This window comes from Amazonocrinis nigriterrae CENA67 (assembly GCF_016056305.1).
Taxonomy (GTDB): domain Bacteria; phylum Cyanobacteriota; class Cyanobacteriia; order Cyanobacteriales; family Nostocaceae; genus Amazonocrinis; species Amazonocrinis nigriterrae.
Genome location: NZ_JAECZC010000059.1, coordinates 17,799 through 75,469 on the forward strand (window position 1 = coordinate 17,799; position 57,671 = coordinate 75,469).

Sequence of the window (57,671 nt, forward strand, 5' to 3'; positions counted from 1 at the left end):
CATGAATCATGCAATCGCTCACCAATTTTTGCACGACCGTACAGTCGTGTCATTCCCAACCTCAAACCGGATTCATCTACAAATACCAAATTATGTGGGTCTATACCTAAAACCCAATCTCGATAATCAAAGCGCATTTGATTGACTCGTGAACTGTCTTGCTCGCTAGCATATAGTGTTTTTTTTAGTGGTCAACTTCAACCTTTGAACTGCTCGATGCATAGTCGTAACACTGACTTCGACACCACTTTTGGCTGCAAAACCAGAGCATAATTCTTCAAGTATTGCATCTGGTTGCTCATCAACTAACTGCTCAATTACTGCCAAACTACTATTCCTGATTTTAGCGATCGCACCTCCTCCATGAGGCAAAGATGTCACCTGTCCCGTGTCTCGATAGCGACGAATTAACCTTTTAATGAAGGATACACTCACTTGAAAGCGTTCAGCCAATTGGCGTTGCGACCCTTGTTTGGATTCATAAGCATTTATCACACGTTGGCGTAAATCTGTTGAGTAGGGAGCCGGCATAACTATGAGTATTTTTGCTGCTCCTTCAGTTTACTAAATTTGGTGTCTATTCAATTGAAAAACGCTGTAATATATCGAACCGCCCTTCAGGTTCAGCAGTGACGCTCCTGCGTCGAAGATCGCTGCGCTAACGCAATCGACGCAAGGCGCCAAGACTGCGACTGCTTCACCAAGGCGCCAAGAACGCCAAGAATTCGTAGAGTGTGCGTAAGTCCTATCAAATTTTCTTGTAGGATGGGTGTCCCCACCCGTCCTTTGTATTCAGGGCGGACAAGATGCCCAACGCTACTAAAGTCAGAAAAGTAGAGTAATTTAGCTAATTACCGTAAAAAGCGGTAACTATACTGTTATAATCTTGCTTGGGCAATTACACAAATTTATTTAAAAAAAACAAAAACCTAACAAAAAATAATTCCAGGACACAAGTGAAGCCCTTGAGTTGTGCTGGATCATCTTGATTATCGGTGAGTAGATAGTAGACGTTGTGAAAATTCTGCTGGTAGAGGACGATCGCCCAATGGCAGCAGTACTGTGTGAACTGCTCACAACTCAGTACTACACAGTTGAACTGGCAACTGATGGTGAAGCTGGGTTAGCCTTGGCAACCTCATCAAACTTTGACTTAATCTTGTTGGATCTGCTGATTCCTAAACTCGATGGCATTAGCCTTTGCCGTCAACTTCGGACTCAGGGAATTCAAAAACCGATTCTCTTACTCACCGCCAAAGACCAAAGTGCGGATGTGGTGAAGGGATTAGATGCGGGTGCAGATGATTATCTCACCAAACCTTACCAGATCAGTGAGTTGTTAGCAAGGATACGGGCATTGCTGCGTCGAGGGCAGAACGAACTAGCTCCGACCTTACTGACATGGGAAAATCTTTGCGTCAATCCCGTTTCGGCAGAAGTAACTTATAAAAAGCAACTTGTATCTTTAAGTCCCAAAGAATACAGCCTGCTAGGGTTGTTTTTGCGTAATCCCCAGCGTGTTTTTAGCCGCAGTGACATTATAGATCGCCTCTGGTCATTTGATGCCACGCCCAGCGAAGCAACTGTCACTAATTTAATTAAAGATTTGCGGCAAAAGCTCAAAGCTGCGGGAATGTGCGCCGATTTATTTGAAACTGTTTATGGCTTGGGCTATCGACTCAAGACTCCACCCAAGACTGAACAAGCTTTGGATGTGTTGTCTGTTCAAAGCGCAAAAACACAAAAACTGGGAAAAGCCAGAAAAGAAAAACCTCAAACATCTCTTGCTTCAGTTAACAAAGTCATAGAACGTTACAAAGATACCTTTGTCCAACGGGTGACTTTGTTAGAGCAAGTAGAACAAGCTTTGCAAACAGGGAAATTGCAGCCGGAACTCCAACAACGTGCAAGCAACGAAGCCCACAAGTTAGCAGGAACATTAGGCTCATTTGGCTACGAAATAGGATCGAAGCTAGCCAAAGCAATTGAACATCTTTTGATGGACGACAAGCTTTTAGGTGCAAAGGAAGTCTCCCAACTTGCAAAACTCATCATTCAACTCAAAGAAGCGCTGAGTAAACCTCCCACACCAATAACCATCGAAGAGCAAAAGCCGCCTCAAAATCCCTTGGTGTTGGTGATCAATGATCAATCCTTAGCCAATCAATTAAAAGCCGAGGCTATGAATTGGGGAGTGGAGATTGAAGCAGCTGGCAATTGGGCGATCGCACAACAAAAGATTTCTCAATCTCCCCAGGCTGTTTTACTCAATATCAATCAGCAACAGCCGCTGGAAGATAGTTTAACCTTGCTACAAAAACTCAAAGAGCAGCTGCCCAATACAGCAATTTTAGCGATCGCTGAACAAGACAATCTCACAGAACGAGTTGCTGTTTCTCGTTTAGGAATACAGCGATATCTGCACAAGCCTGTAGCAAATGCCGAAGTATTTGCAGCGATCGCTCAAGTTTTGCCCAAATCTCCAGCTTCCCAAGCCAAAGTGTTGATTTTAGACGATGACCCCATCGCCCTGGAACTCTTGAGCAATTTACTCTCACCTTGGGGACTGGGAGTGAAGACTTTACAAGACCCCCGACAATTTTGGCAAGTACTAATTGCTACAATACCAGACTTACTGGTAATTGATTTAGAAATGCCAACCTACAATGGTATTGACTTGTGCCGTGTGGTACGACAAGATCCCAAATGGGGAAATTTACCGATTTTAGTGGTTACTGCTCATACAGATATAGAATCTATCCAGCAGGTATTTGCGGCGGGAGCCGATGATTTTATCAGTAAACCCGTGGTGGGGCCGGAGTTAGTCACCCGTGTGATCAGTCGCATTGATCGCTCCCGCTTACAACAAGAACTAACAACACTGAAGCGGAGGATTCGTAATTCGTAATTCGTAATTCGTAATTCGTAATTCGTAATTCGTAATTCGTAATTCGTAATTCAGAATTTATTAATTACAATTAATAATTAATTTATTGACAAAATAGAAATTTAATTTACTAATGAAAAAATTAATTTATTCATTATTCAATTTATACATAAAAGTAGCAGCTAATAATTACGAATTACGAATTATCAATTACGAATTATTATGACATCCAATGTTTTTGGCAAAAAGCAAGCTAGCAAACAAAAGCTGAAACTTCCTCTACGCTTGATACTCACCGTTAGCTTTGTGCTGTTGACCGTGGGGACTACAGGGCTTGTGGGTTATATGTCCTTGCAGAATGCTCAGCAGTCAGTCAATAACTTGGCATATCAGTTGATGACCGAGGTCAGCGATCGCATCCATTTGTATCTTAGTGATTACTTGCAGACTCCAGACTTAATTAATCGCCTCAATGCTAGAGCCAGCAAGCTAGGACAAGTAGATATTACCAATCCTCAAAGTTTACAACGCTATTTTTTAGGTCAAATTCAAGAATTTAATTCAGCGAGAATTCATTTTATCAATCCCCAAGGCGGACTCGTGGGAGCCGGTAACGATGAGCGGGGTTTTAGTGTTTCTTTCACCGAGAATTTTACTCAAGGAACGCTTTATGTATATGGCGTAGATAGTCAGGGAAAGCGACAAAAATTATTAGTTAAACAGCAAAACTATGATGGAACTCAAAGACCTTTTTATCAAAAGGCACTTTCAGCAGGTAAACCAACTTGGACACCCATTTATGTATATGTACCGAGTTCCACAGGTCTAGGAATTGCCGCGAGTTACCCACTTTATAACGAGAAACAACAACTCCAGGGCGTTTTTGCTAGCGATTTAAGACTTGTCACCATTAGCGAGTTTCTTAAAAAATTGCAGGTCGGTACTCACGGACAGGTATTTATTATTGAACGTTCGGGACTAATGGTTGCTTCTACAACCTCCGAACAACCTTTTGTGACTAATGTTGATGGCACAGAAAACAAACGCCTTTCGGTCACAGCAAGCCAGGAACCCCTAATTAGCCTTGCAGGACAGCATCTACTTTCCCGCTTTGGCAACTTAAATCAAATTCAGAAAACACAGCAACTTGAATTTAAAATTGAAGGCAAAAAGGAATTTTTACTCGTCACTCCTTACAGCAATCAATTGGGTCTTGATTGGTTGATTGTGACGGTGGTGCCAGAATCCGACTTTATGGCAGAAATTAATGCCAATACACGCGGTACCATAGTGTTTAGTATTGGTGCATTGACTTTTGCGATCGCCCTTGGATTCTTACTGACTCAATTCATTGCCCTACCCATCAAGCGATTGAGTAAAGCCAGTTTGGCCTTGGCAGATGGGGAATTTAATAAAACTATTAAACAAGATAGTCCAATTGCAGAACTCCAAGTCCTGACTCACTCGTTTAACTGGATGGCCCAGCAGCTTGATCAGTCCTATGAACGGGTCAAAACTGCCCTCCAAGAGTCAGAAGAACGGTTCACCAAAGTGTTTCGTACCTGTCCTGATGCCATTGGCATTATCACCCTAGAAGGGCATTGTGTAGATGTGAATGATGCTTTTATGGAGTTATATGGCTACTCCAGGGAAGAAGTTGTTGATCGCAAAGTCACAAATATCAAATATTGGGTGAATCTGGAGGATCGACAACGCTATTTACAGGATTTACACGCAGGTAAACCAGTTCGTAACAGAGAATTTGCCGTGCGTCATAAAACTGGCAGGATTATCACAGTTTTGTTTTCAGCCGATATCATTGAACTTCAGGGACAACCCCACATCATTGCAGTTACTAAAGATATTACAGAGCGTAAACAAGCAGAATTAGAACTGCAACAGCAAAAAGATTTACGCGAGGCTATTTACAACGAATCTGCTGATGCTTTGTTTTTAGTCGATATCGCAACACTCTTGATTGCTGATTGTAATGATCGAGCAGTAGAACTGTTTGAAGCAGACAGTAAAGCCGAATTAATTGGTATCCAAGGCCACACGCTTCAGTGTCATCCCTTCACCTCAGATGAACTGGGAGAAATCATCGCCGAAATGAATCAAACAGGTGTGTGGAGCCAGGAAATTGAATACGTAACGCGAAAAGGCAATCTGTTTTGGGGTAACTTGGCAGCCAAGCGCGTGACGATCGCTAATCAAACGATCAATCTAGTACGGGTGACAGATATCACAGAGCGCAAACGAGCCGAATCAGCCTTGCGTGAAAGTGAAGCAGCTCTGCGTCGCGCCCAGCAGGTTGCCCATGTGGGCAGTTGGGAACTGTATATCAACACTCTGGCGGTGAAGTGGTCAGAGGAAAGCTTCCAAATCTTTGGTTGGGATATTGCTCAAAGCGAACCAGCCCTTTCTCAATTCATGGAACTAATTCATCCCGAAGAGCGAGAATTGCTACGGCAAAGCATCGCTCAAACCATTGCCACTAAAACCCCTTACAAAATAGAGTTTCGCATCATTCAACCCAATGGCTCAATTCGATATGTTGAAGCCAGAGGAGAAGCGATTGTTGATGAACAAGGGCAAGTAATTAAATTGCTAGGGACGAATTTAGATATTAGCGATCGCGTCCTAGCACAGAAGGCATTGCAGGAAAGAGAAGCTCAATTCCAACAGTTAGCAGCTGCTTCCCCAGGAGTGATTTACACCGTAGTCGAAGATCCCAGCGGCCCATCTCGATACGAGTTCCTCAGCCCTGCCTTTGAGGATCTGCATGAGGTTCCAGTAGCCGAAGCCCTGGCAAATGCTAGCATTACACTCACCCAGATTCACCCAGATGATCGCCAAGCTTATCACCAAGCCGTGAGGCATAGTCTGGAGAAGATGCAGCTATTTAGACATGAATGGCGGATTATCACTCCATCAGGACAAATCAAGTGGCTTCAGGCTAGTTCTCGACCGGAACGTCGGGAAAACGGTGAAATTGTCTGGTATGGTGTTTGCCTGGATATCAGCGATCGCAAACGCATTGAAGAAGCTCTGCGGCAAAGCGAAGCTCGATTCCAGCAGTTAGCCGCCGCTTCACCTGGAATCATCTACACCATTGAGGAATATCCCGGTAGACCTGTACGGTTTGAATATCTCAGCCAAGCTTTTGAGGAAATTCAGGAAATTCCCTTGGCTGAAGCCTTGAAAGATCCAGCAGTTGCATTTAATTGTTTTCATCCTGACGATGTAGAAGGGCATCAGCAAACGCTGATCCGCTGTATCGAAACCATGCAACCGTTTAAGCATGAGTGGCGGATCATTACTCCTTCTGGCAAAATCAAGTGGGTTCAAGCAAATTCTCGACCGGAACGCCGAGAGGACGGGGCGTTGCTTTGGCATGGAGTGATGTTAGATATTAGCGATCGCAAATGTATTGAAGAAGCTCTGCGACAAAGCGAAGCTCGATTCCAAAAAATCGCCACAGCCTCACCCGCACAAATTTACATCCTGGTTTATTACCCAGATACAGATAAGAGGAAATTTGAATATATCAGTCCAGGAATCCGGGAAATTCAAGAATTGGAACCTGAACAAGTCTTAGAAGATGCCTCACTCACTTTTAACCAAATACATGTTGAAGACCGCCCTTTGTACAATGAGTTGTTTATTCAAAGCATGGAAACGCTAGAACCCTTTGCTTACGAATGGCGGATTGTAACTTCCTCTGGCAAAATTAAGTGGATACGCGCTAACTCCCGCCCGGAACGTCGGGAGAATGGTGAGATTGCTTGGTATGGAGTACTGCTAGATATAACTGATCTCAAACAAGCCGAAGCAGCTTTGCGCGAAAGTGAAGAACGGTTTCGCCATGCCTTTCATGATGCTCCCATTGGCATGGCGCTGCTAGGATTGGATGATCGCTGGCTACAAATCAATCCTATGCTAGCTGAAATGTTTGGTTATTCTGAGTCAGAGACTCTAGGCCTGAGCGCATCTAAGCTAATTCACCCGGAAGATATTACTAAGTTTCAACACTCTATACAGCAAGTCCTGACCAACGAAAATCGCAATACTCAAGTGGAATTGCGCTACTTGTGTAATGGAGGAAGCATTGCTTGGGGACTGACGAGTTTGTCGCTAGTACGAGATTTGCACAACGAACCTTTGTACTATGTTGCCCAGATCCAAGACATCACCGAACAGCAAGCCATTGAGCGGATGAAAAATGAATTCATTTCTATTGTCAGTCATGAACTTCGTACCCCATTAACTGCCATTCGGGGCTTTTTAGGACTGCTTAATACTGGAATGTACGACAACAAACCAGAAAAAGCCAAACGGATGCTCCAGCAAGCATTGACCAACAGCGATCGCCTGGTGCGTCTGGTTAATGACATCCTTGATTTAGAACGCTTATCTTCAGGGCGAGTGCAGCTTGTAAAGGAAGTCTGTAATGCAGAAGATTTAATGCAACGAGCAGTTGAAGGAGTACAATCAATTGCTTTGGAAGCCGCCGTTACACTCTCGATTATCCCTAGTACAGCTAGCGTTTGGGCTTCGCCTGACTTAATCATCCAAACCCTGACCAATTTGTTGAGCAACGCCATCAAGTTTTCTCCCCCTAACTCTGTTATTATCCTGTCTGCTCAACTTCAGACTGACTCAGTTCTGTTTCAAGTCAAAGACCAAGGCAGAGGCATTCCCGCAGATAAACTAGAAAGTATTTTTGAACGCTTCCAGCAAGTTGATATTTCCGATTCTCGCGCCAAGGGAGGAACAGGTCTTGGCTTGGCAATTTGTCAAAGTATTGTCCAACAGCACGATGGTAATATTTGGGCAGAGAGTACATTCGGTGAAGGCAGCACATTTTATTTCACCTTGCCCATACCACCAGGATAGTTAGGAGTGGGGGAGATGGGGGAGAAGAAATTTGATAATTGTTTTATTTTTGGGGTTTCTTTATGACTAAACGCATCCTTGTGATCGATGATGAAGAATCGCTGCGAGAGCTTGTCTGCACCTGCTTGGAGGATTTAGGAGGGTGGGAAGCAATTGCGGCTGAATCCGGTCATGAAGGACTTCTGAAAGCCCAAGAGTATGCACTTGATGTCATTCTCCTCGATGTATCTATGCCTGACATGGATGGCTTGCAATTCTACGAGCAAATCAAAGCCAACCCAACAACTCAAATGATTCCGGTGATTTTGCTAACAGCCAAAGTATTACCAAGCGATCGCACCCGCTTTGCTCAATTAGATATAGCCGGAATTATGACAAAACCATTCGACCCCACCCTGATTTGTGACCAAATAGCCGAAATGCTAGGTTGGGCGGAGTAGGGGTGATGGGGAGATGAGGAGCAGGGGAGCAGGGGAGCAGGGGAGATAGGGAAATGGGGAGATAGGGGAGAATGACAACTGACAACTGACCAATTCCCTTATAAGTTTCTTATTTTCTTGATTTAAGCTCGATTTATCAATCGCCTTTAGCTTCTTAAAGCAATGTAAGAATGACAACCAAAAAAATATTGCTGATTGATGATGAAGCAACTATCCGAGAACTTGTGCAAGCCTGTTTAAGCGACCTAGCAGGGTGGAATGTGATGACTGTCGCCTCTGCTCAAGCCGGACTTAAACAATTAGCACAAGAACGTCCTGATGCCATCCTCTTAGATGTTTTAATGCCAGGTATGGATGCCATCACTTTTCTGCATAGACTCCAGGAACAACCTTTAACTCAAGAAATTCCCGTTATCTTCTTGAGTGTCAGGGCGGCTTGCTTTACACCACAAAAACTTCAGCAGCTTGGTGTGGTTGAGGCAATTGCAAAACCTTTTAATCCATTGACTTTAGCTTCGGCGATCGCTCGTGTTCTCGGCTGGGGTTTGCAAGATGAAAATGAGTTTGTGACTGAGCCACAACCAATTCATTAAAAATTCTAGTATTTTTATCAGTTTCTTATTTGTTGATGATATATTCAGCACCAGAAAAAATAAAGTATTGTCAGTCAATGCAATACTTCCTACTATAAAAAAGCTAATTCTCACAATGGTTGCGACAGAAAAAATTTCCATAAAGGTTATTTAATAACTATTTCGCACTTCAAAATCTCAAATCCAAAATGGTATAAATTTAACGTAGCGAACTTGCGAAAATAGCAAAGTAAACAGAGGATATCACAACATGACTAAAACGGACTTACACGCAATCAAACTTAAGGCTTTCCAACAACCGATCAGATGTTGTAATGTCACAGCGATCGCCTATGGATTGACAGCATTAGGATACCCAACAAACATTGATGATATATTTTACGTCACTAGACTACCTATCGACACTGTTCTAGATGATGGTATGACCCTGGCCGAGACTTACGATACTTGTGTCAAATATGTGGAAGAAAAGAATTTACCTATCTCTGTAATCGTCGAACACTTTGACAAAGCAAGTATGACACTTGAAAGCTTTATTCAAGAAATAGAAAGAGCTATCTACGATGAAAATGATATTCACATTTTAAACTTTAATGTTGACATTGCCCACGAAATAAAGTTGGGTGGTGGTCACTTTTCCCTATTAGCAGACTATGATAAAACAACACAAGAAATAACTATTGCTGATACTAATCCCAAGCGTTATACAAGGTTTTGGAAATGTCCTGCGGAACGGATGTACTTAGCTTGTATAGATAGAGATTCAGCATCAGATCGAGCAAGAGGGATGATCGTACTTAAAAAAGTTGAAAGCAATGAACAGAAAGCTCAAGATCCAGAACTGATGAGTGCTATCTAAAGACATCATCGTTACAATTACTATAGTAATCTTATTTGATTTGTAAAAATTGCAAGTCTCATATGCCCAACTTTTTAGGAAAGTTGGGCATATTGCTTATAATCCACGGAAACAATAGCCTAACTCGTATTTTTATATAGTAGCAATTCATGAATTGCCAAATAAAGGATGTAGTTCTGTACTTATACCAATTCTCTAAAATCCTGCAACACATTTAAACGCCGAAACCCAGACTATACCTGAGTAGAGACGATTCAACGAATCGTCTCTACAATTACGAATTACGAATTACAAATTACGAATTGGTATTACTACTATCTAAGCGATACCAACGAATAAAAATTTTTAGTATCCCTATAAGTTTCTTATTTTTTACTGATAAATTTAGCTCCAGAGTTTGAAATTGTATTCTATATGAGCAGGCGCTTTACTAACATCGAGGCAATTCATGAATTGTCCTCGATAAGATGTAATTTTGCGTCAGTTATATAGGCGTATCTTCAAACAAAATCGTCTGAAAAATTATTGTCTGATAATATATGGAACTGCAACAAAGTAAAACTAAGCGCAGACGAGGAGTTGTATTAACTTCTATAGGATTGAAACGTTTACAGCAAGCGATTCTTGATGCAGAGGTTACAGAAAATCAAGGCGATCGCTGGACTATAGAACAACTGAGCGATCGCATGAATATTTCTGCTAAAACTCTGAATCGATTGTGGTCTCGAAGTCAAGGTGTAGACCGAAAAACTCTCGTACTCTGCTTTAGGGCTTTTGACTTGGAATTACACGCAAAAGACTACACTGTTGTAACTAGTGAAAACATTGAAAATGAAGTCTTTGATTCCTCATCTAAAAGTTCAAAGGTTGAAAAAGTAAATTCGTCTCCATTTTCCTTAACCAACTCATTTGTTAAAAAAAGGCACAACTTGAATAATTTATCTGTTGGTGTTTCCTAAGTAGATGTTTGAAAATTCGTGTTGAGTACTTGAATCACTTGATTTTAGTACACCATAGAAGCAATTTAGTAATTGCTTCTACAATTACCTCGTACCAAACTTGAGTGAAAACCACTATATATTGCTCACTTTTGCATAGTAAGTGGCAAGTGAACAGTAAAAACAGAACCAACTCCTAGCTGACTTTTAACAATAATTTCACCACCCATCATTTGGCAGAAATGGCGGCTAATTGCTAACCCCAATCCTGTACCGCCATATTTTTTTGTCGTCGAGGTATCCCCTTGGATGAAGGGTTGAAATAATTGTTGCTGTTGACTAACAGACATACCAATACCTGTGTCAGCGACAGTAAAAGTAATCATGCCAAAAGGAGCATCTCGCAACACACCTTGCTTTTCAGTTTTAACTGTTAGTGTCACATGACCATTGGTGGTAAACTTAGCAGCGTTACTGAGCAAATTTAAAAGTACTTGTCGCATTCTAGTTTGGTCTGCGTACATCGTTCCCAGCTGCTGATCGTAATCTACTTTTAAGACATTGCCATTTTTTTCTATAGCGGGCTTGACGGTGAGAACAAGATTATTAATCAGCGTGGCAATCTCAAAAGTCTCTGGATAAAGGGTCATTTTCCCAGCTTCAATTTTTGACAAATCAAGGATGTCGTTAATTAGTTCCAGGAGATGCCTACCAGCAGAGTTAATAGTTTCTAAATCAGTAATAAAGTCTCCTGATAAATCTAAATCAGTAGCGTCGTCTTGTAAAAGTTGGCTCAGACCAATAACAGCATTCAAAGGTGTGCGTAATTCGTGACTCACATTTGCTAAAAATATACTTTTTGCCTTGCTAGCTGCTTCTGCTAATTCTTTGGCTTGTTCTAATTCTTTAGTCCGTTCAGATACTCGTTCAATCAAACGATTCAGAGACTTGGCAAGTAAGCCAATTTCATCTTCTGTAGTAACTGGTGCGCGCAAATCGAAATTAGATTTCCTCGCTACTTGCTCGGCTACTTGAGTTACGATAATGACTGGTTCAGCGATCGCTCGACTAGTACGCCACGCTACAATGGCAGCGATCGCCACTGATACTAGCATACTCACCATTACAATTAATCTCTCTACTCCTTTGGCTTGTTCTACATCTTGTTGCCTTCTCTGTTCTTGACTTTCAGCAGTTTGTAGAATATTTGTCAATTTTTTCGAGAGTTGATCTAACTGCCTAGCCGTTTCGCCACGCATAATTAAGAGTAATTGCGCTCGTGCTGAGTCAATTTGCTGCGCCTTGACTTGCTGCGAGTCGACTGATTGTAACACAGCTTCTATTTGAGCAACATAGGATTTGAGGTTAATTGCATAATCCTGTAATAAGGCCTGTAAATTAGCACTGGTAGCTGCTAAATCTTTAGGCCTTTTGTCTATAAAATCCCCGATATCTTTCTCTAGTTTCTCAGCCTTTTCAACATTATTCAGAAATTCGGCTTTTTTAATTGGTAGCCGCTGTGAATCTTCTAAAAATGCAGCCAAGTTAGAACTATGCAGTTGTGCCCCCACTACCGCATCTTTATAGTTAGTTAGTAGTTGTCTTTGCTCTTGGGCTTGATTGAATTGCCTAATTTCTCGTCCCCGGTAATAGTTAGCGATTACTAACCCAGTCAGTGAGCCGAAAAAGCCAATCCCAATTGCTACAAAGTACCCGTAACCAATTTTTTGATGTATACGCCAAGAACTGGCTTTTAGTTTCCCTCGTGTGGGAAATTCTATAGTGGGGAGTTCGTCTGATGGTTCTTGAACTGGCACTTTTTTGGTTTCTGAACTGCTGTTAACAAGGATTGGCTTTTGAGTTTGCATAGCTCAATTCTCCTTGCCATCTCCCCAAAATCACTACATCAGTCTCACTTTGACAATCACTTCTATTACTAATTAACACTGACATTATCTTCTTGTTTTATAACAAGCCCAAATAATAGCTCTATCTATAGATAATTTGCATGACTTCATTATGTTTGAGCAGTTTTGATATGAATGTTTACCATTTTGTCGCTACAAACAACAATCACTCTCTTTAATAACTAAGTAGTTTCATAAAGTCAAGGCATTTTTTAGGAGCCTACCCTCCTCACGGTTGTTTTTGATGTTAAGTTAATCGCGGCAATATTATAGATATCCGCTAATTTGTTATTTTAGCTTACTCTACTTTACCCTACTCTACGATAAGCCCTACCTGAGCCTGCGGCAATGCCTAACTGCGATCGCCTCTATGGGTTTTGCTTTACAGTTACGGTGAGGCTAGTTTTGACGCTTAAGTACTCGCACTTCGTTTTCACTTGGGCTGCGAAACTCTACCAAGAGTGCCGTTGCACGTTTACCATTACGTCTGACGGTTGGTAAGCCAGCTATTTTATTTAGCAAATAACATTTAAGTAGCCGCTGCGTAAGCTTGTACAGTGGAAATTTTATCATTTATTTGTCTAAGTTTATAAGAAAATTCAATTTTTTATAAACATCTTATAGTAATTCTGTGTCATGTTGTACTTTCTTAACGTAGTGGCAATTCATGAATTGTCACTACAGCGGCTAGTTTCGGGTAAGTTTTCTGAGCTTAGCTTCAGAAATAAATGGTATTTGTTTAAAATTTGACAGATTTAGAGTAATTGATTTGCTCAAACAAATCATACAAGATTATTTACTTTGTATCTTAACTTACTCTATATATTGTGAGCTAAATCTTGAGAAAAGATTAATCTCTTACATAAATTATTAATTTAATAACTCAGTATTAGCCTAAATTTGCTGCACTTTTATTGAGGTTTTTTTATCAAAGAAAAACGATTTTTACAATAAGTTATACCAATTTGTAATTCGTGAGGCAGCTCTCGTCTTGGACGCCACATCCTCAACGCTTACATGTCTACGATAAATTTTGAAGATTGAGAACATAAATTGTATAAAAAAAACTCTACCTTTATCCTGCTAAAGCAATTAAAAGGCAGAGATCTTTCTGATGAATATTAAGTTGTATTTCAAGGTACTAACTGAGGAGTTAGAAGTTATGAGACAAAAAGTGAAGCAGTACCCTTGGGGAAACCTCAAGACCTTTCGGTCGTGGTGACCCAAGTTCTCCTGCTTCCTCATAACTCTAGGCGATCGCAGCTTCTAGTGTCTGGCTGAGAGCTTGTTTCAACAATTCCGCCTTATCGGTACGCTCCCAGGGTAAATCTAGATCGTTCCGTCCAAAATGGCCGTAAGCTGCGACGTCCTGATAAAAACGTCCGCCTCGTTCATTTGGTAAGTTGCGTAAATTGAAGGTATGGATAATCCCCGCTGGACGCAGTTCAAAGTTCTGCTTGATTAATTCCAGTAAGGTTTCTTCATCCACTTTGCCAGTGCCAAAGGTATCCACCAAAATACTTGTTGGTCGTGCTACACCAATAGCATAGGATAGCTGGATTTCAACTTTCTCTGCTAACCCTGCGGCGACAATATTTTTCGCCACATAGCGAGCAGCATAAGCAGCAGAACGGTCTACTTTTGTGGGGTCTTTACCCGAAAAAGCACCACCGCCATGTCGGGAATACCCACCATAGGTATCAACAATAATCTTCCGTCCTGTTAGACCAGAATCTCCTTGCGGCCCGCCAACAACGAACTTACCGGTGGGGTTGACTAAAAAGCGTGTCTCATCAGTCGGCTTAATGTCAATGTCGCTAAAAACAGGTTGAACTACTGCTGTCCACAGGTCTTCTTTGATTTTAGCTTGTACTGCTGCCTCATCAGTAATTTCCCCAATACTAGCGTCGTGCTGAGTGGAAATGAGGATAGTATCAATGCCTACAGGACGACCATCTTCGTAAACCACAGTTACTTGTGTTTTACCATCAGGGCGCAGGTATGATAATTCGCCTGTTTTGCGGACTGCTGCCAATCGGCGAGCAATGCGGTGGGCCAGGCTGATGGGTAAGGGCATCAATTCTGGTGTTTCGTTACAGGCAAAGCCAAACATAATCCCTTGATCACCCGCACCAATTTTGTCGAATTGTTCATCACTATCCTGTTCGCGGGTTTCTTGCGCGGTGTTAACACCTTGAGCAATATCAGGTGATTGTTCATCTAAAGCTACAAGCACACTGGTACTGTTAGCAGAAAAGCCGTTATCAGCATCAACGTAGCCAATTTCAGCAATTTTCTTACGGGCAAGATTGACGAAATTGACGTTGGCTTTGGTAGTAATTTCACCAGTAATTAGCACTAAGCCAGTATTGACTACAACTTCGGCAGCAACACGGCTAGCAGAATCTTGTGTCAGCAAGGCATCTAGAATCGTATCAGAGATCTGATCGCAGATTTTGTCTGGATGACCTTCGGTAACTGACTCGGAGGTAAATAAATAACGACGAGACAAAGAGAATTCCTCCTTTAAGAGTATTTTCGTTGACTAAATATTGGGCATTTAGTTCAGTCAGTGAGATACTTCTACACTCCCGCAAGGGTTGAGTGTATGCTTTCAAGTGACTCCCGGTATTCTGCTGGATACAAACTCTCGCTTTGTTCTAATTCCACGGAATGCCCTACTGTAGAATTGAACGATACAAAAGTGTTCAAATTCATCCCACCCTCCCCTTTTGGGTGAGACGTGGGGCAACTTTAAGTTTTAGCTAAATTTGGGAATCATAACAATATTGACACATTCAGTAGTTAGTGTCTTGATTTTCTTTTAAAAAACCACTAACGATAGATAAGTATTCTTTAAAGCTATGGTATTTCAGAAGGTAGATTTGACAGCCCCCGAATTTCTAATACTACTCCCTTCCCGCCATAAGATTACGTATCTCTTCCTTTGTGTCCTTTGAGTTCTTTGCGGTACCCTTCGGGAAGCCGCTACTCTGCGAGAACGGCTTCGCCGAACGCGTCTACGTTAAAAAAATTTAGGTATTCTTTGAACGGGAAAGGAGTAATTCTCTAAAATGAGGCAACACATTCAAACCCCGAAAGCCATGCCATATCTGAGTACAGACGATTCGGCGAATCGTCTCTACAATTACGAATTACGAATTACGAATTGGTATTAGCTAGAAAATTCTGATGACAAAAAAAAGGGACACCCAAAAGTGTCCCTGCAAGCTTTGACACAAATACTGCTGCTTTAAACCTGAACTGCTAGCTTTGCTTCCTTTGATGTCAGAAGCTCATAAGCAGCACGCATTTTTAAACCTGTAAGCACTTGGAACAAACCAGTACCATTGTTGGAACCTGGATACTCACGGTGTTGGAGTAACAAGTGAGTCAATTCACCTTGATATTTGGTCGATGTATTGCTGAGATGGTTTTCTATGTAAATGACTTCTTCTAAGTTGTCAAACTGACCATCTACTTCTAACACTGAGACGTAGCGACCGTAGTAAACATCTGAACCATAGTACAGTTGCATACCGGGGTAGGAACAGGTGAGCTTGCGTCCGCAGGGAGTCCAATTGATTGTTGACCCTTCATCAAAGAGGTAAGCTGGCTCAAAGCCTTCCTTACCTTCCCGCTGAAGCATCCGTACGCGCAAAACTTTGCGTTCAGTGTCGTTTTTGATCAAGTTTGTGGGTAGTACTTGGAGAACTACATCAGCAAATTCTCTTTGTGGTTCAATAAACTTTTCAAAGTCTGGTTTACGGGAATTGATTTGCGCTAGGACATCTTCGTAACGATGGCCCCTTTCTGCCATATCCCGCTGGATTTTCCAGGCAATCTTGACTTCATCACTGATGTCAAAATAAACGCTGAAGTCGATTAGCGATCGCACCCGCTCATCATATAAAGGATGTAGCCCTTCAACAACTACAATGTGATTTGGCTCTATCCGTTCTGGCGGATCAATCATGCCGGTTTCGTGGTTGTAAATCGGCTTATCAATCGCTTGACCACTCTTGAGCGCTTTAATTTGCTCATACATCAGGTCGAAATTGTTTGCCCTAGGGTCAAGTGCAGTTATTCCGGTTTCTTTACGCTGTTTGCGATCTAGAGAATGATAGTCATCCAAACAGATGACTGTCATTAATTCTTCGCCAAACAAATCTATTAAACGACGCAAAAACGTAGATTTACCGCACCCAGAGTCTCCGGCTACTCCAATCAGTACCACGCGTTCCGGCTTACTTGTCATAAATCTCCTCTAGATACTAAATGTGTCAATCAATAATTTTTCACACAGCAGATTTCGCAGCCAGGAGTTTACCCCATCGGTTTATCCTGCATTCTCGGTATTCAGCAGCGCCATAATGCATCAGACGGGTGTACAACTAAACTTATAGTTGCTCCTCGTCTGACTAGCTTGAATTCGCTACTGGTGAGTATTTAATCCTAGTGATATATTTAATTTTATCAGAAGGGGGTATTCCATAACAAGATTTGCTGTCACCAAGAATCTAGTGGTTACCCTATGATACTGATGATTTATTTGTTGATTTTCAAGGACTTGTCAGCATCACCCACAGATCCTGTAGCAATGTCGTGTTCCTGTTTATATCTCTATTCTACAATTTCCTTTGGTATATTTTTTGCGGTATAAAAAAAATCAAAGTGACTGAATTTTCACCTGGGCGATCGCAACGCTTCAGATATTCAAAGCCAAAATCTACCTAAAGAATGATCAAGCAGGTGTTTTGGTAATTTTTGAGAAATGCCCAAATCATAGGGTGATTACTATGGTAGTTCTCAATGATTTATGAAATCAGCAAAGTCAGGCTTTTCCTTCATCCTTTGTAATGACAAATAACCTAACAAAGGCACAGAGCAGTAGGCAGGAGGCAGGAGAAAAGAATTTATTTCCCCTCTGCCAAAGGATACAGAGCAACTAAATTTATTGATGAACAAAAGTCAAAAACGTATTTGAGGACGCGCGTCTCTATATACAGTGTCCTTGTTAAAAGCCCTGAATTTATTTATGGGGATTCCCTACTGCCTCCTTAATGATGGTCATCACGAGAATTTTTGCGACTCAAATTAGATTGCTACATATTCTTCGGACTGTCACCAGCGCTGATCCTTGTGAAGTCGGAAATAAACCCAAGGCGTTTTATGAGGTCTACTGATAATGAGGTTGACAGATGCTTCACATCAAGTAAAACTTATTATAGTTGCTTATATCACGCAATAATGTTTGAGTGCTGTAATTGTAGTGTGTTATGGAATTATCCATCATCGGCAACTGAAAACAGCAAAAAACATTACTGATAGACATGTACTTAGGGAAGTTAAACCAAGTGGAAGAAATCTTCCTCTACTGGTTTTGCTTAATGTAAACCCCAAAAAAGCCAAAAATGGCGGCAGCTAGTGGAGGCAAAGTGAGTAATGGCTTTTGCCAATCAAAATTGCCTTCTGATGTCATAGACCATAGCGCATAGCCCTTTGGGCAGTAAAAAGCTATGTCCCTGATGGCAGTTGTAGTTCAGGAAAAAAACATTAAATTGACTCATTATTAACATTCTCCAACAGACTTATCCTTTACCTTAGAAGGTGAACAGGTGTGTTCTTTGCTATGCCTGCATGTCTTTGGTGAGTGTACTTAGCAAGGCATTAACTTACTATGCCGCTTTCCCATAGCGCTAGTTTTGGTAACCAAAAATCCGATAAACTAAATCTGGCGCGTGATGAGAATAGTTTTTTTTTGAGAAACGGTTAAGTAAAGATCGGAGTGATAGAACGAATGTACAATCAAGGTGCTGTTGAGGGTGCTGCCAACACAGAATCAGGTAGCCGCGTCTTCGTTTACGAAGTGGTGGGTCTGCGTCAGAACGAAGAAACTGATCAAACGAACTACCCAATTCGTAATAGTGGCAGTGTGTTCATCAGAGTGCCTTACAACCGCATGAATCAAGAAATGCGACGTATCACTCGCTTAGGCGGCAAAATTGTTAGCATCCAACCTTTTAATGCTTCACAGCAACTCAATGGTGCTAACAATGAGGGGAATGGTAAAGCCACACCTGCGAATGCTAACGCTGAAGAACAGCCCAAGAATAAGGACAACAAAGGCAACACCATGACTCAAGCGAAAGCCAAACACGCTGATGTTCCTGTCAACACTTACCGCCCTAACGCACCATTTATTGGCAAGGTGATTTCTAATGAACCTTTGGTGGCAGAAGGCGGCATTGGTATTGTTCAGCACATCAAGTTTGACCTGACAGGCAGTAATCTAAAGTATATAGAAGGTCAAAGTATCGGCATTATTCCGCCAGGTTTAGATAAAAATGGCAAGCCAGAAAAACTGAGACTCTACTCCATCGCTTCGACTCGTCACGGTGATGATGTAGATGACAAGACAGTATCACTGTGCGTCCGCCAGTTGGAATACAAGCATCCCGAAACCGGCGAAACAGTCTACGGTGTATGCTCTACACACCTGTGTTTCCTCAAACCTGGGGATGAGGTAAAAATCACTGGCCCAGTGGGTAAAGAAATGTTGTTACCCGATGACCCAGATGCCAACGTGATTATGATGGCAACTGGAACAGGTATTGCGCCGATGCGGGCTTACCTCTGGCGTCAGTTTAAAGATGCAGAAAGAGCAGCTAACCCAGAATACCAATTTAAAGGATTCTCTTGGTTAATATTTGGTGTTCCCACAACTCCAAATATCTTATATAAGGAAGAATTGGAAGAAATTCAACAGAAATATCCTGACAACTTCCGCCTCACTTACGCCATTAGCCGGGAACAGAAAAATCCCCAAGGTGGCAGAATGTACATTCAAGACCGCGTAGCAGAACATGCAGATGAACTGTGGCAGTTGATTAAGAATGAAAAAACCCACACCTACATATGTGGTTTGCGGGGTATGGAAGATGGCATTGATGCTGCTTTAACAGCTGCTGCTGCCAAAGAAGGAGTCACCTGGAGTGATTACCAAAAACAACTCAAGAAAGCTGGTCGCTGGCACGTAGAAACATACTAAATTAGTAAGTGGTCAGTGGTCAGTAGTCAGTAGTAGAGAACAAAACAACTAACAACTGACAACTGACAAAGGATAATCAGTAGGGTAGGCAAACAGCCTACCCTACAATTGTTATTGGTGAAATTGGGTGCAAAGTTTGTGGGTATAAAGCTAGGAATATTGGGATTAGGCACTGTAGGTACGGGTACGGTGCAGTTACTACAAGATGTAGTTGGGCGTCATCCGTTATTAAAGGAAATAGAAATATATCGGGTGGGAGTCCGATCGCTCTCCAAACCCCGTGCTGTAGAATTGCCAGCAGGAGCAATCACAACAGATTTAGAAGCAATTGTCAACGATCCGGCGGTGGATATAGTTGTTGAAGTGATGGGGGGACTAGAACCGGCGCGATCGCTGATTCTACAAGCAATCAACAATGGTAAACATGTAGTTACTGCCAACAAAGCAGTGATCGCTCGTTTTGGGGCAGAAATTTTCACCGCTGCTAATCAAGCCGGCGTATATGTCATGCTAGAAGCCGCCGTCGGTGGTGGTATACCCGTGATTCAACCCCTGAAGCAATCTTTAAGTGTTAACCGCATTCAAGCAATCACTGGCATAGTTAACGGTACAACTAACTACATCCTCACCCGGATGCAAACAGAAGGCAGTGACTTCAGCGATGTTTTAGCTGATGCCCAAAGATTAGGTTACGCTGAAGCTGACCCCACCGCTGATGTAGATGGGTTGGATGCAGCAGATAAAATTGCCATTTTGGCATCATTGGGTTTTGGTGGACGCATCCATCTGCAAGATGTGTATTGTGAAGGAATTCGGCAAGTCAGCAAAACAGACATTACCTACGCCGAAAAATTGGGATTTGTGATTAAATTATTGGCGATCGCTAAAAAAACTTCCTCATCCCCCCTCTCGGTTCGAGTCCATCCCACCTTAGTACCCAAAACCCACCCCTTGGCTAGCATTAACGGTGTGAATAACGCCATTTTGGTGGAAGGGGAACCCATCGGACAAGTGATGTTTTTCGGGCCTGGTGCTGGTGCTGGTGCAACTGCTAGTGCCGTATCTTCTGACATTTTAAATCTGGTTGCTACCCTCCAAACTAGTACAGCCAAACCAAATCCCTTGTTAGGGTGTGGACATCAACATTACTCTGAAATTGCCCCGATTGCCGAACTGGTGACACGATTTTATGCGCGGTTCCTGACTAAGGATCAGCCTGGAGTGATTGGTAAATTGGGTACTTCCTTTGGCAATTATGGCGTTAGCTTAGAGTCAATTGTCCAAACTGGTTTTCAGGGAGAACTAGCAGAGATTGTTGTTGTCACCCATGATGTGAAAGAAGGCGATTTTCGCCAAGCCCTTGCAGAAATTCGTGATTTGCCAGCGATAGATAGCATTCCCAGCTTACTACGAGTGTTATGAGAAATATGAAGTATGTACGGCTTTGCCGTTCCTAAAGGATAGGATAAAGGATGAATATTTTATCAGTCATACTTTACACTTCATACTTCATAGTTGATTTTGTGGCTTAATTGGTTTAGACACAAACTTTATTGCTACTAGGGTAAAAACGATGACAAACAGACCTACTGGCGATCGCGAGTCATCTGGGGAAAGTGCCCTTGGCTTTGATGAATTCATAGCCATTTTAGTTGCCTTCACTACTATCGGTGGGATTATATTTTGGTCATTTTCCCGTAAGGATAGTGGCTGGAACTTCAACAAAGTGCTGTCACCGTTGCCAATTCCATCTGCTAACGTTCAACCAAATAATCTGCCGTCACCATTCCCGACTGCTAAGTCAGAACCAAACCCAGGTTCTAACATCAACACTTTGCCATCGCCTCCAGATGCAGATGTTGTTGAACCCGACACGATGCAAGCCCCAATTGATCAGGTAATTCCTAGACAGGTCTTACCATCTCCTAATGTGGCTCCTATCGAGTCAAACAAGACGCAAACGCCTGTGAGTTTCTCGAAAGGCTTAGAGTCATCAATAAAATCATCACCTTTACCTTTAGTCTCGCCTGCCAAACAAAAGTCAACCATTCCGCCACCAATTGCATTTAACGATGTGTCTAGTGACTTTTGGGCAGGTCGTTTTATTGATGCTCTCTCTTCGCGTGGTATAATAAAAGGTTTTCCAGATTATACTTTTAGACCCAATCAACCTGTTAACCGTGCCGAATTTGCGGCCATACTTGAACAAGCCTTTGAAAAAGAGGGTAATAATTCCATCATATCCTTTCAAGATGTCTCAACAAAATTCTGGGCAACACCAGCAATTAACCGAGCTATTAACACTGGATTTTTAAAAGGCTACCCTAACAAAACCTTTAAACCCGAACAAAAGATTTCACGAGTGCAAGTGTTGGTTGCTCTTGTCAGTGGGTTGAATCTCAAAGAACCAGCAACCCCATCTCAGATTTTAAGTGTTTACAAAGATGCTCAAGATATTCCTAAGTATGCCACTGGTAAGATAGCAGCTGCCACAACCAATGGTCTTGTAGTTAACTATCCCAATTCCAAAATTTTTGCTCCCAATAAAGAAGCTACCCGTGCTGAGGTAGCTGCAATGATTCATCAAGCTTTAGTACGAACTGGGAGATTGGAAAGAATTTCATCTCAAAGTATTGTGCAATTGTCTCAATAAGCACTGATGACTGTTGACTAAATTTTGAATTTTGAGAAAAGCCTGAGCGGGGGTTGCCACTGCTCAGGCTGTTATGATTTTAAAGTGGAAGGTAGACACCTTATAGGGTGGCTTACTGGAAAATAAAACTGCTCAAATATTAAGCGTCTGGAGCTTGTTTACCTACAACTTGTGATTTGAGGGTTGTAATTTCATTAGTTAGCTCTCGCCTAGTTGAAGCTTTGAGTAAATAACGGTAAACAAACCAAGCAGAGTAACCAATACCAATCAATTCAAAAGTTGGTGCTATCAAAGGAATATCATTCAAAGAATCTAATACCGCCAACAGCACCTTAACGGCAACAATTGCTCCCAGAATTAAACCAACGCTAACCAGGGGTTGCTTGTACTGATTGAAGAAGTTTCCCACATATTCGGGCAAAGTCGCTAAAAAGCCAGAAATTTGTTCTCCGTATTTTAGCCACTCATCTTGAGACTGTGCAGGAGGCTGAAGTTTGGTAATAGTTCCGGTTTGGCTGTTAATCTCTGGCACTGTAGCCTCTTTGGACTTGGTTTCTGTGAATTCTGGTTCTTGCATTTTCACTTCCATAAATTTTGACAGTTGGGTTCTCTAATCCAGACAACTACAACCAAAAGGCTGTTGATTAGGCAATGCACTCGTGCATCACCACAACTGGGTTTAGGGCATAAAAGGGTTCATGTCAACCATAATTGCCCTGTAACCTCTACTGCATCAACTACAAGGTAGACAATCAGTAGAGAATAGAAGTCAGAAGACAGCAGGATTGGCTAAAATCAGCTTTCTGAGTTCTGGTTTTGTGAATCAACTGGAATCCTCAGGTTGTGATTGTCCTATGCTGTGTCAGTTGCTTATAATCGTACTCATTAAAGTACAAAACAGGCAAAAATCAGACTACCTCTCATTTATACAAGCATAAATGGCGATTTTGTCTGATATTAAAGCTATATTAATCCGCGATCGCCAATTATCCTATTGGTTCTTGGTATTAGATAGATAATAAAAGTTTTGATTTTTTCATTAAAACTAGACATTATAAATAGCTAATGATATAATTCCACGCCTATTTGAGGAGTTTATAGGTGGCGCACCGTTTAAGTACTATCCACAACTGTGAGGAGCGACATAATTGCTACAGCTATATCAGGTGTTTTTCGGAGATTTAATTACTGATGCTTTGGTAGAATCGTGGCTGAGGGCAGTTGCTAGTGCATTATCCTCTATGGCTACCCCCTTCAATACCAGTAAAAATACAGCCTAGCAGATGTTTTGACGAGTTATACAGCAATTTTTCCCCTGAGCAAGCAAATTTGGTTAAAAGCTGTAGATGCAGTTCAATTTACTACTATTACCACTAGCGAAATTCACAACCCAGATATTATTAACACAGTTAAAATATGGTTACTAATAAATCATCAAATATTGTTGATATTATCCAAAAACAGCGTGAGCTTTTTCAAACTAGTAAAACTAAAAATGTGAGCTTTCGCATTCAGCAACTCAAAATTCTTAAACAAGCACTAGTTGAGAATAAACAAGCAATTATCCAAGCATTAAAAGCAGATTTACAGAAACCAGAATTTGAAAGTTCCATTGGAGAATTTAGAGTCATCAATGATATTGATAATGCTATTAAATACATCAATAATTGGACTAAGCCGAAAAAAGCACCCCTTGCCAAAGAATTTTTCCTATACTCAGCGAAAATTTATCCAGAACCGCTGGGAGTTGCTTTAATTATTGGAGCTTGGAATTATCCATTTAATTTAATCATCTCACCTTTAATCGGTGCGATCGCAGCAGGAAATTGTGCAGTTATCAAACCTTCAGAACTTGCACCCCATACTTCCGCTTTAATAGCTGAAATCATAAATAAATATTTTGACCAAGAGTATATTGCAGTGGTAGAAGGAGGTGTAGAGACATCTCAAAAACTCCTAGCCGAAAAATTTGACTATATCTTTTTTACTGGTAGCACAGCTGTAGGCAAAATTGTCATGGAAGCGGCTGCAAAACATCTCACACCAGTTACTTTAGAGTTGGGTGGTAAAAGCCCTTGTTTAGTAGATACTGATATTAATCTTGAATATACCGCCAGACGCATTATTTGGGGTAAATTTTTTAATGCTGGACAAACTTGTATTGCACCTGACTATCTTTTAGTTGATCAAAAAATCAAAAAAGATTTAGTAAATGTCCTGCAAAAATTTGTAAAAGAATTTTTTGGAAAAAATCCAGAAAAGAGTCCTGATTATGCAAGGATTATCAATCAAAAACATTTTGATAGATTAACAAACTTTCTCCAAAATGGTAAAATTCTCATTGGAGGAGAAACGAATTATTCCGAACGTTATATTGCCCCAACACTGCTCGATCAAGTTTCTTTAATAGATCCTGTGATGCAGGAGGAAATTTTTGGCCCTATTCTGCCCATCATTGAATACAGCGATATTACAGAAGCGATCGCCTTAATTAATTCTCAACCAAAACCCTTAGCTTTATACTTATTTACAAATAATAAAACTCTTGAAAAGCGAGTTTTGCAGGAAACTTCATCTGGCGGAGTGTGTATTAATGATACATTAATGCAGTTTGCCGTCTCATCTTTACCTTTTGGTGGAGTCGGTGACAGCGGTATTGGTAGCTATCATGGTAAAGCTAGTTTTGACACCTTTTCACACTACAAAAGTGTATTGCAAAACTCATTTTGGCAAGACATCAATTGGCGTTATGCTCCTTACAAAAGCATATTGCCCATACTCAAACGACTTGTTAGTTAATTCTTCTTAGCGTCTTAGTGCCTTTGTGGTTCAAAATATTAACCACCAAGACACCAAGACACTAAGTAAATTAAAACCCAAAAGCACTGCTGTAACGCTCCTCCGCCCAAGGTTCACCACGGCGGTGGTAGCCATTGCGCTCCCAAAAACCAAGTTCCTCGTGATTGAAAAACTCCAAACCATTGATCCACTTGGCACTTTTCCAGGCGTAGAGATGGGGTACAACTAACCGCATCGGGCCACCATGTTCTGCTGGTAAAGGTTCACCAAATAATTTGAAAGCAAAGAAATTTTCTTCCCGTACAAAGTCTTCCATTGAAATATTGGTGGTGTAGCCGCCGTAGCAGTGTTCCATAACATGAACTGCTTCCGAGTCTACCTCAATCAAATCCATGAAATCTACCACCTTAATACCCGTCCACTTAACATCTAATTTTGACCAGCGGGTTACACAGTGAAAGTCTGCTGTGAATTCATGTTGAGGTAGGGTCATGAAATCTGACCAAGTAAAAATAATGGGTTTGACCGAACCCCAAACTCGAAATTCCCAATCTTCTGTACTGACTTGGGGTGTTGCACCATAGGTTAAGACGGGGAAGCCTTTAGCCAAATGTTGACCAGGAGGGACGCGATCGCTTTCTGTTTGATTTGGTTTCTGAAAAAATTTACCTGGCATACTATCTTTAAAAATCAATACTAAAAAATAGGGAGTGGCAAAAAAAGACTTTTCATCCTTTTAATGACCAGCAAATAGCCTATATTTTCAGATAGTTTACTCTTTATATGATTATTTGATCATCAGTCGTAAGTACAAGGTAATGGTAATTGTCCCCAATTACTCATTACCAAATTCTTATCGACTTAATTAGGTTTTGTGGTCTAGCTCTTACTGAAGAGGAATTATTCTTCTTCCTCTTCTTCAGCAGTTGGATAGACAAATGTGGAACGTCCAGTCAAAATCGACTTGCCTAGGGAGATGGCTTTTTGAGCTTCAACAGCAGCTTTATGTCTCCAGGTAGCTCGACGTTTATCTCGTTTGGATTTGGATGTTTTCTTCTTAGGAACAGCCATGATAGCGGATATCGCAATTCTTGACAACCTTTTTATTCTAAGCGATCAACTCGACCAACTTAAAATTTCACAAAATTGGGAATTGGGAATTGGGAATGGGGCATGGTCATTATTCCCGTTGTCTTCCTCATCCCCCTTATCTTTCCTGCTACTAGTGTGGATCACTAGCAAAAGTCCAATCACCAGGGTCGGTCTCCTAGATCTATGTCGGGGATTATGGGTTCTGTGGTTGCTGTGGGTGCTGTGGGTGCTGTGGGTGTTGTGGTTGCTGAGGGTGTTGTGGTTGCTGAGGGTGCTGTAGGTGCTGTGGGTGTTGTGGTTGCTGTGGGTGCTGTGGTTGCTGAGGGTGCTGTGGGTGTTGTGGGTGCTGTGGGAATAACAATAGCTGCCTGACCTGGGTTAGTAGTTGGCTGATCTGTGTCAAACCCAAGTAGCGATCGCGCTGTTTTGAAGTAAGTTGCCCAACGTTGGGCATCGGGACGGGTGCGCCATTGTTGGCGGCTGACTTCTAATGCTAAAACTGGTGCGATCGCGCCATAATTTTGTACGGAAACAATAATTGAAGTATCTGTTACTAAAATATCTTGGTCGAAGCTACGTTGAGCAGCAGCCCTCGCGGTCGCTTCTGCTCTTCGCAGTATGGTTTCATAGTTTTCACCTGGTAGTCGGTCAATAGTCAAGTCAACTCTGGCTGTATAAGCTTGCACAATTTGCGGTGTGAGCGTCTCTGTCAAAATCCAGAGGGGCACTGTGGAAAAAGTTAAAACTATTAGCGGAAATATCCGGATCTTCTTGCCAATTTGGCTAATAACTGGAAAGGGAATGATCCATGATAGTTGGTGAGCAACACTCCTGGTCATGACTTTATGGCTCCTGATTGATGAAATTTAATGCGAGTATTTTCCGAGCATAGATTGTCATTAAAAATACTTAAAATTAATGGCTCGATGAGAATCTCCTAGAGTATAAGACATAGGTTAGCTTTGTTTTTTCAGCAAAGCCAACCGCAATTTTAGGCAACCAAACCACAACCTACAAAGAGCGGGATGGCAAATTACTGGGCGATCGCTATTGGCATCAATCAATATCAGTTCTTTCAACCCTTACGTTGCGCCCAAGCAGATGCTGAGGCGTTAAAAGATTTTTTGGTTAAAGAGGCTGGTTTTGCACCCCAACGCTGTCTGTTGATGACAGATACTTCACCACCAATTGGAGATAGATCTACATATCCAACTAAAGAAAATATTCTTTTGTTACTTGAGGATTTGACAGCGGCGTGTTGGCAACCGCAAGACCATTTATGGTTATTTTTCAGTGGTTATGGGGTAAACTACGATGGCAAAGATTACTTGATGCCAGTGGAAGGAAATCCCAAACTAGCACAGGAAACTGGTATAGAAGTGCGATCGCTGATGCAAAGTCTGCAACTAGCTGAACTTAATGTGTTGCTGCTGTTTGATATCAATCGCGCTTCTGGTAGTCAAGCCGATGCTCCTGCTGGGCAAGAAACCCTAGAATTAGCTGAAGAACTACAACTTGCCACAATTATTTCTTGCCGACCAGACCAATTTTCCCGCGAAAGTAGCGAACTAGGTCACGGATTCTTTACAGCAGCATTGTTGGCAGCTTTGCGTTCTGGTAAAGGTAATAGCTTGACGGATTTAGAAAGCTACCTCATTATTCTCACTCCAGAATTATGTCAACATTACTGGCGTCCTACACAAAACCCCGTCACGGTCATCCCATCAAGCCAGCATGACATTCTGCCTGATCTGGGAATACAAAGCAATAGTGTAGAAATCCCCAGCACAATCGAACCCACTGAAGTAGAACCAATTATTTTTCCAGAACAAACCTTTGCTGTGGCAGTTGCAGCCCCCTCCCTGGAAGCAAAATCCCCGATAACTTCAGCCAAATTGCCAAAATTGGGTATGTGGGGAGAAGCCCAAACGGCTAAAACTACCCTCAGTGATACTTCAGCGCCAGCAAAGTCCTCGAACTTGACATCAGGAATCGAAAACTTCGAGGAACAAAAATTTGCTGCGTCTACTGACTTATCAACAACACAGTACTTTAACCAGCCATCCCAACCAGCCTCACCATCTCAGGAGATGGGTGGAGGTAGGTTTGTGCCGAATGTTCCTCAACCTTACGTATCTCGCTTGCAAGAGAATCAGACAAACTCTGCATTGTGGAAACAGTTCTTATTGTGGGGTGGGGGCACTATGCTGGTAGTAACTTTAATTTCCGTAGTGGTTCTACGTAATCATGCACAATTATTAAGAACTAAACAGATATCGCCAGCATCACCTAATAATGTCTCAAATGTCCGCTCAATTTCCGAGACACCCCCAGTAATTACACCAAAAAACCAAACTACCGCCCAAATAGGCTCTAATTCCGAATCCAAAAAGCGTAACCAAGCAGTGCTAGACCTAGCGAAAAAGTCACTTAAACAAACTCAAGCTAGCGATTTGAGCAAAGCGATCGCCACTGCTCAAGAAATTCAGCCAGGTGAACCTCTTTACGAACAAGCTCAAGAAAATATTCAGATTTGGAGCCGGATGATTTTAGATTTGGCAGAGGGTCGTGCCAAACAAAGGCAGTATAGTAATGCGATCGCTGCTGCTCGATTAATCACCAAAGACGAAGCCCTTTATCCCAAAGCACAAGCAGCAATTAACCAGTGGCGTTTAGAGGCTAAGCAGTACCTAGCCAACAGAACGCTTTTGGATGCCGCTAATGCTTTAATTAAGCCAGGACAAGCATCTACTTATAATCGTGCCATCGAAGTAGCTAAGAAAGTACCACAAGGTCAACCAGGCTTCGACCTAGCACAGAAATCGATTAATAACTGGAGTGAAAAAATTCTAGACATAGCAAAAAACCGTGCTGATCAAGGAGACCTCACGGCGGCTATTGAAACTGCAACTTTAATTCCAGAAGTAACTGCCGTTTATGAAGATGCTCAAGAAGCAATCCAAAAATGGCAGAAAAAATAGTAGCAAAATAGTTATGAGTTAAGAGTGAGAAGTTAGGAGTTAAAAATAAAACTCCTAACTTTTAACTCAGCAACGCCACATGCTCTACTTGGGGAAACCCCAAGACCGCAGTGGCTCCTCAGCACTCAGCACTCAGCACTCAGCACTCGCTATTAGCAGTACTGCGATACATCCTCGCCGCATTCATCGGCTAGATAGCACAGCGCTCGAAAGCGTAAACCAACTACTTCTTCATATAAAGGGTTGAGTTTACACATGGGCGGAATGTGAAACAAGGTTTTGCCAAATATTTTGACATCACGCTCAAAGGGACATTGAGCAGGAATCAGTTTACATAAGCGGTGAGCTAGTTGGCGATCGCGCACTTGAATGTTGTCTACCCACCGTCGCAGTGGTTGGAGAATGTCATAAGTTCCGGAAACGGGGCCTTGCAGGTGGGCTACATGGGTGTTGCTAGTTTCTGCTTGATGTATCAAAACCCAGCTTGCAAGAAAAATCTTTTTTGTGGTATTATCGAATACCTTCATGATTAAGCCTCTGTGTTATTGAGGTTATTCACCTTGCTGATGAATATGTACGACGTGGCAACGACCTTTACCGGAAGAATCGTGTTCTGACTGAGATATAATATGAAGTCTGAATGGCCACTTGAGTCAGAACCTAATTTATTACTACGTCAAGTTAATCGCAATTTCCCGCAGATCGGTAGCGTAATAATACGATCTTGTTCATAACTTGACACAGTTTAAATTTTAATAAAGACATCTATCATTGGACGGATTTTAGTTTATAATTTACAATTCGTTACAAACCAAGTTTTTGTAATATTTTCGGTAGGTATAAGTATTCAGGACTGGGTACTGGGTACTGGGAAAGCATTCTCATGTTTCGGCTTCGCTCAACTTAGCCTGAACGCAGTCGAAGGCTAACATTTGAAAGGGATCAGAACAAATTCTGTAATTTTTATGAGTTCTAACCCATTGCCCCCTAATCCCCAACGCCACTTGCGCGGCTGCCGGGGAACCCGTCCAACGCAGTGGCTCCTCCCTTTCGGTCGTGGGGGCCCCGAGTTCCCCAATCCCTACTCCCTAATCCCCAGTCCCTTTTACGTGATTGTCTTACAATTTGCGACCTACAGTATTTTAGGGCTAAGTTACCTGGGGTTAGGATTGGGCTATATTCCTGGGTTACGCATGAACAGGGCGACTATTGCCTTGCTTTGATCTGCCTTTTTAATTGCTTTGGGTGTTCTGAATTTACAACAAGCTTGGCAGGTCATTGATGCTAACACCATCGTGTTTTTGTTGAGCATGATGGTAGTTAATGCCAACTTATCCTATGCAGGGTTTTTCAGTCGAGTGCTATCGCTACTGTTGAGTTATACTCGCAGTCCTCTGGGCTTGTTGATTGCTTTCACCTTTGTAGCGGTATCCTTAGTGCTTTTTTCTCAATGACACTCTAGCACTGATTTTTACACCTTTAACTTTGAGCTTGACTCAAACATTAGGTTTAAATCCGATTCCCTATTTACTAGTGATCGCTGGTGCCACTAATATAGGCTCGGTAGCAACTTTGAGCGGTAATCCTCAAAACATCCTCTGCTAACCTGATAGTTGTAGAAGCTGCCGCCGATTTAGGCTAAAAGCTTACCTTAATTGAGCATCTGCGATTTGGGTTGCCCTTGACTTTGTGTACTTTACTTCTAGTTTATCTTTTCATTCACTGAAGGTAATGGCTTACCGAGTTGAATATGCTTATTATTAAACGAACTGCAAAGGATGCAAAGGACACAAAGAAAAAATATCAGGTTGCCTTGGTTGTTTTTTAGTCAGTACCTCTGACCGTTAGGAGGGGGTTGTAAAGGCAGTCCCATTTTTTGAATTTCTAAAAAGAAGCGAACTAATATTAGAGTGATAACCGCTTTGGTTTATCTCCAAGGAATTCTCCTGGATAGACGAATGATGACACAATGAAGCCTCTGATGGCTTTATCAGAGGCTTCATGATTCAGGTATAGCTGATTTTCTATGCGTTAGCAGGCTGAAGATTGCGCTACTTTAATCTTTGATTGTGAAATCTTGATTTTAATTTCCCTAGGATGCCACTTGAGCAGCAGTCCGAGTCCGCCGCCTTCTACCGTCAGCAACTTTCACAGGTGGCTCATCAGGAATCTGCATCAACAAAGTCACAGAAGGTTGACATTGCAATTCTCGACGAATGGAACGCTGCAATTCCCGTTCAAGAGTGCCTTGTAAGCCACCCCAGTCTACCTCTGGTTGCTCACCAGTCAAAGCGGCAAATTCTGACCAGCGAACGCTGAGAATTTCTTCAATTCGCTGTTGTACCCACTTTTGCAGCAGCGATCGCTCTACACTTGTGACTACACCCCGCAAATGAATTTCTGGCTTTGCCAATAGTTTGCCATTCCAATCAATAGCAGCAGCGATGGTGACAATACCTTCTTCAGCCATGCGTTGCCTTTCTTGCAAGACTTTAGCACTCACCATGCCAGAACTAGTAGTATCCACCAGTTCTATACCAGATGGCACTTTACCAGCTACACCAATGGCGTCTTCAGTCAGTTCGACGATATCACCATTCTGAATAATCACCATGTTCTCTGCGGGAATACCCATACTCTGAGCGGTTTCTGAGTGCTTCACCAGCATCCGATGTTCACCATGAACTGGCAAGAAAAACTTGGGTTTAGTTAAGGCAATCATCAGCTTTTGGTCTTCCTGACAGCCGTGACCTGAAACGTGAATTCCTTTGTCTCGACCATAGACCACTTTCGCTCCTTGCATCATCAATTTATCGATGATGGTCACCACAGCAATTGTATTTCCAGGAATGGGGTTGGCGGAAAATACTACTGTGTCTCCTTCGCGGATTTTGATGTGGGGGTGTTCTTTGTTGGCAATTCTGGTCATTGCTGACATTGGCTCACCTTGAGAACCTGTGGTGAGAATCAGCACATTTTCGTCAGGTAGGTTACGAACTGCGTGCAACGGTTGCAGCAGGTTGTCTTCACACTTGATGTAACCTAAATTCCGGGCATGAGCTATCAAATTCAACATTGAACGCCCTACAACTGTCACCACCCGATTGTGCTTCTTCGCCAAATCCAAAATCATGTTGATGCGATGCACGCTAGAAGCAAATGTGGTGACGAACAGTCGCCCAGTAGCTTGGCTGAATACCCGATCTAAGTTGGGATAAACTGAACGTTCCGAAGGTGTAAATCCTGGTACTTCTGAGTTAGTGGAATCACTCAATAAGCAAAGTACGCCTTGTTCACCATGTTCTGCTAATCGTTGCAGGTCAAACCTTTCACCATCGACGGGAGTATGGTCGATTTTGAAGTCTCCTGTATGAATTACCACACCCAAAGGAGTATGAATAGCAACAGTAAAGCTATCAGCTATAGAGTGAGTGTTGCGGATATATTCTACAAAAAATGATTTACCAATCCGCACTACATCACGGGGAAGGACTTTTCTTAATTCTGTGCGATCGCGTACTCCTGCTTCTTCTAATTTACCCTCTAGCATTGCCATTGCTAGTCTGGGCCCGTAAATTACAGGTATTTCAAATTGTTTGAGGTGAAAAGCAATGCCACCTATATGATCTTCATGACCGTGGGTAACGATCATACCTTTAATTTTGTGGCGATTTTCCCGCAGATAAGTTGTATCTGGGAGAACAATATTTACTCCATGCATTGCCTCTGTAGGAAATGCTAAACCTGCATCTAATAAAACAATTTCGTCATCGTATTCAAAAACACAGGTATTTTTACCAATTTCATGCAAGCCGCCCAAAGGAATAATTTTGAGGGCGGAGTTAGCTTCGTTTTTAGCCATTTTCTCCTTAGATTGTTGTTTTGCTGTTTAGTGTTAATAAATTGAAAGTTAGCGAGCTTTTATGAAAAACAATACCGACTTTCTATCTGAAAGCAGTTAAATTTTAATTCAGATGTTCAATTGTTTGTTCAATAAAATACTTTTTAGACTGAAGGATTCATTCTATGTCTATAAATGTCATAGCATAAGCGTCAGTAGCGCAAATTTATCAAAGATTATGCCCTTTTTCCATATAGGTTTTTATCGGCTATTAGCTAGCAAATCTTTGACAAATTGCTACCTAGATTAAACCAAGTTTGTTCAGCACTGCCTCTAACTTTTGACTGACTTCCGAGTCTGCTTCGGATAACGGCGGACGAGTTGAACCAACCTCCCAACCTTGAAGATTCAATGCTTTTTTAACTGGAATGGGATTTGTAGTTAAAAATAAGGCTTTAAACAAGGGGAAGAGTTGTAGATGAATCTCACTGGCAACTTCAACTTTTCCCGCACTAAAAGCTTGAATCATCTGCTGTAGTTGGTTGCCTACCAGATGAGAAGCCACACTTACTACACCCTTCGCTCCAATCGCTAACAAGGGCAAAGTTAAAGAATCATCTCCAGCGTAAAGGTGAAATTCTTTTGGTGTCAAGCGGCGAATTTCACTTGCTTGATCTAAATTTCCACTCGCTTCTTTGATACCAACAATATTTTTAATCTCAGCTAACCGGGCAACTGTTTCGGGACTGAGATTTTGACCGGTACGCCCTGGGACATTATATAACAATAACGGGAAGTCGGGACAGGCTTGGGCTATAGCCTGAAAGTGTTGATAAAGACCTGCTTGCGGAGGTTTGTTGTAATAGGGAACAACTTGTAAAGAACCGTGTACTCCTATTTTAGCTGCTTTTTGGGTAGCAGCGATCGCTTCTTTGGTGGAATTAGAACCACATCCTGCTATTACCTTGGCTTTTCCTCCTACGGCTTGCAATACTGAAACAAACAACTCGTATTCCTCATCCCAACTCAGTGTGGGAGATTCACCTGTTGTACCACATACCACCAATGTATCTGTGCCGTTCTCAACTAGATACGCTGCGAGTTCTGCCGCTACATCATAATTTACAGTACCGTCTGTTTTGAACGGCGTAATCATAGCGGTTAAAACTGTGCCAAATTCTCCCACCCTCTTTTCACTCCTGATTACCCAAATTGTTTTATGTGTCTTGGTGGTTTTTAATTGTAATAACCTATTCGTCAACTGCTTTCAAGCGTATTTCACACATTTGTTAGTTGTCAGTTGTCAGTTGTTAGTTGCTACTAACCCTTCGGGTGACGCTCTTGCGTCGAAGATCGCTCTTGAGATCGTCAGTTGCTCATGGGGGAAACCACGCCACATGCGCTCGTCTGTTGGCAGAGCGCACTCTTCGCAGTGGCTCCCCAAGACCGCACTGACTCACCACTGACCACTGACTACTTTGAAACGTATGCTGTTTTCGGCTTGAGTAGGTTTTTCTCTACGAGCAATTCAGCAATTTGTACTGCATTCAAGGCTGCACCTTTACGAATTTGGTCTCCACAAAGCCACAGTTCCAAACCGTAAGGATGAGAAATGTCTTGCCGAATTCTACCTACTAAAACTTCATCAATACCAGTCGCTTCAATTGGCATAGGAAAATGATTGGTTCCCCAATCTTCTAACAATTTCACACCAGGGGAACGACTGAGAATAGCTCTAGCTTCATCTGGACTAAAAGGTTCCTCAAATTCTAGATTAATTGCTTCTGAATGGGCACGCAGTACGGGAACCCGTACACAAGTAGCAGTGATTCTGATCTCTGGCGTTGCGAAAATCTTTCGAGTTTCGTTGACCATTTTCATTTCTTCTTCACAATATCCCAAATCATTCAATGGGGAGTTGTGTGGAAATAAATTAAACGCCAACGGGTAAGGCAATACCTCAGCCACTGGTGACTGTCCTTGTAATATGGCACTGGCTTGAGTTTTTACTTCTGCCATTGCTTTGGCACCAGCGCCACTGGCAGATTGATAGGTTGAGGCTACAATGCGTTGCACTGGTCTTTTTTGATGCAGGGGCCAGACTGCTACGGTCATCAAAATTGTTGTGCAGTTGGGATTGGCAATAATGCCTTTGTGATTAGCAGCTGCTTGTGGGTTCACCTCTGGGACAACTAAGGGGACTTCTGGGTTCATCCGAAAGGCACTGGAGTTATCTATGACTACTGCACCTTTTTCTACTGCAACTGCTGCCCATGTTTTAGATGTGGAACCACCTGCACTGGCTAGTACCAAATCTACATTTTCAAAGGCGCGATCGCTCACTGACTCTATGGGCAGATCTTCTCCTTGAAAGTGCAGCGTCCGCCCTACACTTTTTTCTGAAGCTAGCAACTTCAAATCCGAAACCGGAAAATTACGCTGTTCCAGTAATTCAAGCAACTCTGTGCCAACAGCACCAGTCGCTCCCAAAATAGCTACACGATAAGATTTAGTCAAACGGGCTTCCTCCTTTAAGAGGTTGTATGCAACTTTTTACAGTAATTCACAATCTATCCATATTTATTTAAATAACTACAGCAGACATTAGATAAAGATTTTTTAACTATAGTTGAGTTTTCTGATCTAGATACATTTATTGTTGAGCTGAAACCAGTTAAGTGCTATCGGAATTTACAATAACTACTGTTTGAATTTACTACAACTTTAAAAAAGTACATATCATTATACAACAAACTACAGTTTAGTTGAAAAGATAAATATTTATACTTCACTTGCGTAGAAGTCTTCGATTTTTAAAGTAAACAAATATTACGCCTGAGAAAGTGATTTTCTAGGAAGATGGATGTACTATGATCCAATGTAAACGAAACTAGCACCGCAAAAAAGCTAAGCTATGCGGTCAGGCAATAGATACGCTGAGTCACACAAGGTAGACAGACCCAACTCTCAAGTATTGGAGTAAGATATGCGGGATGATAACCAGGATATCACGGTGTTAGCCTTCTGAGTCACAAGTCCAGTTGATTGGGATTGGAGATTGGGGACTGGGGGCAGGGGAGCAGGAGGAGATGAGGGAGAATAACCAATGCCCCATGCCCCATGGACAATTCCTTCAAATGGGTAAAGTTATTTCTGTAAAGTGTCCAGTCCTTTGCTATTGGCAGTAAACTGGATATCTACTGAAGGGCACCGAATCCATAATTGGGATTATTTAGTATGCCTTGTGGATACGTTTTATCCTCGCCAAGAAACATTAACCCACAAAAGCGGTCAATCGCGTCTTGTGTGTACTTGGAGTCAAAAATACCAGAAAATAGAAACTAAGCATGAAAGTCACCCAGGAGAAACTTCCCGCCAGCCAAATAGGGTTGGAAATAGAGATTACGCCAGAACTTACCAAGCAAACTTACGAGCAGGTAATTAAAAACTTAACTAGTACTACAAATATTCCTGGGTTTCGTAAAGGCAAGGTACCTCGGCAGATATTACTACAGCGCCTGGGCGTAACTCGCATTAAGGCAGCAGCACTGGAAGAATTAATTCAAGATGGCATTGAAAAAGCAGTCAAACAGGAAGCTATCCAGGCCATTGGTCAACCACAGCTGCGGACTTCTTTTGAGGAATTGATTAATAATTATGAACCTGGAAAAGCTTTGACCTTTTCTGCTGCTGTTGATGTAGAACCGGAAGTAAATTTAACACAGTACACTGGTTTGCAAGTCAAAGCGGAGGAAGTCAAGTACGACCCAACTCAAGTAGAGAATGTCCTAGACAAGGAACGTCAACAAATGGCGACCTTAATTCCTGTAGAAGGACGTGCAGCGCAAATTGGTGATGTTGCTGTAGTTGATTTTAAAGGTGTCATTGCCAAAGGTGAGGGTGAGGATGAAACAGCCGAACCTACACCAATTCCTGGAGGCGAAGCAACTGATTTTCAACTGGAATTGCAGGAAGATAAGTTTATTCCTGGTTTTGTCTTGGGCATGGTAGGGATGAATCCTGGAGAAACCAAAGAAATTTCGGCTCAGTTTCCAGACCCCTATGCCAATGAAGAATTAGCTGGAAAACCAGCACTGTTCACAGTTACACTCAAAGAACTCAAGGAAAAAGAGCTACCAGAATTCAATGACGACTTTGCTCAGGAAGTCAGCGACTTTAACACCTTAGATGAACTTAAGGCGTCTTTAGAAGAGCGCTATCAGAAAGAAGCCGAAGAAAAAACCAAAAACAATAAGCAAGAAGCATTGTTAGCTGAATTAGTCAAGCATCTAGAAGTTGACTTGCCACAAACACTGATTGAGCAAGAAGTAGACTCCATGCTGACGCAAACAGCAGTGCGGCTTTCTCAGCAGGGATTGGATGTGAGAAAGTTGTTTACCCAAGATATTATTCCCCAGTTACGGGAGCGATCGCGCCCTGAAGCTGTTGAACGCCTCAAAAGATCACTGGGATTAAGGGAAGTCAGTAAACGCGAGTCTATCGAAGTCACACCCGAAGAAATTCAAGCTAGAGTCACAGAACTGTTACAGCAGTACACAGAACAAGAGGTTGATGAAGAAAGACTGCGCTCAGTCGTGGAAAATGAACTGCTATCCGAAAAAATCATTGATTGGCTCCTAGAACGCTCATCAGTTGAACTTGTAGCTGAAGGTTCTTTAAATACTGCACAAGAAACAGCAGCAGAACTCACACCTTCAGATACAACTGAACCTCAGACTGAGGAACAAAGCACCGAAGCTACTACAGAATCAACACAGGGAGAATGAAAACTTTAGCAGCCAGATATCCTGGATGATGAGTGCTGAGTCATGAGTTTTACAAATTTTTACTCAGCACTCATCAATGTTAAGGCGGCATATTTACGCAATCTTCAAGAAATTGTGGCATCTATACCGCCTGAGCTTAATCCGGTGTTACACGACAAGAATATGAATGAGGCATAATGGTTAACACATACCTCAACAAGAGCAATCGTATTCTTTAACAAAGCGGCACTAGCTGCTGAAACTGTGTCCTATTTATTCTCAAATGTGATTGTATGCTGACATCGCAGTCGGGAAATTACCCTATTAACAACTCCAGTCGAATCGGAATTTACTCCCACATGAGTGGCCCTAACAACATCGTGCCGATGGTGGTAGAACAGTCTGGTATGGGAGAAAGGGCTTTCGACATCTACTCCCGCCTACTGCGAGAGCGGATTATATTTTTAGGAACGCCCATAGACGATGCGATCGCCAATTCCATTGTTGCTCAGTTGCTATTTCTAGACGCTGAAGACTCAGAAAAAGACATTCAACTGTACATCAACTCTCCTGGCGGCTCCGTCTACGCAGGGATGGCAATCTATGATACAATTCAACAGATCCGTCCAGATGTTGTTACCATATGCTTTGGATTAGCCGCAAGCATGGGAGCATTTTTGCTCACAGCAGGAACAGCAGGTAAGCGCATGTCTCTACCTGACTCCCGGATCATGATTCACCAACCACTGGGCGGCGCTCAAGGTCAAGCTATTGACATAGAAATTCAAGCAAGGGAAATTCTTTACATTAAGGCAAAGTTGAATCAGTTATTGGCTAATCACACTGGTCAACCCCTAGAAAGAATTGAAGCAGATACTGAGCGCGACTTCTTTATGTCCGCAGAAGAAGCGAAAAATTACGGTTTGATTGATCAAGTCATCTCCAGACAAAATCTTCCCACCGCCGGGGAAAACGTCACCATTCTGAAATAAGAGGCTGGTATGTCTAAGTACGACTCCCATTTAAAATGTTCGTTTTGTGGCAAGTCTCAAGAGCAGGTGCGTAAATTGATCGCAGGGCCGGGAGTCTACATCTGCGATGAATGCGTAGACTTGTGTAATGAAATACTAGATGAGGAGTTACTCGACACAAATGGTGCAGCTTCGCAACCAGCGCCAAAGTCAGAACCACCCCAAAAACGCCGTGCCCGTTCTTCTAATCTCTCGTTTAATCAAATACCCAAACCCAGAGAGATTAAGAAATACCTAGACGAACATGTCATCGGTCAAGACGAAGCTAAGAAGGTGCTATCAGTCGCAGTATACAATCACTACAAGCGGCTAGCAATCCTTCAGTCTAAAGGCAATGGCAAAGGTGGAGCCGATGATGCTGTAGAACTGCAAAAGTCCAATATTCTGTTAATTGGCCCGACAGGTTGTGGCAAAACTCTCTTGGCACAAACCTTGGCCAAAATCCTAGATGTACCCTTTGCTGTAGCCGACGCCACTACGCTGACAGAAGCAGGGTATGTAGGAGAAGATGTGGAAAATATCTTACTGCGACTGTTGCAAGTGGCAGATTTGGATGTAGAGGAAGCACAACGCGGAATTATCTACATTGACGAAATTGACAAAATTGCCCGCAAGAGTGAGAATCCCTCAATTACACGCGATGTTTCCGGTGAAGGCGTGCAGCAAGCTTTGCTGAAAATGTTAGAAGGAACGATCGCTAATGTACCACCCCAAGGAGGACGAAAGCATCCTTATCAGGACTGCATCCAAATTGACACCAGCAATATTCTGTTCGTCTGTGGTGGTGCTTTTGTTGGTTTAGAAAAAGTGGTAGAGCAGAGAGCGGGTAAAAAGTCAATAGGATTTGTCCAACCAGGAGAAGGACAATCGAAAGAAAAACGCGCCGCTGATACTCTCCGCCATCTCGAACCGGATGACTTAGTGAAGTTTGGCATGATTCCCGAATTTATTGGACGAGTACCAATGGTGGCGGTGGTAGATCCCCTGGATGAAGAAGCGCTAATGGCGATTCTTACCCAACCACGCAGCGCCTTAGTCAAGCAGTACCAAAAACTGCTGAAGATGGATAACGTCCAATTAGACTTTAAACCAGATGCCTTAAAAGCGATCGCTCAGGAGGCCTACCGCCGGAAAACAGGTGCTAGGGCACTGCGAGGCATTATCGAAGAACTGATGCTGGATGTCATGTATGAGTTACCATCCCGGAAGGATGTAACTCGCTGCTCAGTCACGCGGGAGATGGTTGAGAAGCGGTCTACAGCTGAACTGATTGTACACCCATCTTCATTACCTAAGCCAGAATCAGCGTAATTGAGTGCTGAGTGCTGAGTGCTGAGTTAAGTAGCGTAATTGAGTGCTGAGTTAAGTTAGGAGTGTAGAATTAATTCTAAACTCCTAACTCATAACTGTTAACTTGCAAAAATGCCTTCTATTAACGTTCGTGGCGTTGAACATTACTACGAGTGGGTAAAAGAACCATCTAGTTCTTTAATAAAGCCAGTGATGGTTTTTGTCCACGGTTGGGCGGGTTCTGCTAGGTATTGGAGAAGTACCGCCAATGCTTTGTTAGACCAATTTGATTGTCTACTCTACGATATGCGGGGGTTTGGGCGTTCTGGTGGCAAACCTACCATAGTCCAAGCCAGCGAGTCTGTTGTTGAGTCTGAGTCTTTGCAACAAGAATCAACAGCAATTAAAGAGTTAACTTATGAATTAGAAGAATACGCTGAAGACTTGGCAGCTTTGTTAGATGAGTTGCACCTCCAACGCGTTTATATAAATGCTCACTCAATGGGCGCTTCTGTTGCTACTTTATTTTTTAACCGCTATCCCCAAAGAGTAGAACGAGGAATCTTAACTTGTAGCGGCATTTTTGAATACGACGAAAAAGCTTTTGCAGCTTTTCATAAATTCGGTGGTTATGTAGTGAAATTCCGTCCTAAATGGTTAGGGAAAATACCATTTGTTGACCGGATGTTTATGGCTAGATTTTTACATAGCCCCATCCCCAAATCTGAAAGGCAGGCTTTTTTACAAGATTTTATGGAAGCAGATTATGATGCAGCCCTTGGTACAATTTTTACTTCAGTAAGTAAGGCACAATCTGAAGTGATGCCAGGAGAGTTTGCTAAGCTGACAGTGCCGACTCTGGTTATATCGGGGGAATATGACAAAATTATTCCTGCCGAGATGGGTCGTCAAGCAGCTGCACTGAATGACAAAGTAGAGTTTGCCGTTATTCCCAATACAGCGCATTTCCCGATGTTGGAAGATGCACCAGCTTATCTACAACGGGTGCGAGAGTTTTTGCAAATTCCCACACCAGAACTGCTTCATAATTCGTAATTACTCGCTTCCCTACCAGAAGAATAATTATTTTGAACCGCACCAGGCGCAGAGGACACAGAGATAGGAATGAATCCTAAAGTTCAGTTAAGGTTAATTCAACTTTGTTGCAAGAGTCGCAACGAGTTCTTAGAGGATGTCTGAAAAGTCGAAAATTATACTAGTAACCCCTCTCCAAACCTCTCCCCGAAAGGTCGATAGGCTTTGAAACCCCCATTCCCTTGTAGGGAACTCGCGACCCCCATGAAATTCGGGCTAAACCCGAATTTCATGGGGATTAGGGTCAGGGGGGCTAGGGGGGTTAGGTTTTTAAAGCTTTGATGTTAATAACAATACTTCTCAGACATCCTCTTAAATGGCGTAGATATAACGACTCTATATATACGCCAAATTGCTTGATATATTAGCGTCATTGGTTTAAATCGTCTACATTATTACAACTGTAAATCCCATTGAAAAACCCTGCTTACTGTGTTGAAATATGAATGCTCACAAGATAGAAGTTGTTTTAACTGAAGATGGAACTCTGACGCTACAGGGTTTACCCTTTCATGCTGGGGATGCTGTGGAAGTGATTATTCTGGAAACTAAAACTTCACAGCAACAAGCCCAAAATTTACCCCAATCAGGTACAAATCATTATCCTTTGCACAACACACAGCCATACCGTTATGAAGACCCCACAGAACCCGTCGCTTTAGAGGCCTGGGAAGTTTTGCAATAATTGTACTTGACACTCATATTTGGGTTTGGTGGGTACAAAACGATTTACGATTGACCCAATAACGACAAGAGGTTTGCGGTGCGTTATGCTGGCGCGATAGCGCACCCTACCAGACTCAAAGCTTTTGTGATAATGGTTTTTTTGGCGTTGCTGATCAATAGTATGAATTTTGTTTCGCGCAAAGGCGCAAAGGCGCGAAGAGTCTACCTTTAATTTTAGTGAAAAATCTCAATTCATACTCAAATTCAGCAACGCCGTTTTTTTTGACTTGTGTGTACACCGTAGCTGTGGGGGAGAAAAATGGAAGCGGGGTCTTTTGGACTTGTGGAACTCACCTTAAATCTTAGTAGCGAGTAAGGAAGAGGAATTTTCATCCTTTAACTTAATTTGAGAGGTTTGCTGTAGCTTTCATTAAAACAGACCTTTTCAATAGGGAAGCGTCCGCCATACCCTTTAAAGGGTTCTTTAGCATAGCCCAGTGCTAGTAGACAGCAAATATCCACTTCATCAGGAATTTGGAAGGCTTCTTTAACTTGAGTACTAACAAATCCTTCCATTGGGCAGCTATCAATACCAAAGCTTTTCGCCACAATCATCATGTATCCTACCGCTAACATGGCGTGGCGGTTTGTCCAAGCTTCTATTGTGTCAAAACTGGGATGATTGACAAAGAATTCGGGAATGCTGGAACGGAGATAATTGGCGTAACTATCAGTCATAGTTACTACATCTTCCCCTAGATGGATGACAGATATAATATTTTCCATTTTGGTTGCACAACGATCGCTACAACAAATCAGGACAACTGGGGCTTCGCCTACTTGGCGTTGGTTAAAAGCACAAGCTTGGAGTTTGTCTTTATTTTCTTGCTCCCTAACAACAATAAATCGCCAAGGCTGGAGGTTAAAGCCTGATGGTGCTTGGATTCCTAATTCGAGTATTTCTTGTAAAATCGCTTCGGGAATGCGATCGCTACTGAAAGATCTAGCAGCACGACGTTGCTTGATTGCTTCCACCAGACCAATATAAGGATGCATTTCTACAACCATAATTTTATAAATTTTATTAAATGTGTCTTTCTATGCCATTCTCCCCCTATCTATCTATTTCTTCCTTCTACCTTTGGGTTAACTCAAACCCAGTTCTCGTTTCAACAAGTTAATCGAGTTAGCGCCGATGTAATTGTCAACTTTAATTAACTTGGGTGGACGAATAATATCTTCCATAGAAGCTTGCACTGCTGCTTGCACAGCCGGGAAACTAGCTTGATCGCTGACAATTACCTCAGCTCGTTTCACGATCGCTTGCAGTTTGTAAGTATCCTTTGGTTGACAAGTCATTACCAGCAGTTCATCCCCGCGTAAACCGTGGAGGATCACTTCGGCGCCGCGGGCTATTCCAGAACTCAAGCTAACTATCCCTACACAATTTTCTTTGGGTAGAGTTTTTAACAAATTGAGTTCTTTACTGTAGTCATAGATATCTAAAGGAATTACACGTACAGCTTTGGGGGCTGCGATCGCTTCCACATCATTAATGAAATAGCGACTTGTCACCACCGTAGCAGAGCTAGTTTTATCTAGCACAGCGGCTAATTCTTCCATTGCTACCAACTGTACGGGGATTTTCAAAGCCTGTTCTAATTCATATACCATCAATTCTCCAGCACCCATGTCCTCAGATGGAACTGGCACCAGCACTTGAGCGCTACAACGCAAGCGCCAGTCAATTTCCGCTAAAAATAGCTCCCTGGCTTGATTGAGCGAACATCCTTTACCAAGTAATTCATCAAGTGCTTGCTGGACAATTTTATAGGCATCAGGATATTCTTTGAGGATTGGTGATTGCAGCTTGCTACCACCTTCATGACCTTGGGCGCGGACATAAATTCCTGAACCAGCCAGACTTTCTACAAATCCATCATCTTCCAACTGACGGTAAACTTTGCTAATGGTATTACGGTGTAACCCAGTTTGCATTGCCAATGCCCGTGTACTGGGCAATTTATAGCCTGGTGGATATTGCCGAGAAGCGATGGCAAACCGTATTTGATTAAACAGCTGGGCTGATGCGGGAATTTCGCTGTCTGGCTGAATACGGAATTGAATCATTACCAATCCTCCTAAATACTAGTAGCGGCAAGTTACCACCTGGATTTGCTACATGTTTAATATTTTATTTACACATGAATTTTTTATCAGGGAAATTACTAATGCATTCACTTTGGTTATTGATAATTTGATTGGAAAAAGTCTAGACATACTGGCATAGTTATATCAAATATTTACATAGCTAATCACACAGCACTGGTAAAAATTATTATGACAGAGCAGGCAATAGATAGCACAACGGTTCAACTTTCCCAAGATGGTTTACAAGTGGATGCTTACCTAGCACAGCCAAAATCACCTGGAACATACCCAGGAATCGTAGTTTTACAAGAGATTTTTGGCGTTAACGTTCACATTCGAGAAGTTACAGAACGGATTGCCAAACTTGGGTATGTAGCGATCGCACCTGCACTGTTTCAACGTCAAGCCCCTGGTTTTGAAACTGGTTACACCGCAGAAGATATTGAAACAGGCAGAGGCTATGCGATGCAAACACAAGCATCACAATTATTGAGCGATATTCAATCAGCAATTGACTACCTCAAAACTCTCCCCCAAGTGAAAAAAGATAACTTTGGCTGTATTGGCTTTTGTTTTGGCGGTCATGTAGCATATCTTGCCGCTACTTTACCAGATATCAAAGCTACTGCTTCCTTTTACGGTGCTGGAATTACCACCCGTACCTTTGGAGGTGGCGCTGCTACCGTTAGCCGTACTCCAGAAATTAAAGGTACAGTGTATGCATTTTTTGGTACTGAAGATGCCAGTATTCCTATTGAACAGGTAGACAAAATTGAAGCAGAGTTAGAAAAATACAACATTCCTCATCGTGTGTTTCGCTACGATGGAGCTGACCACGGATTTTTCTGTGACCATCGCGCGAGTTATAATCCTCAAGCGGCAGCCGATGCTTGGGAGCAGGTAAAGCAACTTTTTGGTCAACTGAACTAAAAATCTGTGCAGCAGTCAGTGGTCAGTGGTCAGTGGTCAGTAGCAACTAACAAATGACAACTGACAACTGACAAATCACAATTTATCTTTAATTGTCATGAACTCCGAATCGAAACTTTCTCAAACAGCCAATTCGTCTTTTACAATGGACGATTTTGCCAAAGCACTAGAAAAACACGACTACCAATTTCAAAAGGGTCAGGTTGTACATGGTAAAGTGTTCCAACTTGACCATGATGGCGCTTATGTTGATATTGGTGGCAAATCGTCGGCTTTTCTCCCCCGCGATGAGGCTTCTTTGAGAACAGTCACCGATTTATCGGAAGTACTACCATTGCAAGAGCAATTAGAGTTTTTGATTATCCGAGAGCAAGATGCCGAAGGTCAAGTAACTCTTTCACGCAAGCAATTAGAAATTCAGCACATCTGGGAACGACTCGCGCAAATGCAGGAAAATTCCCAGACTGTGCAAGTACGAGTTACCGGTGTGAATAAAGGTGGTGTCACTGTCGATTTGAATTCATTGCGGGGGTTTATTCCGCGATCGCACTTGGCAGAGCGTGATAACTTAGAAGCACTCAAAGGTCAGACTCTCACTGTTGGCTTTTTAGAAATTAACCGCAACACTAACAAACTCATACTTTCCCAACGGTTAGCGACTCGTTCTAGTAACTTCAACTTGTTAGAAATAGGTCAGTTGGTGGAAGGTAAAGTCACAGGTATCAAACCTTTTGGCGTATTTGTCGATTTAGATGGTATCAGTGCCTTATTGCACATCAAACAAGTCAGCCAAAAATTCATTGATTCTCTAGAAAAAGTCTTTCAAGTCGGTCAAACTATTAAAGCTGTAATTATCGACTTGGATGAAGGTAAAGGTCGAGTTGCGATTTCTACCAGAGTTTTGGAAAACTTCCCTGGCGAAGTCCTAGAAAATCTCGACGAAGTAATGACTTCAGCTGAAGCGCGTGCCAATCGAGCTAGCAACAAAGCTGCTGAATAACTTTTAAGTCTTCTTTGTGCCTTTGTGTCTTCGTGGTGAAAAAATCAAACCACAAAGACACTAAGACACCAAGTCAAAGGATTTTTCTTGTTGATAGCTATTTCGGAGTTGCTGTAAAGTATCTTCATGAAAAGCAAAATTAATTAACTCAATTAATTCACGCCAACTATACAATACAGACTCAGAATTAGCTTGCCAAAATTCCTGAATAAAAAAGTCTGCCCACCATTTGGGTGCTTGTTTTCTGTAATCACCTTCGTGTTGCTTGCGCCAGCGCTTACGCCATTTGATAAAGTCGCTTTCAGTTGGTAGTTGCACTCCCACAATTGGGGGAAAACTGGCGTAGCTGACAAACTTGCTCACACCTTTAGCGTGGACATAAACTACATATCGCCAGCATTCCACTGTATATATATCTTCAAAATTAATTTGGAACATCAAGCAAACTGCTTCTTCCGTAACAAATCGTGCAAGTCGGTGAGGCGTTAACGATTTGTGAACAATTTTTGATTCGCGGATGACAAGCCTTTTTGCCTTGAGTGATGATACCATAAAAATGCCTGTGAATTGGGTAGATTTCTGGCCTGTGAGTCGATACGGGTAAGAACGCTATCCGTTTTACGGGATACGTATTGTAAGTAACGCGATCGCTTTTCAGTTTCCTAGGCCGGAAGGCGATCGTTTTATATAATACATGATATTTAACGATAGAATTCAATCGCTTGTCAATAGACTAATGGGGCTAATTAAGCTAAGAATTCGAGAATTTGCTGAAGAGAAGGGTTGGACACTCAAAGATGTGGCTGACCGTTCTGGGGTAGCCTATAGTTCAGTGAGGGCTTATGCACGAGCGCCAGGACTAGCAATGGTAGACTTTACATCAATTTTGAAAATGGCCCGTGCTTTGGATGTGATGATTGAAGACTTGGTGGAAGTAGTAGAAGAGTAGTTGAGGTTTGCACAAGTTGGGGAGCGATCGCTGTTATCTTGAATGCAACGGTGGAACCTCAAAATCATTGAACGAAGAAACATTATAAGACGAATTGGTTACTGCTCTCACCAGTTTGGCATCAAGAGTCAGTAAGATAGCACCAACCTGCTGTGAAAGCGCAACATAAGAAGCATCGTAAGCGGAAATACCAAAATTCAAAGCTATAGTAACTGCATCCGCCATCAAATCAGCCGTTGAGACAACACGCAAAGGAAAGCTTTTCAGAGTTGCTAAATCTGTCTGTACTTCACCAGCAGTGTACATCCTAGCCCGGACATACTTCCATAAAACGTTGGCACACTCAATGTAAAAAAGGTCTGGTACAAAAATTTCAGTCTGTGGATTGGCAAAATGGGTAAAGAGTTGATTAACTTTAGCAGTTAGTGGGTCAGCGATAAAATACTTGATGCACGCACTAGTATCTATCACACATCGGAGATGGGTTGTCATCTGTTGCGATCTTCTCGAATCAGTTCAGTACTATCAGGTAATCCAAAGTCTGCTGGATTCAAGCGACGACGGCGACTACTTTCTTCTAAAAGTTTGAGGACATTTTTCCGTTTTTCTTCTTCTGTTTCCTGTGTTTTGGGCTTTTGCAAAGCATTCTGCAATATTGTAATCACTTGAGCATCAATTGAACTGTTTTCAGCTTCAGCTAACTGTTGCAGCTGTTGGTATAACTCATCAGGTATATTTAGCGCATGAAGGGTAGCCATTGATTGACCTCCCAAAAGATTTATTGGTAATGCTAGCACGAGGGCAGTGAGGACAGAGCTTATACCAATTCATTATTAGTCCGCGCAGGTAAACGCGCGTTTGTTTTCGATTTGGCACTTAATCCCCAGTCCCCTTTAGTTTTTGTATGCACATATCTCATATCAAGTCTGCTGAATTACCCGTAATAAAACTACCCCACCCGCCCTGTCGGGCACCCTTCCCTTAGTAAGGGAAGGGTTGGAGAGGAGTAACGCAAGAATTATGGGCAATTTGCCGGACATCATATCAATTGCATAATTATCTGACGTGAGTTCGATGAACCTCTCCCCAACCCCTCTCCGACGCGGAGAGGGGCTTTGAAATTCTTGATAGAGAACGGGTTTTGAAGCCTCTCTCCTTTCAGGGGAGAGGTTTGGAGAGGGGTCTTTTAAATCTGTTGAACTCACGTTTATCTGTGTTTGCGTAGCGTCTCCGTCAGCAGAAAGACGTTGACTGATGACTGTTATCGGTCATCAGTTATCAGTCATCAGTCAACACATGCAAAACAGCCTATTGATTTAATACCTCAATGGTTTGTTGAATCAACTGTCTAGTCTTGTGGAGATTTAGCAGCCTAGTTTGGTCGTAACGTTCTGGGAGTGGAAGTAACTTACCTTCTAGCGTAGCCCGAATCAGCGCGGCTTGTTCATCAGTAGGTTCTCCCAGTTCATTCAGGATTGTCCCCAGCGCTTCAAAACTTCTCAAACTCAGATTCTTTAAACCTCTTTTATTAGCTTTGAACTGCTGAATAGCTAGCACAGGAAAAGCCAATAACGGAGTAATCCAGCTTGTTTTATACCCTGGATTCCCTACTGGCTTGACTTTGTAGCGTACAGCCAAATCTTTCAATTCTTTAAGGGTTTTGCTTTCAAGTTCAGGACGTGTCAACATAGTAATGCCTAATTTTCTAATTGGGTTTGGCAGCTATACCAACTTGCGAGGCTCGGCTAGCTGCCATTTAACTATCGCCTAAAGTCTTGCGATAAAAATTATTTTAGAATAAATTTTTATGCCTAATTACGAAGAAAAACCTTATTTAAAAAAACATCAATTTAAAACCGATAGGGAAGAACCATTAACTGCAAAAATAACTCTCAGACTTCCCCCTTCCATGCTGGAAAAATTAAAAACTCTAGATAATTACCCAGAGTTTATTAGGCAAGCAATTTCGGATGCACTAAATAAGCTTGAAAATTCCAAGGATGTTACAGAAGACTGATAATATTTTGTAATTAATAGAAAGGTTATTGGCTTTGGTTAAAGCTTTTAGTCTTGGATATTATGTGGAAGTGAAGGGTAGCGATCGCTTGACTTATACTATTTCCAAAAATATTTGCAATACATGAATCGCCTCTTTGGGGCGTACAGTTGTACGCCCCTACTCATGTATCTGTATCAGGTATTTCGTGAAATGGTATTACCAGCATAATTTTTAGGGAGGGAAGAGGGGCGATCACTATTTAATATTTCACTTAAATGCTACAATAATTATTTATTGTAGTTTTTTTTTTGAAACTATGGGCGAAAAAATTAAACAAGCCCTTTCCTTGACTGATGCTGTTCGGCTGGGAACAACTTCTTCCTCACCATTTTTAGGTTCACCAACCTTTGACGAAGTGCCTTTTCATGTACGTGAAGGACGAATGCCAGCTTTGGGAACTTACGTAGTTATCGAACGAGATAAAGATGAGATAGTTCATTATGGACGTATTATCGAGGGTACAGAGGATAACCCTCGTGCTAACCCTTCGACACTGCAACAGAATCAGGCATATCAGGTAGGTTCAGATAAAACCAGACCAGGCGATCGCTCTCCTCATGTCACCCGTGTGATGACTGTTGAAGTTTTGGGAGAAATACACCTTGATGTTAATGAGCGAATAATTATTAAAGAACCAAGTTTATTGGCACAAACAGGGCAAGGGGTGTATGAAATACCTGCTGAGAGAATACCCCAACTACTGAACACTCCAGACTCATCTGAACAAGGTTTTTATCTCGGTGAAATAGAATCTGGCGGGAAAAGTGTAGATTTTGTACTGCCAATGGAAGCCATAGCCCGACATTTGGCAGTTGTGGGAAAAACGGGTGTAGGTAAAAGTTATGCCACAGGGGTTTTAATAGAAGAATTAGTTAAGCATGGTATACCTGTTATTGCTTTTGATGTTTTGGGAGATGTGATTAATACTGCGGAAGATTTAGGAGGGCGTAATTTTCGAGCCGGGGTAAATTTTCGAGTTCCCTATTCAGTAATTGGACACAGTGAATTTTTAGGTTTCGTACCTAACTTGACATCTGACCAATTAGAACTCGTATCTATGGCTTATGATGCCGTATTTACTGAAGCATTTCAGAGCTTGGAGGCGCAAGGAAAAGTTAATATTCAAATTGACGAATTATTGAAAGAAATCGAAGGTGCTGGTAGTGAATTTGGACAAGCAGCAGTGGGAGGAAGAGCAGCACGCAAAGTTGCAACAGCATTTAAGCGTAATCCACTATTGACCACAGGAACAGAATCTTGGTTGGGGGAATTTGCTCAACAACCAATTACTAATGTTTTTGTTGGGCATTTGAGCCAACAGCAAAGAAATTTGATAGTTGGCGCATCAGTAAGATTATTGCAAGCATTGCGTAAGCGCGATCGTATTCCTCCCTTTGTCTTTGTACTGGATGAGGCACACTTTTTCTTACCAGCAGGAGGACAGATAACACCATCGACTCAAGTTATTCGAGAGATGATTCGTACTGCTCGACATGATGCAATTGGAGTCACCTTAATAACTCAAAGTCCTGCATCTATGGACAAGCAAGTTTTGTTAACTTGCAATACACGCTTGGTATTTGCTCTAGATCCAGATGATATGAAATTAGTATCTGGTACTTTAGGTGGTGTTTCCGATGAAATGATTTCTCGTATACCTAAATTACCAAAAGGTACAGCAATCATGTCATCAAGTATGGATATCATACGTCACCCAGCCCTGATACGTATTCGTAAACGCGAAACTCGTGAAGGTGCGCCAACACCCAACATTGCAGAGGAAGTCAAAAAATGGCGGCAGCAGAGGATATTTTAACTCAGAAAATTTTAGATTTATTACTAAAACAACCAGAAGGTTTAGAAGTTGAGGAAATAAGCAACTATTTGCAAGCAGAAGATAGTGATATTTCTCCAAGAGGTGTACGAAATATTTTAAACAAACTTGTAAAAGAAGAAAAACTAAAAAAAAATAAGAAGATTCAAAATGAAGGGCGGGGTAAACCTCCCTATATTTATTTTCACCCTAGTAAATTTCCTTATGATAGTGTCTTAGGTGCTATTCCTGAAATAAAAGATTATACTATCCAGACTAAATCAGATGTCGAAGAAGATGATCTAGAACCAGACGAGCGACAAAGCCAAGAACAAGGTCGTTCTGTATTGGAAAGAATAGCAGCTAGTCATTTACAAGAGGAAGCTTACGCCAGAGCAGTTATTGATACAGCCTATAATTTAGCACAGGAAAACCCTATTGACCTGTTAATCAAAATGACGCAGTGGGTAGTTAATGACATTAACCAAAAAGGAGAAGAAATTCAACAACTATTAGATAGAGAAGTCTTTGAAGAAGCCAAACGTAAAGCAGATCAACTAGATTATCAAATAGGATGGTCAAGGCGATATTTTCAATTATTCTGGCGACTAGATAGTAGTAAAGCTGGCATTAAAGGAACTTTAGATTTACCGCTTCGATTTACACAATTTAAAAGAGGTAAACGTGCTTTTTTAGATGAACCGGAAGCACGAAAAATCTTACATAAGAGAATTTTTGGTGACAAAATAATAGAATGCTGGAGTAAGAAAACCAAACCTGATAAGGGAGTAGCAGGAACTGATGCTTCTGTTGCAGACATTTTTTTAACTCAAAATCCTGGTAGTTTTATTCCTCGTCAACCTATTATTGTCACTACCTCTGCTTCTGCTTTAATAAGCAAAACAGATCAAGAGTACCAAGATTTTGATATTTCTCCTGATTACTTGCGAGAGTATGATGATTACCAAGCAGCAAGGAATGGTTTAGTATTAGCGCCTGCATTAATGAATTCTATAGGCACAGATAGATTTAAACATTCCCGTATGGCAGCAATGGAACTACGCCAATATGTAGCTGACTTTCGCATTGCTACGGGTGAAGCTAGGTGGCGACCATTAGGTGATGCTCCAGAATTAGGATACAAACCCAATCCTAGTTTAATTATCCGTGATGGTCGTGTATTTCCCTTGGTGCATCGCTTAGGAGATTACGAAGACGATACTTTATATGGGCAAATTGTACGTAATCAGATTCAAAAGTTTGTAAGTGTTATTCATAACACAATCTTTAGTCCTTTTGGCGAAATTGTATATAGTGGAGCAGTTAAAATACCTCAAATGTCATGGCTTGCTCCGTTAGTTTTTTGGTATCTATATAATAAAAAAGTTCAGGTTAATCGTAAAATTGTAGTTACATCTGAGGATGTTTACAAATCGCCTTTTGCAGATACTGCTGTTTCCCATCTTCTTTTTTTAGGTGTAGCTAAACATTTACAAAATTTCTCACCGGATATACTTTTTACTACTTGCAGAGTGCTACGGCGCTTTTCTGATATTGCACTGGTTGAAACTTCATTACCAGTAATTATTGAATCAGAAATGGGTCAGCCTAGATTATTACAAGAAAACAATCGTGAAGACTGGCAAGAATTTATTGAACAACATTTAGAAAATAAGCAAAAACAATATCAAGAACCTGTCCTTGATGAAACTGATTATGAACCTTTCCTTTACCTATGTACCAGAATAGGTGCTTTTATGTGTTACGCTGCTCCAACATCCGCTTATCAACCAATAGTTACTGACGATGGAGGAGCAGGACATTTTTTGATACCTCGGCTGGAAGTTGCTGTTGATTTGCACCACCAAGATTCCTATGAAAGAAATTTAGATAAAATGCTGTCGTGGCTTGCGAAGGGAAATTGGGAATTAGATTATGCTCATACGCAATCAGGTTTTAATTCAGGAGACGAGCAAAATAGCCTTCCTATTCTAGTTCCTAGCGTTACACTCATTGCTCATGAAGCTGCTACTTTTTCCAGTAGTAAGTTTCGTGAAGAAGTTCAGGATGAGATTAGAGACTTGATTGCAGAGTTGAAAAGACGCGTGACAAAAGGAAGCTGGTAGTGATTTAGGATGCTACTCAACTTGACATCTACACTAAAAAATACAATAATTATTTATTGTAGAGGTGTTTGTACCGTACCAAGTGCTTTTTGTGAGTAACTTGGCTACGGTCGATACATCATAGTAATGAAAAAGCCAGTCCCTTTAATTTTAAGTGGCTGGCTCTGAATTGTTTTGTTTTTTTGATCTTTAAGTATTATGACAAATAATTTGGAAAATGTCGATTTCACTCCCTCCGAAATCGCAATGAAGTTGAGTGAATTGGAGCAAAAACCAATCTCTAACCGACAAGTGAATCAGCTCTTGGAACAACTGGGCTTACAAAGAAAATTTAAGTCCAGTAAAGGGAAATGGAAATGGCAACTGACTCAAGTAGGTAAAAAATACGGTCGAGTGTATTCCGTGACAAATACTTTAAGGAATTGGAGTGGTAATCAAATTAAGTGGAGTGAAGAGGTAATTAGTTTGATTCAGCAAAACTGGTCTTGTTTAACTGCTTAATTTGATATTTAAGGACTAATCCCGTCTCTTTAAAAGACGGGATATTTTTACTTAAGCGACTATCAACTTTGAATAAGCCGATGTCTAAGTTCTTGGGCAATCGCTTTCGCTAATGGTGGCGGTACAGCATTACCAATCTGAACTTGCAAACACTTTCCATAGAAAACAAAATCATCAGGAAATCCTTGTAAAGCAGCTACTTCACGAGGTGTAAAAGCTCTATCTTGTTCAGGATGTATGAAACGTCCTTTTGAAGGATTTAAACAACCAGCAGTGATAGTGTTTGATGGACGGTTCCAAGCTGCTCGTCCATAAACATCGCTATGACCTTTATGAGAAAGGTGACATTTTAGCCAAAATTGTTTAGGGATATCTGTTCTGCTTCCGCCATTTTTGGGAACCATACTGATAAATTCTACTATTTTTTGTGTAGTTTTTGGAGCAATATGATTCGGATATTTTCCATCATGTTCCCCATTCTCTCCAGGTTTTAGCTGAGGATATTTATTATTACCAATAGCATCGTAAACTGTAAGCCAAGGGTATAAAGGCGTTTGAGATTTATCTATTTTTCCTGGTTCTCCATGAGTAGGTTGAGGAAATGGTGGTTCTTCTCCATTCCTACCAGCAATAACAATTATACGCTTTCGATGCTGCGGCACACCGTAATCTGCTACATCTACAAGCTTTTCATTTCTTTTATAACCTAATTCTTTAAGACCTAGACAAAGTTTTTCGTAAAAAATATGACCATATGGCTTAGTAATTAATCCTGGAACATTTTCAAAAACTGCAAATTTTGGCATAAATTCTTCAACAAAGTCTAAATATTTAATAACTAGATCATTATCTTGATGATTAATGCCTTTATTATTTTTTTGCATTCGAGAGAAGCCTTGACAAGGCGGGCATCCAACTAAAACATCTAACTGATTTCGTTGTAAATTTAATTCCTCTCTAAAAGTTTGAGGTTCCAGCTCTCTAATATTTATATTTTTGACTTTTACATCTAAATTTTTCTCATAAGTTTCAGCAGCATGTTTATTATTTTCTACTGCCCCCAAAATTTGAAATCCCTCTTGTTTAAAGCCTAAACCAGTACCGCCTGCACCAGAAAATAAGTCAACAACCGTTGTGGAAGTAATTATCATTATTAAACTAATTCTGCATGAATCTTAAGAAAGATATCTATATAGTTATTATAACTGAAATAATAATTAATAAATCTAATATTACATCTATTTTCATCTTGTCAATTTTCTGATCTCAATTATTTTTAATTTAACTTAAAAAATATTTATTGATTATCAGGTACTTTTTTATTAAGTATTTAACAAGTTCATAAACAGTCATTTGTCTTTTATTAGCTTCTTTCTCAAGTTTTTATCTTTCCAAATCATTTAACCTGATTCCTAAGTGTTTTTCTTTTGTCATAGTATTTCAAATGGAATACAATTGCAATAAATTCAATTTCACATAATGCTTCTGTCCTACGTATACAAACTGAAGCCATCAGCGAAACAAGCTGAAAAAATCGAGCGTTGGCTGCATCTGCTACGTCTGCAATACAACTTTCGAGTTCGGGAAAGGACAGAAGCCTATGAGCAGACCAAAGCACCTGTGATGGGTAACTATTGTATTATTCAAACCCAAGGTGAGTGCTGTCCACTCACTTGCTCAGTTAGCAAAGGTGCTTTGTATGGTAATCCTTGGAGTACCAAGGGTAAAAAACGTACTCCTCTGGCTCAACAAGATGCCAATTTGGTAGACCTGAAAAAAGAGCGACCTTGGTACAGTGAAATTTATTATCACGTCTTGCAACAAATGCTTAAGCAAGTTGATGCTGCTTTTGTGCGCTTTTTTAAAGGCTTGGGTAAATATCCAAAAATAAAACGAAGGGCTAAATTTCGCGCTTTTACTTACCCAGCAGGAGATGTGGGTTTTCAAGGTAACAAAGTCAGACTACCTGGTATTGGCTGGATGCGATTTTTTCAATCTCGACGGTTTCCGCCAGGTTTTAAAATTCGTTCTACCACCGTGCGAAAAAAAGCAGATGGCTTTTATATCTCTGTTCTCTTGCAAGATGATACAGTACCTAATCCTCCAGTACCCCAGCAAATAGAAACAGCGTTAGGTGTAGACTTAGGTATTAAAAAACTTGTATCTCTGAGCAATGGTGAAACTATTGCTAATCCTCGCTTTTACAAACTGATGGAACGCAAGCGATCGCGTCTTCATCGTGCTGCTAGCCGTCAAGCGTTAGGTTCGCATCGTCGTCAAAAAACTTATCACCGCATAGCTAAATTAGAACAAAAAGTTACTAATCAAAGAGAAGATTATCAATGGAAGATAGCTCATAACTTAGTTAAACAATTCGACCTGATTGTATTTGAAAATCTCAACATTCAGGGAATGATGGCACGCTGTAAATCTAAACAAGATGAAAATGGCAAGTATTTGCCCAATGGTCAGTCTGCAAAATCCAAGCTAAATCAAGCGATCACGGATGCTGCTTGGGGTTCTCTAAAACAGAAGGTCAAAGTATTGTCTGAAAGGACTGGCGTTCTGGTGCATGAAGTTAACCCAAAGTTTAGCTCTCAAGAATGCAGCGCGTGCGGATATGTCAGTCCCACAAACCGAGATCAAGAAAAGTTCATCTGCGAAAATTGCGCTCATCATGCTGATGCAGACGTTGATGCAGCAAAAGTTATCTTGAAGCGTGGTTTGGATGAACTTGGAATCAATCTAGATGCTGTATCGGGAGTCCCTCGAAAACAGGGTAAAACTACGCCCAAGGAGCCTGTTGCAACACAAGGAAAATCAGCTGCGTTGGCGGTTGAGCCTGGGAATCCTCAAAAACTGAGGTTTTTGAGTGAAGGGGAAATTGAGTAATCAATTCCTGGAAACTTCTAGCTTTAGCTATGTGGAAACCATCAATTGAAATCGGATGAAGCTCAACAACCTTAACAAGCTTTGAAAAAACGGAGAAGGGGAGATTCGAACTCCCGGACTCTTTCAAGTCTCTCGATTTCAAGTCGAGTGCAATCGACCACTCTGCCACCTCTCCAATAAACTGTCAAGCTACTGCACAGCCTACATTTGTAGATTAGCACTAAAGCTGACAGATATTACTATATCCTATCACTATGCAGGTTGCACTACTGAATGCGATCGCTCGTACAAAATTTCTTCTGACACCACCTGTAAGTCATTCCCCACCCACACTAAAGCAGCTTGCGTCACCACACCCGCCTCTAAAGTCACCAAGGAAAAGTTTCGTAGCTTCTGGCTGTCATTCTCTACAATCCTCGGCACACTGGCAGCATTCAAGTAAATTATCCCCTCTGGGCTTCTAAAGATTGCCTTTCGCAGTTCTTTTTTGGTGTGCCGTAGACTATGGTGCATATGACCAAATGTCACCAAAGGTATAGTTTTACCAGCGGTGAGGGTCTGAGAAATCGCCTCAGCAAAATCTGGATCGCCAAAGTCACCACCAATGGGATGCCAATCTTTACCGCAGGGGTCTTCTGGGCGATCGCCTAACCCACTCGGCCCATTATGACCGAGAAAAATAATCGTATCAGTAGCGGCACTTTTCACCGCAGCCGTAATTTTAGCCGCTGATTCTTCTGGACTGGTAACACCATATCGTTCTTTACAGATATCAGCAAATCTCCACTCCGAGCCACCCCAGGTAAAGGGACGACCCCCCACCACAGTTAAATTCCAATCTGGAAAATCTAACTTACCGTAACCAACATGGGCTGAACCCAATAAATCGAGTTGTTCCTGTACCCAATCCTCTTTAGAACGGTCGTAGGGACACTTTTTTCGCCCCCATTCGGTAGCTGTGTACCACGCATCATGGTTTCCCATAACTGCTGCTTTGGGAATGTCCAGGGAAGCGATCGCTTTCACCACTTCCACCGACTCATTACCAAAATCTCCGACAAACAGCACTAAGTCAACACCTAGATGCTTGAGTGCAATCCCATCTTCTACTTCCCATTGATCGTGAACATCTCCGACTACTGCAATTTTCAAGGTTATTGGTTGAGTTTTTTGACTGGTCATGCGACTTTCCTTGCCGTCTATCTCCAGCATAGGAAACTCAGCCGGATTTGAACACAATTAAGGAAACTCCCAAAAATAAATTATCAAGTTGTTGACTGATGACTGATGACTGTGAACAATTCCAATGGGATATTTTTTACTTGTCATCTCATGTCCGCCGAATCGCTTCTTAAAAAACTCTCCGCGTCCCCGCGTCCCCCCCATCCCCCCATCCCCCCATCACTCTTAATGCCTTGCACACCAATAATGGTCTGTCATCCCTCATCTATTTTTGGTAAAAACT

43 protein-coding genes, 1 tRNA gene and 2 pseudogenes are annotated in these 57,671 nt (G+C 41.7%); 25 read left to right on the plus strand and 21 right to left on the minus strand.

Translation table 11 applies throughout. The features are described from left to right. Positions 1-165: 165 nt before the first annotated feature. Positions 166-531 carry a helix-turn-helix domain-containing protein gene (locus I8748_RS24330; protein WP_198125864.1) on the minus strand — a complete coding sequence of 122 codons (366 nt, stop codon included), beginning with the start codon at positions 529-531 and terminating at the stop codon, positions 166-168. Positions 532-1,015: 484 nt separating this feature from the next. Between I8748_RS24330 and I8748_RS24335 the strand changes: the two genes are divergently transcribed. The 6 genes from I8748_RS24335 (at position 1,016) to I8748_RS24360 (ending at position 10,634) form a co-directional block, all read left to right on the plus strand. Beyond that, complete coding sequence (locus tag I8748_RS24335) at positions 1,016-2,908, plus strand: response regulator (protein ID WP_198127112.1); 1,893 nt, start codon at positions 1,016-1,018, stop codon at positions 2,906-2,908. Positions 2,909-3,109: 201 nt separating this feature from the next. Then, positions 3,110-7,783 carry a PAS domain S-box protein gene (locus I8748_RS24340; protein ID WP_198127113.1) on the plus strand — a complete coding sequence of 1,558 codons (4,674 nt, stop codon included), beginning with the start codon at positions 3,110-3,112 and terminating at the stop codon, positions 7,781-7,783. 62 nt (positions 7,784-7,845) lie between these two features. Further along, positions 7,846-8,223 (plus strand): response regulator, encoded by a 378-nt coding sequence (locus tag I8748_RS24345; protein WP_198127114.1) that lies wholly within the window; start codon positions 7,846-7,848, stop codon positions 8,221-8,223. A 170-nt stretch (positions 8,224-8,393) separates the two neighbouring features. Next, positions 8,394-8,816 (plus strand): response regulator, encoded by a 423-nt coding sequence (locus tag I8748_RS24350; protein WP_198127115.1) that lies wholly within the window; start codon positions 8,394-8,396, stop codon positions 8,814-8,816. 250 nt (positions 8,817-9,066) lie between these two features. Next, the gene (locus I8748_RS24355) at positions 9,067-9,675 is read left to right on the plus strand and encodes a phytochelatin synthase family protein (protein WP_198127116.1); all 609 of its coding nucleotides are present in this window, start codon (positions 9,067-9,069) and stop codon (positions 9,673-9,675) included. 539 nt (positions 9,676-10,214) lie between these two features. Beyond that, entirely contained in the window at positions 10,215-10,634 is a 420-nt protein-coding gene (locus tag I8748_RS24360) for a hypothetical protein (RefSeq protein ID WP_198127117.1), read from the plus strand. 125 nt (positions 10,635-10,759) lie between these two features. On the opposite strand, the gene I8748_RS24365 is transcribed toward I8748_RS24360, so the two are convergent. From I8748_RS24365 to I8748_RS24375, 3 genes are all read right to left on the minus strand, one after another. Further along, complete coding sequence (locus tag I8748_RS24365) at positions 10,760-12,481, minus strand: sensor histidine kinase (protein WP_198127118.1); 1,722 nt, start codon at positions 12,479-12,481, stop codon at positions 10,760-10,762. 1,288 nt (positions 12,482-13,769) lie between these two features. Further along, positions 13,770-15,032 carry a methionine adenosyltransferase gene (gene metK / locus I8748_RS24370; protein ID WP_198127119.1) on the minus strand — a complete coding sequence of 421 codons (1,263 nt, stop codon included), beginning with the start codon at positions 15,030-15,032 and terminating at the stop codon, positions 13,770-13,772. A 741-nt stretch (positions 15,033-15,773) separates the two neighbouring features. Continuing rightward, a complete protein-coding gene (locus tag I8748_RS24375; protein ID WP_198127120.1) occupies positions 15,774-16,778 on the minus strand; it encodes a phosphoribulokinase in 1,005 nt (334 codons plus the stop codon). Positions 16,779-18,320: 1,542 nt separating this feature from the next. On the opposite strand from I8748_RS24375, the gene petH reads away from it, so the two are divergent. The 3 genes from petH to I8748_RS24390 all read left to right on the plus strand — a co-directional run bounded on the left by petH (position 18,321) and on the right by I8748_RS24390 (position 22,224). Further along, positions 18,321-19,571 carry a ferredoxin--NADP reductase gene (gene petH, locus I8748_RS24380; RefSeq protein ID WP_198127121.1) on the plus strand — a complete coding sequence of 417 codons (1,251 nt, stop codon included), beginning with the start codon at positions 18,321-18,323 and terminating at the stop codon, positions 19,569-19,571. A 138-nt stretch (positions 19,572-19,709) separates the two neighbouring features. Beyond that, entirely contained in the window at positions 19,710-20,993 is a 1,284-nt protein-coding gene (locus I8748_RS24385) for a homoserine dehydrogenase (protein ID WP_198127122.1), read from the plus strand. Between the two features lie 151 nt (positions 20,994-21,144). Continuing rightward, positions 21,145-22,224, plus strand: coding sequence for an S-layer homology domain-containing protein (locus I8748_RS24390; protein WP_198127123.1), 1,080 nt, complete (start codon positions 21,145-21,147; stop codon positions 22,222-22,224). A 139-nt stretch (positions 22,225-22,363) separates the two neighbouring features. Here I8748_RS24390 and I8748_RS24395 read toward each other — a convergent pair whose 3' ends face one another. After that, the gene (locus I8748_RS24395) at positions 22,364-22,801 is read right to left on the minus strand and encodes a CAAD domain-containing protein (RefSeq protein ID WP_198127124.1); all 438 of its coding nucleotides are present in this window, start codon (positions 22,799-22,801) and stop codon (positions 22,364-22,366) included. 839 nt (positions 22,802-23,640) lie between these two features. On the opposite strand from I8748_RS24395, the gene I8748_RS24400 reads away from it, so the two are divergent. Beyond that, positions 23,641-25,023, plus strand: a complete 1,383-nt coding sequence (locus I8748_RS24400) for an aldehyde dehydrogenase family protein (RefSeq protein ID WP_198127125.1) — start codon at positions 23,641-23,643, stop codon at positions 25,021-25,023. Positions 25,024-25,093: 70 nt separating this feature from the next. Here I8748_RS24400 and I8748_RS24405 read toward each other — a convergent pair whose 3' ends face one another. The 3 genes and pseudogenes from I8748_RS24405 to I8748_RS24415 all read right to left on the minus strand — a co-directional run. Further along, the gene (locus I8748_RS24405; protein ID WP_198127126.1) at positions 25,094-25,699 is read right to left on the minus strand and encodes a sulfite oxidase-like oxidoreductase; all 606 of its coding nucleotides are present in this window, start codon (positions 25,697-25,699) and stop codon (positions 25,094-25,096) included. Positions 25,700-25,923: 224 nt separating this feature from the next. Continuing rightward, complete coding sequence (rpmF, locus tag I8748_RS24410; RefSeq protein ID WP_096558475.1) at positions 25,924-26,094, minus strand: 50S ribosomal protein L32; 171 nt, start codon at positions 26,092-26,094, stop codon at positions 25,924-25,926. A gap of 353 nt (positions 26,095-26,447) precedes the next feature. Continuing rightward, positions 26,448-26,954: pseudogene (locus I8748_RS24415) on the minus strand (hypothetical protein); the annotation flags it as partial. 186 nt (positions 26,955-27,140) lie between these two features. Here I8748_RS24415 and I8748_RS24420 point away from each other — a divergent pair. After that, positions 27,141-29,096, plus strand: a complete 1,956-nt coding sequence (locus I8748_RS24420) for a caspase family protein (protein WP_198127127.1) — start codon at positions 27,141-27,143, stop codon at positions 29,094-29,096. 152 nt (positions 29,097-29,248) lie between these two features. Here I8748_RS24420 and I8748_RS24425 read toward each other — a convergent pair whose 3' ends face one another. Then, a complete protein-coding gene (locus tag I8748_RS24425) occupies positions 29,249-29,623 on the minus strand; it encodes a Mo-dependent nitrogenase C-terminal domain-containing protein (RefSeq protein WP_198127128.1) in 375 nt (124 codons plus the stop codon). Between the two features lie 582 nt (positions 29,624-30,205). On the opposite strand from I8748_RS24425, the pseudogene I8748_RS24430 reads away from it, so the two are divergent. Beyond that, positions 30,206-30,695: pseudogene (locus I8748_RS24430) on the plus strand (SLC13 family permease); the annotation flags it as partial. A gap of 493 nt (positions 30,696-31,188) precedes the next feature. Here the strand turns inward: I8748_RS24430 and I8748_RS24435 are convergent. The 3 genes from I8748_RS24435 to I8748_RS24445 all read right to left on the minus strand — a co-directional run bounded on the left by I8748_RS24435 (position 31,189) and on the right by I8748_RS24445 (position 35,454). Continuing rightward, the gene (locus I8748_RS24435; protein ID WP_198127129.1) at positions 31,189-32,958 is read right to left on the minus strand and encodes a ribonuclease J; all 1,770 of its coding nucleotides are present in this window, start codon (positions 32,956-32,958) and stop codon (positions 31,189-31,191) included. A 280-nt stretch (positions 32,959-33,238) separates the two neighbouring features. Further along, the gene (gene dapA / locus I8748_RS24440) at positions 33,239-34,123 is read right to left on the minus strand and encodes a 4-hydroxy-tetrahydrodipicolinate synthase (RefSeq protein WP_198127130.1); all 885 of its coding nucleotides are present in this window, start codon (positions 34,121-34,123) and stop codon (positions 33,239-33,241) included. A gap of 287 nt (positions 34,124-34,410) precedes the next feature. Then, positions 34,411-35,454: an aspartate-semialdehyde dehydrogenase gene (locus I8748_RS24445; protein ID WP_198127131.1), complete on the minus strand. Its 1,044-nt coding sequence runs from the start codon at positions 35,452-35,454 to the stop codon at positions 34,411-34,413. An 830-nt stretch (positions 35,455-36,284) separates the two neighbouring features. On the opposite strand from I8748_RS24445, the gene tig reads away from it, so the two are divergent. From tig to I8748_RS24470, 5 genes are all read left to right on the plus strand, one after another. Then, a complete protein-coding gene (tig, locus tag I8748_RS24450) occupies positions 36,285-37,724 on the plus strand; it encodes a trigger factor (protein ID WP_198127132.1) in 1,440 nt (479 codons plus the stop codon). A 272-nt stretch (positions 37,725-37,996) separates the two neighbouring features. Further along, a complete protein-coding gene (clpP, locus tag I8748_RS24455) occupies positions 37,997-38,695 on the plus strand; it encodes an ATP-dependent Clp endopeptidase proteolytic subunit ClpP (protein WP_198127133.1) in 699 nt (232 codons plus the stop codon). A gap of 9 nt (positions 38,696-38,704) precedes the next feature. Then, positions 38,705-40,045 carry an ATP-dependent protease ATP-binding subunit ClpX gene (gene clpX / locus I8748_RS24460; RefSeq protein WP_198127134.1) on the plus strand — a complete coding sequence of 447 codons (1,341 nt, stop codon included), beginning with the start codon at positions 38,705-38,707 and terminating at the stop codon, positions 40,043-40,045. Positions 40,046-40,156: 111 nt separating this feature from the next. Beyond that, positions 40,157-41,080, plus strand: a complete 924-nt coding sequence (locus I8748_RS24465) for an alpha/beta fold hydrolase (protein WP_198127135.1) — start codon at positions 40,157-40,159, stop codon at positions 41,078-41,080. A 481-nt stretch (positions 41,081-41,561) separates the two neighbouring features. After that, positions 41,562-41,804: a hypothetical protein gene (locus I8748_RS24470; protein ID WP_198127136.1), complete on the plus strand. Its 243-nt coding sequence runs from the start codon at positions 41,562-41,564 to the stop codon at positions 41,802-41,804. Between the two features lie 377 nt (positions 41,805-42,181). On the opposite strand, the gene I8748_RS24475 is transcribed toward I8748_RS24470, so the two are convergent. After that, positions 42,182-42,853, minus strand: a complete 672-nt coding sequence (locus I8748_RS24475) for a nitroreductase family protein (protein WP_198127137.1) — start codon at positions 42,851-42,853, stop codon at positions 42,182-42,184. 78 nt (positions 42,854-42,931) lie between these two features. After that, a complete protein-coding gene (locus I8748_RS24480; protein ID WP_198127138.1) occupies positions 42,932-43,915 on the minus strand; it encodes a GntR family transcriptional regulator in 984 nt (327 codons plus the stop codon). Positions 43,916-44,125: 210 nt separating this feature from the next. Here I8748_RS24480 and I8748_RS24485 point away from each other — a divergent pair, with 210 nt between their 5' ends. Together I8748_RS24485 and I8748_RS24490 are read left to right on the plus strand one after the other, a co-directional pair. Beyond that, positions 44,126-44,866 (plus strand): dienelactone hydrolase family protein, encoded by a 741-nt coding sequence (locus I8748_RS24485; protein WP_198127139.1) that lies wholly within the window; start codon positions 44,126-44,128, stop codon positions 44,864-44,866. Positions 44,867-44,963: 97 nt separating this feature from the next. After that, the gene (locus I8748_RS24490; RefSeq protein WP_198127140.1) at positions 44,964-45,866 is read left to right on the plus strand and encodes a S1 RNA-binding domain-containing protein; all 903 of its coding nucleotides are present in this window, start codon (positions 44,964-44,966) and stop codon (positions 45,864-45,866) included. Between the two features lie 60 nt (positions 45,867-45,926). On the opposite strand, the gene I8748_RS24495 is transcribed toward I8748_RS24490, so the two are convergent. Then, complete coding sequence (locus I8748_RS24495) at positions 45,927-46,418, minus strand: hypothetical protein (RefSeq protein WP_198127141.1); 492 nt, start codon at positions 46,416-46,418, stop codon at positions 45,927-45,929. 184 nt (positions 46,419-46,602) lie between these two features. On the opposite strand from I8748_RS24495, the gene I8748_RS24500 reads away from it, so the two are divergent. Next, the gene (locus I8748_RS24500; RefSeq protein ID WP_096558493.1) at positions 46,603-46,815 is read left to right on the plus strand and encodes a helix-turn-helix domain-containing protein; all 213 of its coding nucleotides are present in this window, start codon (positions 46,603-46,605) and stop codon (positions 46,813-46,815) included. A gap of 33 nt (positions 46,816-46,848) precedes the next feature. Here the strand turns inward: I8748_RS24500 and I8748_RS24505 are convergent, their stop codons facing one another. The 3 genes from I8748_RS24505 to I8748_RS24515 form a co-directional block, all read right to left on the minus strand. Continuing rightward, on the minus strand, positions 46,849-47,307 hold the full coding sequence (locus tag I8748_RS24505; protein WP_198127142.1) for a type II toxin-antitoxin system VapC family toxin: 459 nt from the start codon (positions 47,305-47,307) through the stop codon (positions 46,849-46,851). Then, positions 47,304-47,573 (minus strand): hypothetical protein, encoded by a 270-nt coding sequence (locus tag I8748_RS24510; protein ID WP_198127143.1) that lies wholly within the window; start codon positions 47,571-47,573, stop codon positions 47,304-47,306. The genes I8748_RS24505 and I8748_RS24510 overlap by 4 nt, the downstream gene beginning before the upstream one ends. Positions 47,574-48,123: 550 nt before the next feature. Continuing rightward, complete coding sequence (locus I8748_RS24515; protein WP_198127144.1) at positions 48,124-48,504, minus strand: hypothetical protein; 381 nt, start codon at positions 48,502-48,504, stop codon at positions 48,124-48,126. A gap of 118 nt (positions 48,505-48,622) precedes the next feature. Here I8748_RS24515 and I8748_RS24520 point away from each other — a divergent pair, with 118 nt between their 5' ends. The 4 genes from I8748_RS24520 to I8748_RS24535 all read left to right on the plus strand — a co-directional run bounded on the left by I8748_RS24520 (position 48,623) and on the right by I8748_RS24535 (position 53,314). Next, entirely contained in the window at positions 48,623-48,832 is a 210-nt protein-coding gene (locus I8748_RS24520) for a ribbon-helix-helix domain-containing protein (RefSeq protein WP_096558497.1), read from the plus strand. Between the two features lie 298 nt (positions 48,833-49,130). Then, complete coding sequence (locus I8748_RS24525) at positions 49,131-50,690, plus strand: ATP-binding protein (protein ID WP_198127145.1); 1,560 nt, start codon at positions 49,131-49,133, stop codon at positions 50,688-50,690. Next, the gene (locus I8748_RS24530; RefSeq protein WP_198127146.1) at positions 50,666-52,813 is read left to right on the plus strand and encodes a hypothetical protein; all 2,148 of its coding nucleotides are present in this window, start codon (positions 50,666-50,668) and stop codon (positions 52,811-52,813) included. Before I8748_RS24525 ends, I8748_RS24530 begins: the two co-directional genes overlap by 25 nt. 198 nt (positions 52,814-53,011) lie before the next feature. Continuing rightward, on the plus strand, positions 53,012-53,314 hold the full coding sequence (locus I8748_RS24535; protein WP_198127147.1) for a hypothetical protein: 303 nt from the start codon (positions 53,012-53,014) through the stop codon (positions 53,312-53,314). Between the two features lie 62 nt (positions 53,315-53,376). Here I8748_RS24535 and I8748_RS24540 read toward each other — a convergent pair whose 3' ends face one another. Then, on the minus strand, positions 53,377-54,465 hold the full coding sequence (locus I8748_RS24540) for a DNA cytosine methyltransferase (protein ID WP_198127148.1): 1,089 nt from the start codon (positions 54,463-54,465) through the stop codon (positions 53,377-53,379). A gap of 328 nt (positions 54,466-54,793) precedes the next feature. Between I8748_RS24540 and I8748_RS24545 the strand changes: the two genes are divergently transcribed. Continuing rightward, the gene (locus I8748_RS24545; RefSeq protein WP_198127149.1) at positions 54,794-56,206 is read left to right on the plus strand and encodes an RNA-guided endonuclease InsQ/TnpB family protein; all 1,413 of its coding nucleotides are present in this window, start codon (positions 54,794-54,796) and stop codon (positions 56,204-56,206) included. Between the two features lie 90 nt (positions 56,207-56,296). Here the strand turns inward: I8748_RS24545 and I8748_RS24550 are convergent. Both I8748_RS24550 and I8748_RS24555 read right to left on the minus strand, forming a co-directional pair. Beyond that, positions 56,297-56,381: transfer RNA gene (locus I8748_RS24550), tRNA-Ser, on the minus strand. Between the two features lie 77 nt (positions 56,382-56,458). Further along, positions 56,459-57,388, minus strand: coding sequence for a TIGR04168 family protein (locus I8748_RS24555; RefSeq protein ID WP_225896534.1), 930 nt, complete (start codon positions 57,386-57,388; stop codon positions 56,459-56,461). Between the last annotated feature and the right edge of the window lie 283 nt (positions 57,389-57,671).

What these genes read in the sequence shown, in the direction of transcription:
- I8748_RS24480 (WP_198127138.1), bottom strand. Translation starts at nt 43,915, where the DNA reads ATGATTCAATTCCGTATTCAGCCAGACAGCGAAATTCCCGCATCAGCC.
- I8748_RS24470 (WP_198127136.1), top strand. Translation starts at nt 41,562, where the DNA reads ATGAATGCTCACAAGATAGAAGTTGTTTTAACTGAAGATGGAACTCTG.
- I8748_RS24555 (WP_225896534.1), bottom strand. Translation starts at nt 57,388, where the DNA reads ATGACCAGTCAAAAAACTCAACCAATAACCTTGAAAATTGCAGTAGTC.
- I8748_RS24530 (WP_198127146.1), top strand. Translation starts at nt 50,666, where the DNA reads ATGGCGGCAGCAGAGGATATTTTAACTCAGAAAATTTTAGATTTATTA.
- I8748_RS24475 (WP_198127137.1), bottom strand. Translation starts at nt 42,853, where the DNA reads ATGGTTGTAGAAATGCATCCTTATATTGGTCTGGTGGAAGCAATCAAG.
- clpP (WP_198127133.1), top strand. Translation starts at nt 37,997, where the DNA reads ATGCTGACATCGCAGTCGGGAAATTACCCTATTAACAACTCCAGTCGA.
- I8748_RS24390 (WP_198127123.1), top strand. Translation starts at nt 21,145, where the DNA reads ATGACAAACAGACCTACTGGCGATCGCGAGTCATCTGGGGAAAGTGCC.
- I8748_RS24330 (WP_198125864.1), bottom strand. Translation starts at nt 531, where the DNA reads ATGCCGGCTCCCTACTCAACAGATTTACGCCAACGTGTGATAAATGCT.
- I8748_RS24420 (WP_198127127.1), top strand. Translation starts at nt 27,141, where the DNA reads ATGGCAAATTACTGGGCGATCGCTATTGGCATCAATCAATATCAGTTC.
- petH (WP_198127121.1), top strand. Translation starts at nt 18,321, where the DNA reads ATGTACAATCAAGGTGCTGTTGAGGGTGCTGCCAACACAGAATCAGGT.
- I8748_RS24350 (WP_198127115.1), top strand. Translation starts at nt 8,394, where the DNA reads ATGACAACCAAAAAAATATTGCTGATTGATGATGAAGCAACTATCCGA.
- I8748_RS24405 (WP_198127126.1), bottom strand. Translation starts at nt 25,699, where the DNA reads ATGCCAGGTAAATTTTTTCAGAAACCAAATCAAACAGAAAGCGATCGC.
- I8748_RS24520 (WP_096558497.1), top strand. Translation starts at nt 48,623, where the DNA reads ATGCCTAATTACGAAGAAAAACCTTATTTAAAAAAACATCAATTTAAA.
- I8748_RS24485 (WP_198127139.1), top strand. Translation starts at nt 44,126, where the DNA reads ATGACAGAGCAGGCAATAGATAGCACAACGGTTCAACTTTCCCAAGAT.
- I8748_RS24355 (WP_198127116.1), top strand. Translation starts at nt 9,067, where the DNA reads ATGACTAAAACGGACTTACACGCAATCAAACTTAAGGCTTTCCAACAA.
- I8748_RS24425 (WP_198127128.1), bottom strand. Translation starts at nt 29,623, where the DNA reads ATGAAGGTATTCGATAATACCACAAAAAAGATTTTTCTTGCAAGCTGG.
- I8748_RS24515 (WP_198127144.1), bottom strand. Translation starts at nt 48,504, where the DNA reads ATGTTGACACGTCCTGAACTTGAAAGCAAAACCCTTAAAGAATTGAAA.
- I8748_RS24500 (WP_096558493.1), top strand. Translation starts at nt 46,603, where the DNA reads ATGGGGCTAATTAAGCTAAGAATTCGAGAATTTGCTGAAGAGAAGGGT.
- I8748_RS24510 (WP_198127143.1), bottom strand. Translation starts at nt 47,573, where the DNA reads ATGGCTACCCTTCATGCGCTAAATATACCTGATGAGTTATACCAACAG.
- I8748_RS24340 (WP_198127113.1), top strand. Translation starts at nt 3,110, where the DNA reads ATGACATCCAATGTTTTTGGCAAAAAGCAAGCTAGCAAACAAAAGCTG.
- I8748_RS24525 (WP_198127145.1), top strand. Translation starts at nt 49,131, where the DNA reads ATGGGCGAAAAAATTAAACAAGCCCTTTCCTTGACTGATGCTGTTCGG.
- tig (WP_198127132.1), top strand. Translation starts at nt 36,285, where the DNA reads ATGAAAGTCACCCAGGAGAAACTTCCCGCCAGCCAAATAGGGTTGGAA.
- I8748_RS24540 (WP_198127148.1), bottom strand. Translation starts at nt 54,465, where the DNA reads ATGATAATTACTTCCACAACGGTTGTTGACTTATTTTCTGGTGCAGGC.
- I8748_RS24365 (WP_198127118.1), bottom strand. Translation starts at nt 12,481, where the DNA reads ATGCAAACTCAAAAGCCAATCCTTGTTAACAGCAGTTCAGAAACCAAA.
- I8748_RS24545 (WP_198127149.1), top strand. Translation starts at nt 54,794, where the DNA reads ATGCTTCTGTCCTACGTATACAAACTGAAGCCATCAGCGAAACAAGCT.
- I8748_RS24400 (WP_198127125.1), top strand. Translation starts at nt 23,641, where the DNA reads ATGGTTACTAATAAATCATCAAATATTGTTGATATTATCCAAAAACAG.
- I8748_RS24535 (WP_198127147.1), top strand. Translation starts at nt 53,012, where the DNA reads ATGACAAATAATTTGGAAAATGTCGATTTCACTCCCTCCGAAATCGCA.
- rpmF (WP_096558475.1), bottom strand. Translation starts at nt 26,094, where the DNA reads ATGGCTGTTCCTAAGAAGAAAACATCCAAATCCAAACGAGATAAACGT.
- I8748_RS24395 (WP_198127124.1), bottom strand. Translation starts at nt 22,801, where the DNA reads ATGCAAGAACCAGAATTCACAGAAACCAAGTCCAAAGAGGCTACAGTG.
- I8748_RS24360 (WP_198127117.1), top strand. Translation starts at nt 10,215, where the DNA reads ATGGAACTGCAACAAAGTAAAACTAAGCGCAGACGAGGAGTTGTATTA.
- I8748_RS24465 (WP_198127135.1), top strand. Translation starts at nt 40,157, where the DNA reads ATGCCTTCTATTAACGTTCGTGGCGTTGAACATTACTACGAGTGGGTA.
- clpX (WP_198127134.1), top strand. Translation starts at nt 38,705, where the DNA reads ATGTCTAAGTACGACTCCCATTTAAAATGTTCGTTTTGTGGCAAGTCT.
- I8748_RS24375 (WP_198127120.1), bottom strand. Translation starts at nt 16,778, where the DNA reads ATGACAAGTAAGCCGGAACGCGTGGTACTGATTGGAGTAGCCGGAGAC.
- I8748_RS24345 (WP_198127114.1), top strand. Translation starts at nt 7,846, where the DNA reads ATGACTAAACGCATCCTTGTGATCGATGATGAAGAATCGCTGCGAGAG.
- I8748_RS24495 (WP_198127141.1), bottom strand. Translation starts at nt 46,418, where the DNA reads ATGGTATCATCACTCAAGGCAAAAAGGCTTGTCATCCGCGAATCAAAA.
- I8748_RS24505 (WP_198127142.1), bottom strand. Translation starts at nt 47,307, where the DNA reads ATGACAACCCATCTCCGATGTGTGATAGATACTAGTGCGTGCATCAAG.
- I8748_RS24435 (WP_198127129.1), bottom strand. Translation starts at nt 32,958, where the DNA reads ATGGCTAAAAACGAAGCTAACTCCGCCCTCAAAATTATTCCTTTGGGC.
- I8748_RS24490 (WP_198127140.1), top strand. Translation starts at nt 44,964, where the DNA reads ATGAACTCCGAATCGAAACTTTCTCAAACAGCCAATTCGTCTTTTACA.